This is a genomic window from Massilia aquatica, from assembly GCF_011682045.1.
Taxonomy (GTDB): domain Bacteria; phylum Pseudomonadota; class Gammaproteobacteria; order Burkholderiales; family Burkholderiaceae_D; genus Telluria_A; species Telluria_A aquatica.
Map to the genome: position 1 here is coordinate 1 of NZ_VVIW01000009.1, position 57,671 is coordinate 57,671.

The 57,671-nt window shown below is 67.6% G+C and carries 43 protein-coding genes; 16 read left to right on the forward strand and 27 right to left on the reverse strand.

The features are described 5' to 3' along the window. The 11 genes from F1609_RS16540 to F1609_RS16590 form a co-directional block, all read right to left on the reverse strand. Positions 1-597 (reverse strand): acyl-CoA synthetase family protein (locus F1609_RS16540; RefSeq protein WP_196785449.1); only part of this gene is annotated, 597 nt, incomplete at its 3' end. Continuing rightward, on the reverse strand, positions 587-1,438 hold the full coding sequence (locus tag F1609_RS16545) for a homoserine O-acetyltransferase/O-succinyltransferase family protein (RefSeq protein ID WP_167077514.1): 852 nt from the start codon (positions 1,436-1,438) through the stop codon (positions 587-589). The genes F1609_RS16540 and F1609_RS16545, both read right to left, overlap by 11 nt. Then, entirely contained in the window at positions 1,435-5,376 is a 3,942-nt protein-coding gene (locus tag F1609_RS16550) for a non-ribosomal peptide synthetase (protein ID WP_167077515.1), read from the reverse strand. Before F1609_RS16550 ends, F1609_RS16545 begins: the two co-directional genes overlap by 4 nt. A 9-nt stretch (positions 5,377-5,385) precedes the next feature. Further along, a complete protein-coding gene (glyA, locus tag F1609_RS16555) occupies positions 5,386-6,738 on the reverse strand; it encodes a serine hydroxymethyltransferase (RefSeq protein ID WP_167077516.1) in 1,353 nt (450 codons plus the stop codon). Between the two features lie 38 nt (positions 6,739-6,776). Continuing rightward, positions 6,777-10,643 (reverse strand): condensation domain-containing protein, encoded by a 3,867-nt coding sequence (locus tag F1609_RS16560; RefSeq protein WP_167077517.1) that lies wholly within the window; start codon positions 10,641-10,643, stop codon positions 6,777-6,779. A 9-nt stretch (positions 10,644-10,652) separates the two neighbouring features. Further along, positions 10,653-16,877: a non-ribosomal peptide synthetase gene (locus F1609_RS16565; protein ID WP_167077518.1), complete on the reverse strand. Its 6,225-nt coding sequence runs from the start codon at positions 16,875-16,877 to the stop codon at positions 10,653-10,655. Positions 16,878-16,894: 17 nt separating this feature from the next. Further along, a complete protein-coding gene (locus F1609_RS16570) occupies positions 16,895-17,602 on the reverse strand; it encodes a thioesterase II family protein (RefSeq protein WP_167077519.1) in 708 nt (235 codons plus the stop codon). Then, entirely contained in the window at positions 17,599-17,820 is a 222-nt protein-coding gene (locus tag F1609_RS16575) for an MbtH family protein (protein ID WP_167077520.1), read from the reverse strand. The genes F1609_RS16570 and F1609_RS16575 overlap by 4 nt, the downstream gene beginning before the upstream one ends. Then, a complete protein-coding gene (locus F1609_RS16580; protein WP_167077521.1) occupies positions 17,817-18,932 on the reverse strand; it encodes a branched-chain amino acid aminotransferase in 1,116 nt (371 codons plus the stop codon). Before F1609_RS16580 ends, F1609_RS16575 begins: the two co-directional genes overlap by 4 nt. Before the next feature lie 5 nt (positions 18,933-18,937). Continuing rightward, a complete protein-coding gene (locus F1609_RS16585) occupies positions 18,938-19,729 on the reverse strand; it encodes a 2OG-Fe(II)-dependent halogenase WelO5 family protein (RefSeq protein ID WP_167077522.1) in 792 nt (263 codons plus the stop codon). 52 nt (positions 19,730-19,781) lie between these two features. Then, the gene (locus F1609_RS16590; protein ID WP_370661636.1) at positions 19,782-20,363 is read right to left on the reverse strand and encodes a formyltransferase family protein; all 582 of its coding nucleotides are present in this window, start codon (positions 20,361-20,363) and stop codon (positions 19,782-19,784) included. A gap of 908 nt (positions 20,364-21,271) precedes the next feature. Between F1609_RS16590 and F1609_RS16595 the strand changes: the two genes are divergently transcribed. Beyond that, complete coding sequence (locus F1609_RS16595; RefSeq protein ID WP_167077689.1) at positions 21,272-22,906, forward strand: ATP-binding domain-containing protein; 1,635 nt, start codon at positions 21,272-21,274, stop codon at positions 22,904-22,906. A gap of 104 nt (positions 22,907-23,010) precedes the next feature. Here the strand turns inward: F1609_RS16595 and F1609_RS16600 are convergent, their stop codons facing one another. Both F1609_RS16600 and F1609_RS16605 read right to left on the reverse strand, forming a co-directional pair. Then, positions 23,011-23,925 (reverse strand): hypothetical protein, encoded by a 915-nt coding sequence (locus F1609_RS16600; protein WP_167077524.1) that lies wholly within the window; start codon positions 23,923-23,925, stop codon positions 23,011-23,013. After that, positions 23,922-24,542, reverse strand: a complete 621-nt coding sequence (locus tag F1609_RS16605; protein ID WP_167077525.1) for a DUF6932 family protein — start codon at positions 24,540-24,542, stop codon at positions 23,922-23,924. The genes F1609_RS16600 and F1609_RS16605 overlap by 4 nt, the downstream gene beginning before the upstream one ends. A 356-nt stretch (positions 24,543-24,898) precedes the next feature. Here F1609_RS16605 and F1609_RS16610 point away from each other — a divergent pair, with 356 nt between their 5' ends. From F1609_RS16610 to F1609_RS16645, 8 genes are read left to right on the forward strand one after another with little or no spacing between them, the layout of a single operon-like run. Further along, positions 24,899-27,499: a type VI secretion system Vgr family protein gene (locus F1609_RS16610; protein ID WP_167077526.1), complete on the forward strand. Its 2,601-nt coding sequence runs from the start codon at positions 24,899-24,901 to the stop codon at positions 27,497-27,499. Then, the gene (locus F1609_RS16615) at positions 27,496-29,343 is read left to right on the forward strand and encodes a T6SS effector phospholipase Tle3 domain-containing protein (RefSeq protein WP_167077527.1); all 1,848 of its coding nucleotides are present in this window, start codon (positions 27,496-27,498) and stop codon (positions 29,341-29,343) included. Before F1609_RS16610 ends, F1609_RS16615 begins: the two co-directional genes overlap by 4 nt. Further along, a complete protein-coding gene (locus F1609_RS16620; protein ID WP_167077528.1) occupies positions 29,340-29,510 on the forward strand; it encodes a hypothetical protein in 171 nt (56 codons plus the stop codon). Before F1609_RS16615 ends, F1609_RS16620 begins: the two co-directional genes overlap by 4 nt. Next, on the forward strand, positions 29,510-30,985 hold the full coding sequence (locus F1609_RS16625) for a type VI lipase adapter Tla3 domain-containing protein (protein WP_167077529.1): 1,476 nt from the start codon (positions 29,510-29,512) through the stop codon (positions 30,983-30,985). Before F1609_RS16620 ends, F1609_RS16625 begins: the two co-directional genes overlap by 1 nt. Beyond that, positions 30,985-31,245: a PAAR domain-containing protein gene (locus tag F1609_RS16630; RefSeq protein ID WP_167077530.1), complete on the forward strand. Its 261-nt coding sequence runs from the start codon at positions 30,985-30,987 to the stop codon at positions 31,243-31,245. The genes F1609_RS16625 and F1609_RS16630 overlap by 1 nt, the downstream gene beginning before the upstream one ends. A 27-nt stretch (positions 31,246-31,272) precedes the next feature. Next, on the forward strand, positions 31,273-31,527 hold the full coding sequence (locus F1609_RS16635; protein WP_167077531.1) for a hypothetical protein: 255 nt from the start codon (positions 31,273-31,275) through the stop codon (positions 31,525-31,527). Then, complete coding sequence (locus tag F1609_RS16640; protein WP_167077532.1) at positions 31,520-33,001, forward strand: type VI lipase adapter Tla3 domain-containing protein; 1,482 nt, start codon at positions 31,520-31,522, stop codon at positions 32,999-33,001. The genes F1609_RS16635 and F1609_RS16640 overlap by 8 nt, the downstream gene beginning before the upstream one ends. After that, on the forward strand, positions 32,998-34,464 hold the full coding sequence (locus F1609_RS16645; RefSeq protein ID WP_167077533.1) for a type VI lipase adapter Tla3 domain-containing protein: 1,467 nt from the start codon (positions 32,998-33,000) through the stop codon (positions 34,462-34,464). The genes F1609_RS16640 and F1609_RS16645 overlap by 4 nt, the downstream gene beginning before the upstream one ends. 114 nt (positions 34,465-34,578) lie before the next feature. Here F1609_RS16645 and F1609_RS16650 read toward each other — a convergent pair whose 3' ends face one another. Beyond that, positions 34,579-35,370 carry a hypothetical protein gene (locus F1609_RS16650; RefSeq protein WP_167077534.1) on the reverse strand — a complete coding sequence of 264 codons (792 nt, stop codon included), beginning with the start codon at positions 35,368-35,370 and terminating at the stop codon, positions 34,579-34,581. Between the two features lie 203 nt (positions 35,371-35,573). On the opposite strand from F1609_RS16650, the gene F1609_RS16655 reads away from it, so the two are divergent. Continuing rightward, complete coding sequence (locus F1609_RS16655) at positions 35,574-36,005, forward strand: hypothetical protein (protein ID WP_167077535.1); 432 nt, start codon at positions 35,574-35,576, stop codon at positions 36,003-36,005. 15 nt (positions 36,006-36,020) lie between these two features. Here F1609_RS16655 and F1609_RS16660 read toward each other — a convergent pair whose 3' ends face one another. Further along, positions 36,021-36,764 (reverse strand): LytR/AlgR family response regulator transcription factor, encoded by a 744-nt coding sequence (locus F1609_RS16660; RefSeq protein ID WP_167077536.1) that lies wholly within the window; start codon positions 36,762-36,764, stop codon positions 36,021-36,023. 215 nt (positions 36,765-36,979) lie between these two features. On the opposite strand from F1609_RS16660, the gene F1609_RS16665 reads away from it, so the two are divergent. The 3 genes from F1609_RS16665 (at position 36,980) to F1609_RS16675 (ending at position 40,038) form a co-directional block, all read left to right on the forward strand. Beyond that, positions 36,980-37,978: a formylglycine-generating enzyme family protein gene (locus F1609_RS16665; protein WP_167077537.1), complete on the forward strand. Its 999-nt coding sequence runs from the start codon at positions 36,980-36,982 to the stop codon at positions 37,976-37,978. 29 nt (positions 37,979-38,007) lie between these two features. Continuing rightward, on the forward strand, positions 38,008-39,141 hold the full coding sequence (locus F1609_RS16670) for a sensor histidine kinase (protein ID WP_167077538.1): 1,134 nt from the start codon (positions 38,008-38,010) through the stop codon (positions 39,139-39,141). Between the two features lie 564 nt (positions 39,142-39,705). Further along, complete coding sequence (locus tag F1609_RS16675) at positions 39,706-40,038, forward strand: hypothetical protein (protein WP_206752958.1); 333 nt, start codon at positions 39,706-39,708, stop codon at positions 40,036-40,038. 21 nt (positions 40,039-40,059) lie between these two features. Here the strand turns inward: F1609_RS16675 and F1609_RS16680 are convergent, their stop codons facing one another. Then, the gene (locus tag F1609_RS16680; protein ID WP_167077540.1) at positions 40,060-41,646 is read right to left on the reverse strand and encodes a methyl-accepting chemotaxis protein; all 1,587 of its coding nucleotides are present in this window, start codon (positions 41,644-41,646) and stop codon (positions 40,060-40,062) included. Between the two features lie 272 nt (positions 41,647-41,918). Here F1609_RS16680 and F1609_RS16685 point away from each other — a divergent pair, with 272 nt between their 5' ends. Together F1609_RS16685 and F1609_RS16690 are read left to right on the forward strand one after the other, a co-directional pair. Then, on the forward strand, positions 41,919-42,350 hold the full coding sequence (locus tag F1609_RS16685) for a cupin domain-containing protein (RefSeq protein WP_167077541.1): 432 nt from the start codon (positions 41,919-41,921) through the stop codon (positions 42,348-42,350). An 18-nt stretch (positions 42,351-42,368) separates the two neighbouring features. Then, on the forward strand, positions 42,369-43,439 hold the full coding sequence (locus F1609_RS16690) for a redoxin family protein (RefSeq protein WP_167077542.1): 1,071 nt from the start codon (positions 42,369-42,371) through the stop codon (positions 43,437-43,439). Here F1609_RS16690 and F1609_RS16695 read toward each other — a convergent pair. The 11 genes from F1609_RS16695 to F1609_RS16745 all read right to left on the reverse strand — a co-directional run bounded on the left by F1609_RS16695 (position 43,418) and on the right by F1609_RS16745 (position 57,071). Beyond that, the gene (locus F1609_RS16695) at positions 43,418-44,761 is read right to left on the reverse strand and encodes an ATP-binding protein (RefSeq protein WP_370661637.1); all 1,344 of its coding nucleotides are present in this window, start codon (positions 44,759-44,761) and stop codon (positions 43,418-43,420) included. The genes F1609_RS16690 and F1609_RS16695 overlap by 22 nt on opposite strands. Then, positions 44,758-45,498 (reverse strand): response regulator, encoded by a 741-nt coding sequence (locus F1609_RS16700; protein ID WP_167077543.1) that lies wholly within the window; start codon positions 45,496-45,498, stop codon positions 44,758-44,760. The genes F1609_RS16695 and F1609_RS16700 overlap by 4 nt, the downstream gene beginning before the upstream one ends. 85 nt (positions 45,499-45,583) lie before the next feature. After that, positions 45,584-46,540 (reverse strand): acetolactate decarboxylase, encoded by a 957-nt coding sequence (gene budA, locus F1609_RS16705; protein WP_167077544.1) that lies wholly within the window; start codon positions 46,538-46,540, stop codon positions 45,584-45,586. A 15-nt stretch (positions 46,541-46,555) separates the two neighbouring features. Beyond that, the gene (locus F1609_RS16710) at positions 46,556-48,031 is read right to left on the reverse strand and encodes a sigma 54-interacting transcriptional regulator (RefSeq protein WP_167077545.1); all 1,476 of its coding nucleotides are present in this window, start codon (positions 48,029-48,031) and stop codon (positions 46,556-46,558) included. A gap of 1 nt (position 48,032) precedes the next feature. Beyond that, entirely contained in the window at positions 48,033-48,731 is a 699-nt protein-coding gene (gene kdpE / locus F1609_RS16715; protein WP_167077546.1) for a two-component system response regulator KdpE, read from the reverse strand. Continuing rightward, positions 48,724-51,426 carry a DUF4118 domain-containing protein gene (locus F1609_RS16720; protein ID WP_167077547.1) on the reverse strand — a complete coding sequence of 901 codons (2,703 nt, stop codon included), beginning with the start codon at positions 51,424-51,426 and terminating at the stop codon, positions 48,724-48,726. The genes kdpE and F1609_RS16720 overlap by 8 nt, the downstream gene beginning before the upstream one ends. A 121-nt stretch (positions 51,427-51,547) precedes the next feature. After that, positions 51,548-52,150 carry a potassium-transporting ATPase subunit KdpC gene (gene kdpC, locus F1609_RS16725; RefSeq protein WP_167077548.1) on the reverse strand — a complete coding sequence of 201 codons (603 nt, stop codon included), beginning with the start codon at positions 52,148-52,150 and terminating at the stop codon, positions 51,548-51,550. Between the two features lie 13 nt (positions 52,151-52,163). Beyond that, on the reverse strand, positions 52,164-54,263 hold the full coding sequence (kdpB, locus tag F1609_RS16730; protein WP_167077549.1) for a potassium-transporting ATPase subunit KdpB: 2,100 nt from the start codon (positions 54,261-54,263) through the stop codon (positions 52,164-52,166). A gap of 18 nt (positions 54,264-54,281) precedes the next feature. Next, positions 54,282-56,063: a potassium-transporting ATPase subunit KdpA gene (kdpA, locus tag F1609_RS16735; RefSeq protein ID WP_167077550.1), complete on the reverse strand. Its 1,782-nt coding sequence runs from the start codon at positions 56,061-56,063 to the stop codon at positions 54,282-54,284. Next, complete coding sequence (gene kdpF, locus F1609_RS35360; protein ID WP_167077691.1) at positions 56,063-56,149, reverse strand: K(+)-transporting ATPase subunit F; 87 nt, start codon at positions 56,147-56,149, stop codon at positions 56,063-56,065. The genes kdpA and kdpF overlap by 1 nt, the downstream gene beginning before the upstream one ends. Before the next feature lie 199 nt (positions 56,150-56,348). Then, positions 56,349-57,071, reverse strand: a complete 723-nt coding sequence (locus F1609_RS16745) for a TorF family putative porin (protein WP_167077551.1) — start codon at positions 57,069-57,071, stop codon at positions 56,349-56,351. Positions 57,072-57,211: 140 nt separating this feature from the next. Here F1609_RS16745 and F1609_RS16750 point away from each other — a divergent pair, with 140 nt between their 5' ends. Then, complete coding sequence (locus F1609_RS16750; RefSeq protein WP_167077552.1) at positions 57,212-57,670, forward strand: GNAT family N-acetyltransferase; 459 nt, start codon at positions 57,212-57,214, stop codon at positions 57,668-57,670. Position 57,671: the final 1 nt, after the last annotated feature.

The following is a 57,671-nucleotide window of genomic DNA, read 5'->3' on the forward strand; positions in this document are numbered from 1 at the left end:
CCAGGCCAGCGGCGCGGCCAGCGCCATGCCGTGCGCCACGGCCACGCCGGGCGCGGCCGGCAGCAGCGCCAGGCGCTCGACGCCCGCCTCGAGCGCCTGCAACACCAGCGGCAGCCAGACGTCGGCGCGCCAGTCGGCCACGATCGCCAGCCCAGCCGCGCCGAGCACGGCGTCCGGCAGGCAGGCGCGCCCGAGGGTGTCGAGCGGATGGGCGATCGCGCCCACCAGCGGCTCGACCAGCACCAGCGCCGCCGCCAGGCAGCGCGGGGCGGCGCGGCCGCTCGCCAGCGCCGCGCCATCCAGGCGCAGCCGCAGAGGCGGCAGCTGCGCACCGAGGCAGGGCGTGGCGCCGGCCAGCCAGGCGGCCAGCACGCCTTCGACCAGCGCCGCCGGCGCGTCGGCGCCAAGGCCGACCAGCTCGTGCGGGCGCACCTCATGCCGCCGCAGTGCATCGACCAGTTGCCCGATGCGCTCGGCCATGGCCGCGCCGCCTTGGCCGGCGAGCACCTCGCGGGCGCCCGCGCCGCGCAGCGCAGCGCAGACCAGCGCGGCCAGTTGTGCGGGCTCGCGCGCCCGCTCGAAGAGCTTAGCTTGCATGCTGGTGCACTCCCTCTGCCATGCCGGCCGGGGCCGGCAGCGCGCGCTTGCGCTCCATCGCCAGGCGCAGCCACGCCGCCAGCAGGGCGCGGCTGTTGGCGCGCCAGCGGTTGAGCGGACGCTCCACGTCGTAGTTGAGCGGGAGCGGCGGATCTTCGCCGCGCTCGCGGGCATTGCGGTATTCCTGCATCAGGCGCTCGGTCGGATAGTCCTGGTGCCCTTGCAGCATCAGGAAGCGGCAGTCGTCCGACACCACCGTGGTGTAGCCGCTGGCCTCGGACCAGTCGAGCGGCAGCAGCTTGCCGGCGTCGACCGCGGCGGCGAAGCCCTCCGGCGCCATTTCCGCGTAGCGGCTCTGGGGCAGCCAGTAGCGCTCGTCCAGCCCGCTCATCAATGGGTGTTGCGGGCGCAGGTTCTGCATCTCGAACACGCCCGACAGCTTGGCCGGAAAATGTTGCTTGTCGATCCCGTAGAACACCTTGGCCAGGACCTGGGCGCCCCAGCACACCCCGGCGATCGAGCCGACCCGGGTGCTGGCGTCGCGCAGCGTCCCCACCACTTCGTCCCAGTAGGCGGCGGCGGTGAAGTCGGGATTGAGGTCCATCGCCGCGCCGGTCAGCAGCAGCGCGTCGCAGCCATCGATGTCGCCCGGGTCGTAGTAGCGGTGGGTCGCGGCCAGGATCTCCTGGTTGCTGCTGCGGTAGGCATGGTTGCGCAGCCGCACCCAGCACACCTCGGTTCCGGCAGGCAAAGCCTGGGCCATATAATCGAAATACACTTCGGCCTGCGGCATCAGGTTGATGATCGCCACGCGGGCATTGGGATTGCTTGCAGTTGTCATGCGCTCACCTCAAGATTGTTGTTTTCGGCGTTCGCCAGGGCCGCCATCAGGCGCTCGGCGACCAGGTGCGGACTATGGCGGACGAAATAATGGTCGCCCGGCAGTACCTGCAGTTCGCAGCGCTCGGCGCACAGGCGCCAGGCGCTCCATTGCCCTGCGTAGCCGCTGGTGAGCGGATCGGACTGGCCGATCAGGCAGGTCAGGGGCGTGCGCACCTTTTCCCCGGCCTGGCCCAGGCGCGCCCGGAAGTAGCGGCGCGCTTCGGCGCCGTCATGGCGCAGCAGGCGGCCGATCGCCTGCGCTTCGGCCGCGCTGAGCTCGCCGAAACCGCCCAGCCGGGCAAAGCCCATGGCCAGGTCCTGGTCGGACTGGCCGGCGAACGGGTCATGTTCGAGCTCGGCGGCCTGGCGCGGCGGATAGCTCGCGCCCACCACCAGCGCGCGCAGGTCGTGCGCCCCGCTTTCGAGGCGGCGCGCGATCTCGGTGGCCAGAGCCACCCCGCCGCAATGGCCGTACACCAGCAGCGGGCGCCCGCAAAAGCGCGCGGCCGCCTGCACCACGGCCGCCGCCACGCTCTCGATCGGCTGCAAGGGCTCGTCGCTGCCGTCGTGCTCGTGGCCGGGCAGGCGCACCGCGTGCACGCTGATGCGCCCTTCGAGCGCCTCGGCCAGGCCCTGGTACACCCCGGCATGGCCGCCGCCGTAGGGCACGCAGATCGCCACCGGGGCGGCCTCGGCGCGCGTGAGCGCCACCAGCACGCCGGCCTCGCGCTGCCCGGCGCCGAGGTGCTCGGCCAAGGCCCGCACCGAACGGTACTGGTACAGCGCGGTGACCGGAATCGGCCGGCCCGGCAGGCGGCAGGCGCGCAGCGCTTTCAGGGAATTGCCGCCCAGGTCGAAGAAGCTGGTGCCCACGTCGAGCAGTTCCGGGTCCATCCCGAGCACCCCGGCCCAGTGGCGCGCCAGGGCTTCTTCGAGCGCATTGGCCGGGGCGCTGCGGCAGGACGTGCCGGCGGCGAACTGCGCGGGCGGCAGGGCGCGCCGGTCGATCTTGCCATTCGCGCTCAGGGGCAGCTTGTCGAGCAGCACGAACGCTTCCGGCACCAGGGTTTCCGGGAGCCGCTGGCGCAGCCAGGCGCGCAGGGTCGCGCCCAGGGTGTCCGCGCCCGGCCCGGCCGCCACCACGTAGGCGGCCAGGCGCCGCTCGCCGGCCGCGTCGGCCGGGGCGCTGACCAGGCAGGCCGCCACCAGCGGGTGGCTGCGCAAGGTGGCCTCGATCTCGCCAAGCTCGATGCGGATGCCGCGGATCTTGACCTGGAAATCGATCCGCCCGATCAGTTCGATGGTACCGTCGGCCCCGAAGCGGGCCAGGTCGCCGGTACGGTACAGGCGCTCGCCCGGGACGCCCGGCCAGGGGTGCGGAATGAATTTCTCGGCGCTCAGGCCAGGACGCTCGAAATAGCCGGCGGCGATGCCGGCCCCGCCCAGCAGCAGCTCGCCCGGCACCCCGACCGGCGTGGCCTCGAGGTTCTGGTCGACGATGTAGGCGCTCTGGTTGCCCATCGGCTTGCCGTAAGGAATGCTGCGCCAGGCCGGGTCGACCGCGCCCACCGGGAAGGTGAGCGAATCGATCGACAGCTCGGTGGCGCCGCCGGCGCTGACCACCTGCGCCTGCGGGAAGGCGGCGCGCACCCGGTCCGGCATCGACAGGGGAATCCAGTCGCCGTCGAGCAGGGCCAGGCGCAGGCCGGGCGCGCCGTGGCCGTGGCCGTCCTGCGCGGCGGCATCGGCAGCCGTCTCGAGCAGGGCGTCCATCAGCGCCGGGGCCGAGTGCCACAGGGTGATGCCTTCGCGCCCGAGCAGCGCCAGCCAGTGCGCCGGGTCTTTCTCGTGTCCGGGCGAGGGGAACACCAGGGTGGCGCCGGCCTGCAGGGTCCAGAACAGGTCGCACACCGAAATGTCGAAGCTCAGCGACGAGACGCACAGGGTACGGTCTTGCGGGCCGATGTTGAACATGCGGCAGTAGTCTTCGACGTTGTTGACCCGCCCGCGGTGGTTCAGCATCACGCCCTTGGGATGGCCGGACGAGCCGGAGGTATAGATCACGTAGGCGAACGCATCCGGCGACACGTCCAGCGCCAGCGGCTCGCCCGGCAGCGCGGCGTAGCGTTCGCGGTCGGCGTCGAGCGCGATGCGCGCCAGTTCCAGCCCGGCCGTGGCGGCGCCGCCGCTGCCCCAGGTGAGCAAGACCTTCAGGCGCGCATCCCCGGCCATGTAGGCGATGCGCGCCGGCGGATAGGCCGGGTCGAGCGGCACGTAGGCCGCCCCCGCCTTCATGATCGCCAGCATGCCGATCACGGTGGCGGCCGACTTGTCGGTGCACAGGCCGACCCGGTCGCCCGGCCCGACCCCCTGTTGCTGAAGATAGCGGGCCAGCTGGTTGGCGCGGGTGTCGAGTTCGGCGTAGCTGAGCCGTTCGTCGCCGGCCACCAGCGCCAGCTGCTGCGGGCGCAGGCTGGCCTGGCGCTCGGCCAGGCCGTGCAAGGTCTGGCGCTCGGCGTACGGGAAGGCTGTCGCGTTCCACTGGCCCAGCATGCGTTCGGCATGCGCTCCGGCCACCGGCGCCACTTCCCACATGAAGCGCTGGGGCGCGCTGCCCAGGCGCTCGACCAGGCTGTGCAACTGGTCCAGCATGGCCGCGGCCACCTCGTCGTCGAGCCGGTGCTGGTAATAAGTCAGCACCAGCATGATGCGCTCGCCGGGAAAGGCGCGCACCGCGAGCGGGTAGTTGGTCGGCCCGGTCCAGCTGTAATCAGTCAGGCGGATGCCTTCCCAGCTTTGCAGGTGGCCTTCTTCGAGCGGGTAGTTCTGGAAACTGAGCAGGGTTTCGAACAGCGGGTTGCCACGCTGTAGCGGCGACAGTTCCTGGATCCGGCCCAGCCCGGTGTATTGATGTTCCTGCACTTCGAACAGGGCGCGCTGGAGCGCGAGCAGCCAGTCGCCGACGCGCGCCTGCGGATCGATGTCGACCAGCAGCGGCACGGCATTGATGAACAGGCCGACCATCTGCTCGACCCCGCTCAGTTCGGGCGGGCGGCCGGCGGTGGTGGTGCCGAACATCACCTGGCGCTCGCCGCTGTAGGCGCCCAGCAGGCGCGCCCAGGCGCCATGCACGAGCGCACTGAGCGAGACCCCCAGCCGGGCGCAGCTGGATTTGACGAGCTCGCTGGCGCGCTCGTCAAGCTGGACCGACAAGGTCACCTCGGCCTTGCCGCCGCCTTCGTGCACGCCCTGGCCGCGGTCGACCGCGAGCCGGGTCGGCGCGCTGCAGCCGGCCAGGTAGCGTTGCCAGAAGCGTTCGTCGGCCTGCTGGTCGCGCCGGCGCAGATAGTCGATGAAGTCGGCGAACGGGCGCGCCGCCGGCAGCACCGGGGGCCGTCCGCAGCGCACCAGTTCGGCGTAGCAGCCGAGCACTTCGTGCAGCACCAGGCCGAAACTCCAGCCGTCGAGCAGGATGTGGTGGTGGCTCCAGACGAACAGGTGGTGCGCGGCGTCGAGCTGGCGCGCGGTCAGGCGCATCAGCGGCGCCTTGGCCATGTCGAAACCCTGGTCGCGGTCGGCCTGCAACAGCGCCTGCCAGGCCTGCTCCGGCGCCGCCTGCGCACGCCAGTCGGCCCAGTCGAGCGCCAGGCGCACCTGGCGTCCGACCACCTGCATCGGTTCCTGCGCCTGCTTGTAGGCGAACGCGGTGCGCAGCACCGGGTGGCGCGCCAGGACCCAGTTCCAGGCCTGCTCGAACGCGGCGCGATCGAGCGTGCCGCGAATCGAACAGCAGATCTGCTCGAAGTAGGTCGGTTCGCCCGGGCGGCTGACCGTGTGGAACAGCAAGCCCTGCTGGAGCGGGGAGAGCGGATAGACCGCCTCGATATGTGTGCTCATGGGGGCTTCCTAGTGGGCTTGGTCGATGGCGCCGTCGTACGGCAGCGGGAAACGCTGGCACAGCGCGTGCACTGCGGCCGAGACCTCGGCCCGCACCGGCTCGGGCAGCAGGGCCTCGCCGCCGGCGCCGACGCCGGTGTGGCGCAGCACCTCGTCGATCAGTTCGGCCGCCAGGGCCATCTCGGGCGCCTGCATGCCGCGCAGGGCCGCCGTGTTGGTGCCCAGGCGTACGCCGCTGGCGACCTGGGCCCCGCGCAGGTCGCCCGGGATCTTGTTCTTGTTGACCAGGATCCCGCACGACTCGAGCGCCGCCTGCGCCACCAGGCCGTTGATGGACGAGCGCACCCGGAACAGCACGATGTGGTTGTCGGTGCCGCCGCCAACGACCTGGTAGTCGCGCGCGGCCATCGCCGCCGCCAGCGCGTCGGCGTTGGCGCGGATGCGCAGCGCCAGTTCGCGAAATCCCGGTTCCAGCAGGCGCCCCATGGCGCGCGCCTTGGCCGCGATGGTGTGCACTTCGGGCGAGCCCTGCATCAGCGGGAACACCGCGCTCTGGATCCGCTCGGACAGGCTGCGCTTGCCGTCGTCGCTCACGGTGGCGGCGTCGCGGCCCATCATGATCAGGGCCCCGCGCGGGCCGAACAGCTGCTTGAAGGTGCAGGTGGTGGTGAAATGGGCGGCGTCGATCGAGCTCGGATGCAGGCCGGCCGCGACCAGGCCGGCGATGTGGGTGATGTCGGCCAGCACGAAGGCGCCGACCTCGTCGGCGATGCCGCGGATGCGCTCGAAATCGATGGTGCGGGTGTACGAGGTGGTGCCGCACACGATGAGGCGCGGGCGGTGTTCGCGCGCCTGTTCGCGCAGCTGCCCGTAGTCGATCAGACCCTTGCTGTCGAGGCCATAGGTATGCGAGCGGAACAGCCGTCCGCTCAGGTTGGCCGGCGCGCCATGGGTCAAGTGCCCGCCCTGGTCGAGCGCCAGTCCGAGGATGGCCTCGCCCGGCCGCAGCACCGCCTGCATCACCGTGTGGTTGGCGAAGCTGGCGCAGTGCGGCTGCACGTTGACATAGGCGGCGCCGAACACTTTCCGGGCGCGCTCGATGGCCAGGCGCTCGGCCTGGTCGACATAGGTGCAGCCGGCATGGTAGCGGTTGCCCGGATAGCCCTCGGCGGTCACGTTGACGATGCTCGCGCCGGCCGCCGCCATCACCGACGGATCGGTGCCCCCGCACGACGCGACCAGCGACAAGGTGTTGCGCTGGCGCTCGTGTTCGCGTTCGAGGATCTCGTACAACACCGGATCGTCGCGCCGCATGGTGGTGACGCCGTGGGCCAGGTAGTGGCCGATGTTAGTCGATTGCATTTTCTTGTCTCTCTTTGGTTAAGAAAAATGGCCGGGCGCTACCAGGCCAGATCGTGCAGCAGGTGATGAATGGAGTCGTCCGGCTGGAGCAGACCGGCTTCGAGGAGCGCGCACCAGTCCTGCCAGAAACTGTCGATGGTGGCGCGCTCGAACAGCGCGCTGCGGTAAGCCAGGATGCCCTCCAGGCCGCCCTGCGCGGTTTCCCACAGCACGGCGGACAGGTCGAACCACGCCACGGTCCCTTGCGGCGGCAGCGCGCGCAGCGCGGCCTGGCCCAGGCGCAGCTGGGCGTCCGCCCCCGGCGCGTTGCCCTGCAGCGAAACGAGGGTCTGCACCAGGGGCGAGCGGGCGGCGTCGCCGCCGGCGCGGACTTGCTCGACCATCAGGTCGAACGGATGGCGCTGGTGTTCGAGGGCGGCGTTGAGCGCGCCGCGCACCCGTTCGAACAGCACCCGGAAGCTCGGCTCGCCGCTGGCGTCGATCCGGATCGGCAAGGTGTTGATGAAACAACCGGGCAGGTTTTCGGCGTCCGGATGATGGCGCCCGGCGCTCGGCACGCCGATCAGGAAATCCTCGGACTGGGTGAGGCGCGCCAGCCAGGCCGCGTAGCCGGTCAGCAGCCAGGTAAACAGGGTGCCGTGGGCGGCCCGCGCCGCCTCGCGCAGGCGCGCGGTCAGCGCGGCCGGCACGGCCAGCGGCAACCACGCCCCGGCATCGTCCTGGCGCGCCGCGGGCGGGAAGTCGGTCGGCAGCGCCAGGGTGGCCGGCGCATCGGCCAGCACGCGCTGCCAGTGCTCGCCGTCGCGCTGGCGCTGGGGCGACAGCGCCAGGCTGCGTTCCCACGCGGCCCAGTCGCCGAACTGCAGCTTGGGCGGCGCCACCGGCGAGGCTTGTCCGGCCAGCGCGGCGGCATAGTCGCACTCCAGTTCGCGCAGCAGCAGGTTGAGCGACCATTCGTCGCAGATCGCGTGGTGCAGCACCAGCTGCAGGCATCCATGGCCGCTCGCGCCCCGCTCTTGCAGCAGCAGCACGCGCCAGGCCCCCGGCGCGGCCAGGTCGAACGGGCGCGCCGCGTGGCGCAGCAGGAGCGCGGCGGCGTCCTGCGCCGGCGTGCCGGCCACCTCGAAGTCGACCGCAGCGCCGGCGTGGACCAGCATCGTCAGTTCCCCGTCGTCGAGCGCAAAGGCCGAGCGCAGGATGTCGTGGCGCGCCGCCAGGCGCTGCAGCGCCGTGCGCAGCGCGTCCGGGTCGAGCGCGCCGTCGAGCCCATACGCGGCCGAGACGTTGTAGGCGCCGGACTGCGGGTCGAGTTGCTGGAGCAGCCACATGCGCCGCTGCGAATGGCTGGCCGGGAAGCGGGTGCGCCCCGGATCGCGCTGCGGGCCCGCCTCGCGGGGCTCGCCCGCGGCCTGCGCCTGCGCCTGCGGCGCCAGGGTGCGGATGTGCGCCGCCAGCCCCGCCAGGGTCGGGTGGTCGTACAGCGCATTGAAGTCCAGGTCGACCCCGAACGCCTGCTTGACCGCGTTGGCCAGCTGGGTCTGCATCAGCGAATCGCCGCCCAGGTCGAAGAAATCGTCGCCGCTGTCGATGCTGCCGGTTTCCAGCAGGCGGCGCCAGATCGCCGCCAGCGCCTGCTCGGTGTCGGCGGGGACGGGGGCGGGGGCGGGCGCGGCCAGGGATGGCTGGTGCGGCTGGGCCAGCCCGCCAGCGTCGGATGGCTGCGGCGCGTCGGTCCAGCAGCGCAGCGCCTCGAACAGGTCGGTGGGCACGCTGGCGCGGCGGCCGTCGCCGCTGCCCAGGCGTGCCAGCGCCTGCCAGTCGAGCGTCACGCCGCAGCGGTACAGCACGGCCAGCGCCGCCAGCAGGGCGCTGCGGGTCGCGGCGCCGGCGCCGGCCAGCGCGGCGCCATGGCGCAGCGGCGCCACTTGCGTGGCGGCCGTTGCCAGTTGCCCCGGCCAGGGAGCCAGGTACACCGGCTCGCCCTGCTCCGCGATGGCCGCGAACGCTTGCGCCAGGCGCCCCGCATCGGGCGCCGCCGGGCTTGCCTGCACGGCGGCCGCCGCCGCCGCTGCGGCCAGGCTCGATTGGCCGCGCAGCACGTCCAGCAGCAGGTTGCCGCTGCCATGGCCGATCAGGTTGCGCTCCGATACGCCCAGTTCCAGCAAGGTGCGCACCAGCACCAGCTTGTGCAGCAGCGCGTCGGCGTGCGCGCGCAGCGCCGGGTCGAGCGCGTCGAGGCGCGCGCGCTCTTGCGCGCACCAGGGGCGCAGGCCGGGCGCGAGCATCAGGCAGGCGTCGGCCGTGGCGGCGTCGACCGCGCCCTCGTGCGCCAGCAGCATGACCGGGACCGCTTCCGGACAGCGCTCCAGCGCCTGCGTGCCGGCCGCGATGGCGTGCAGCGCCGCCGCCGCTTGCGCGCCATCGAGCGCGCTCAGCGTGGCACGGTAGGGGCCATGGTCGCGCCCGGCCGCCTGCACCCAGGCCAGGTCGGCCAGGGCGGCGTCGCCCTTCTCTTCCAGGTAGGCTGCCAGGCAGGCCGCGTGACGCCGCAGCGCCGCAGCGCTATGGGCGGCAAGCAGCGCCAGGACCGGCTCGCTGCGCTTGCCGGGGCGCACCGGCGCCTGCGCCTGCGGCGGCGCCTGCTCCAGCACCAGGTGCACATTGGTGCCGGTCATGCCGAAGGCGCTGACCCCGGCGCGGCGCGGCGCGGCGCTCGGCCAGTCCTGCGTCCGGTCCGACAACAGCAGCGCCGAGGTGGCGCTCTCGAGCAGCGGATTGGGCGTGCGGAAATGGGCCGAGGCATAGCGCCTGGCGTGTTTCAGCGCCAGCACCGCCTTGAGTACGCCGGCGGCGCCGGCGGCGCTATCGAGGTGGCCGATATTCGATTTCACCGAACCGAGCACGCAAAAGCCGGTACGCGCGGTGCTGCGCGCAAAGGCCGCGCTCAGGGCCTTGTACTCGATCGGGTCGCCAAGGCGGGTGCCGGTGCCATGCGCCTCGATCAGGCCGATCGAGAGCGGATTGACGCCGGCCGCGCGCCAGGCCTCGACCAGCAATTGCTCCTGCGCTTCGGCGCTGGGAGCGGCGAAGCCGTTGCTGCGGCCCCCATCCTGATTGCGCGCCCCGCCCAGGATGACGGCGTGCACCGGGTCGCCGTCGCGCTGGGCCGCAGCCAGCGGCTTGAGCAGGTACACCACGCCCCCTTCGCCCAGGGCGGTGCCGTCGGCCGCCTGGTCGAAGCTGCGGGCGCGCGCGCCGGGCGACAAAATGCCCTCGTTGCCGGCCACCAGCGCCAGCGGCGGCCGGCTCATCAGGCGCACGCCACCGGTCAACGCCATCTCGGCCTCGCCGCTGGCGAGCAGGCGCGCCGCTTCCAGGATCGCGCCGAGCGCCGAGGAGCAGGCGGTGTCGAGCGTGAACGCCGGACCGTGCAGGTCGAGCTGGTAGGCCACGCGTCCGGCCTGCGCGGCCGGCAGCAGCCCGGTCACCAGCGGCGCCTCCTCGTGCGCGAGCAGCGCCGAGTAGCTCTCGCTGGCGGCGCCGAACACCACCGCGGTACGGCTGCCGCGTACGCTGTCGAGGGCATGGCCGGCATCCCAGATGGCCTTGCAGCTAAGCTGGAGCAGCAAGCGCTGCTGCGGGTCCATCTGGCGCGCTTCGCGTAGCGACATGCCGAAAAACCCATGGTCGAACAGGTCGATCCGCTCCAGCAGCGCGCATTCCGAGAGCGCCTCGGCCGCGCCGAAGGCGCCGTCGCGGCGCCGCGACGGCGGCACCGGGGCGACCAGGTCGCGCCCCTGTTCCAGTGAGGCGGCCAGTTGCGCCAGGTCGGCGCCGGCGCCGGCACCGGGCAAGGCGGCGGCGATCCCGATGATCGCAATCGGTTGGTTGGCAAAGGTGTGCATTGCTAGCTCCTATAAGCGAAAACTGAAGTCGGCGGCGGCCGGCCGGCCCGCGCCGGCGTGTTCCAGCGCCGCGGCGATCGCCGCGACCGTGTTCAACTGGAACAGGTCGACCAGCTTGAGCGCGCCGCGATAGCGCTGGTCGATGCGGTCGAACAGGCGCGTCATGCTCAGCGACGTTCCGCCGGCGGCGAAGAAGCTGACGCTGCGTCCCACCTCGGCGCCGAGCACCTCGCGCCAGAGCGCGGCGACTTCCTGTTCCAGCGCACCGCGCGGGGGCGCGGCGGCGGCGCCGTCGGCGTGCGGCGGCGCGGCCAGCGCGGCCAGCGCTTTGCGGTCGAGCTTGCCGTTGCGGGTGAGCGGGAAGCGCTCGACGAACTGCAGCCAGGCCGGCACCATGTAGGCCGGCAGGCGCGCCGCCAGACCGGCCAGCAGCGGCTGCGGGTCGAAACGCTGCGCACCGGTGACGAAGCCGACCAGGTACTGGTCGCTGGCGCCGCGCTCGAGCAGCACGGCGGCGTCGGCGATGCGCGCATCGAGCCCGGCCAGCACGCGCTCGATCTCGCCCGGTTCGATGCGGATGCCGCGCAGCTTGACCTGCTCGTCGATCCGGCCCAGATAGTCGAGGCGGCCGTCGCCGCTCCAGCGCGCCAGGTCGCCGCTGCGGTACATGCGCGCCCCGGGCTCCTGCGAGAAGGGATCGGGCAGGAACGCTGCGGCGGTCATGCCGGGCCGGTTCAGGTAGCCACGCGCGACGCCCTGCCCGCCCAGGTACAGTTCGCCAGGCACGCCCACCGGCAAGGCGTTCAGGCCGGCGTCGAGCACATACGCGCGGGTGCCGGAGAGGGCGCGGCCGATCTCCGGGGCGCGCCCCGGGGCCGTATCGGCGCAGTCGTGCACGGTGGCGCACACGCTCGCCTCGGTCGGGCCATAGCCGTTCCACAGGCGCACGCAAGAACGCCAGCGCTGCGCCAGCTCGGCCGGCAGCGCCTCGCCGGCCAGCACCACGCAGCGCAGCGTCCCGGCCGCCGGCGCCAGCAGCGCCAGGTTGGACGGCGGCAGGGTCAGGTGGGTGATGGCGCGCTCGGCCAGGGTGGCCGCCAGCGCCGTGCCGGGCAACAGCGCGTGCGCGGCGGCCGTCAGGTGCAGGCAGGCGCCGCTCAGCAGCGCCATCGCCACATCCCACACTGAGGCGTCGAAGCTGACCGGGGCGTATTGCAGCACGTGGGCACCGGGGCCGGCGCCGAAACTGTCGCGATGCAGCGCCTGCAGCTGAGCCAGCCCGCGATGGCTCAGCATGACCCCTTTCGGCGCGCCCGTCGAACCGGAGGTGTAAATGATGTAGGCCAGGTGCTCCGCGCTCAGGCGCGCGCCCGGCAGGGCCACGCCGGGGTCGGCCTCGGGAATGGCGTCGGCCAACAGGCACGCGTGCGGCGCCAGGCCCAGCCGCGCCGCCTGCGCGCCGTCGGTGATGTGCAGGCGCACGCCGGCGTCGGCCGCGAGCGCGCGCAGGCGCTCGTCCGGCAAGAACGGATCGAGGCAAAGGAAGGCGGCGCCGGCCTTGGACACGGCCAGCAGGGCGACGATCGCCGCGCAGCTCTTGGGCAGCAGCAGCGCCACCCGGTCTTCCAGCGCCACCCCGGCGCCCACCAGGGCGCGCGCCATGCGCTCCGAGGCCAGGTCCAGTTCGCGGTAGCTGAGCACGCCGTTGTCGTCGCGCACGGCCGGCGCATCGGGCCAGGCCGCCGCCTGGGCGGCGAACAGCGCGGGCAAGGTTGCCGGCAGCGGCGCGGCGCCATGCGCCACGGGCGGCGCCGCGCCCAGCGCCAGGCGCGAGAGCGGCGTGCGGGCCTGCCCGGGCGCCTGCGCCAGCAGCGCTTCGTAGCAGTCGGCCATGGCGCCGATGGTGGCCGGCTCGAACAGGTCGCTCCGGTAATCCCAGGCCGCGTGCCAGCCATCGTCGTCGCGCCCAATCATCAGCGTGACGTCGTACTGGGTGGCCAGCGGCGGCACGTCCACGCTGGCGCAGCGCAGGCCGGTGGGCAGGCTGCGCGCGCGCACTGTATCGTTAAGCACGAACATGGTCTGGATCAGCGGCGTGTGGTTCACGCTGCGCTCGACGTCGAGCGCAGCGATGACCAGTTCGAACGGCGCGCGCTGGTGATCGAAGGCGGCCAGGCTGTCCTGGCGCGTGCGCAGCAGCAGTTGTTCGAAGCAGGGGTCGGCGGCGAAACCGGCGCGCAGCACCAGGGTGTTGAGCAGGCAGCCGACCACCTCGCCGGCGCCGGCCACGTCGCGGTTGGCGATCGGCGTGCCGACCAGCACCTCGTCCTGGCGCGACAGGCGCGCCAGCAAGGCCTGGTACACGCTGAGCAGGGCCACGAACGGGGTGGCCCCGAGCGGCCGGGCCAGCGCCAGCAGGGCCGCGAGCGCCTGCCCGTCGAGGCGGCGGCGCAGCCGCTCGCCGCGGTACGACGAGGCCTGCGCCGGCGCATGGTCCCAGGCCAGCTGCAGGCGCGGAGGCAGGCCGGCCAGGTGGCCGCGCCAGTAGTCCAGGTCGGGCGCGAGCAGCGCCGGCCGGTCCAGGTGGGTGCGCTGCCAGCGTGCGTAGTCGCGCGTCGACAGGGCCGGCGCCGGCGCCGGCGCATTGCCGGCGCGCACGGCGTTGTAAGCCTCGAACAGCTGGTCGAACAGCAGCTCGATCGACCAGGCGTCGGCCACCAGGTGGTGGATCACCAGGCCCAGCACCGCCGCCTCCGGCGCGCGCAGCAGCACCCAGCGCGCCGGCGCTTCGCAAGCCAGGTCGAACGGGCTCTCGAGCAGGCCGCGCAGGACCGGGGCGCAGGCTTGCAGGCTGTCGATGCCGGATTCCTGCAGCCAGGCCGCCTGCCCGGCCACGGCGCGTTGGCGCGGGACGCCGTCGGCGCCGCTGTCGACGCGCAGGCGCAGCGCTTCGTGGCGCTCGGTCAGCCATTGCAGGGCGCGGCGCAAGGCCTCGGTGTCGAGCGCGCCGTCGAGGCGCACGGCGGCGCCGATATTGAGCATGGAACTGTCCGGACGCATGCGCTGGAGCAGCCACATGCGCTCCTGGGCGAACGACAGCGGCGCGGCGCCCTGGTCGGCGCTGGCGACCAGTGGCGCCACGTCGGGTTCCTGCATGCGCAGCTCGTCGGCCAGCGCCGCCAGGGCGCGCACGGTGCGGTGCTTGAAGATATCGGACAGGCGCAGGCGCACCTGCAGCCGTTCGCGCACGCCCACCAGCAACTGCATCGCCAGCAGCGAATGCCCGCCGAGCGCGACGAAGTCGGCGTCGGCGCCGAGCGGGCCGACCTTGAGCACCTGCGCCATCAGCGCGGCCAGTGCGCTTTCGCTGGCGCTGGCCGCGCCGGCGCCATCCTGGCCGGGCGCGGCCGCGCCGGTTGCGGGCGCGGGCAGGAGCGCGCGCTCGATCTTGCCGTTGGCATTGAGCGGAAACTGCGCCAGCCGCACCAGGTAGTGCGGCACCATGAAGGCCGGCAGCTCGTCCGCCAGCGCGGCGCGCACGGCCTCCTCCCCGGCCGCGCCGGTCCAGTAGGCCACCAGATGCTCGGCGCCGCCCACCGTGCGCACCAGCACCAGCGCCTGCTCGACGCCGGCCACCGCGCGCGCCCGGCTTTCGATCTCCGCGGTCTCGATGCGGAAACCGCGCAGCTTGACCTGATGGTCGAAGCGCCCCAGGTAGCGCAACTGGCCCTGCTCGCTCACGCGCACCCGGTCGCCGGTGCGGTACATGCGCCCGCCCGCCAGGAAGGGATCGGGCAGGAAGCGTTCGGCGCTCAGGGCCGGCCGGCCCAGGTAGCCGAGCGCGACCCCGGCCCCGCCCAGGTACAGTTCGCCGTCGGCGCCGAGCGGCGCCGGCAGCAGCCGGCTGTCGAGCACATACGCGCTGGTGCCGTCGATCGGCGCACCGATGGCCGGCTCGTCGGTAGCGCCGCGCGCCACTTCGCACCAGGTCGAGTAGGTAGTGTCTTCGGACGGCCCGTACAGGTTGAACACGCGCACTGCGGGCGCGGCGGCGTGGATGGCCTCGACCAGGGTCCTGGCCAGCGCTTCGCCGGCCAGGTTGACCACCCGCACCTGGCCGGCCAGGGCGCCGGCGCGCAGCAGCTCCGTCATCGCCGACGGTACCGTATTGATCAGGGTCGGCACCGGCGCGGCCTGTTCAACCAGGTCGAGCACGGTATTGACCAGGCGCACGGTTCCGCCGCGCGCCAGCGGCAGGAAAATCTCGAACACCGACAGGTCGAAGCAGACCGAAGTACTGGCCAGCACCATCGACAGGTGCTGCGCGCCGAACGCGCCGGCGGCCCAGCCGAGAAAGGCGCGCAAGGCCCGGTGCGGGATCGCCACGCCCTTCGGACGCCCGGTCGAGCCGGAGGTGTAGATCAGGTAGGCCGTGCTCTCCGGCGGCGCGGCCGGCCAGGCCGGGCAGGCGCCCGGCTGCGGCGGCGCCAGCGCCGCGAGGTCGAGCAGGCTGGCCACGCCCGGCGCCAGCACGCCGCGCGTGGCCGGCTCGACCAGGATCAGCGCGCAGCGCGCATCCTCGGCGATAAACCCCAGCCGGCCGGGCGGATAGGCCGGGTCGAACGGCACGTAGGCGGCCCCGCAGGCGAGCACCGCGAACAGGCTCGCCACCAGGTCGGACTGGCGGCGCAGGCAGACCCCGACGAAGTCGCCCGGCCCGACCCCGGCCGCCTGCAGGCCGGCCCGGATCGCGGCGATGCGCCCGGCCAGTTCGGCGTAGCTGAGCGTGCGTTCGGCGTGCAGCGCCGGCGCGTCCGGCTGGGCCCGGGCCTGGGCGGCAAAGGCGGCGACCGGATCGAGCGGCGCCGGCATGCGCTGCGCCAGGCGCAGCGAGGCCAGCACGGCCTGTTCGGCCTGGGTCGCCGGAAGCAGGGCGGACCAGGCGCGCGCGGGCGCCTCGAGCAGCGCCGTCAACAGCATGTGCCAGTGCGCGAGCATGCGCCGGGCCAGCGCTTGCGGCACGGTGTCGGCGCGATATTCCAGTGCCGCATACACCCCGGCGGCGGCGCCGTCCGCGCCGGCGGCCAGCGCGGCGTCGATCTGCAGCGTGAGGTCGAACTTGGCATGGCTGTGCTCGACAAAATGCCAGGCCGCCCGCACGCCCTCGATGTGCGGCAGCGGGCACGGGCCCGGCTGGACCACGAGCATCGATTGCAGCGGGAAGCCGCCGAGGCGCTCGCCGAGCGCGTCGAGCGGCACGTCGAGCGCGCAGGCGTCGAAGGCCTGGTCGCGCACGCGCCCGACCAGCGCGCTCCAGGTGTCGGCAGGGTCGACCCGCACGCGCACCGGGACCGTATTGACGAACAGGCCATAGGTGTGCGCATCCTGTTCGTGCGCGCGCCCTGCCACCGGGACCCCGAACACGACCTCCTCCTGGCCGGTAAACCGGGCCAGCAGCACCGCGTAAGCGGTGGCGTACAGCACGAATGGCGTGGCGCCGTGATGGCGCGCCTGCTGCTCCACGCGCGCCACCAGCGCGGGTGCCAGCGGCATGCGCTCGGTTGAGGCCGGGGTTGCCTGCTCCAGGCGCACGCCGGCGAAGGGCAAGTCGAGCACGGGGGAGGCGCCGGCGAGCAGCGCCGCCGCCTGATCGAGCTCGGCGGCGAATGCGCGGCTCGCCAGGCGCGCGCTTTCGCGCGCCACCGCGTCGCGGTAGTCGCCGGGGACGCTGTCCCAGCGCGGCCGGGCGCCGCGCGCAATGGCGCCGTAGGCTTGGCCGAGTTCGGCGAACAGCAGGCCCGACGACCAGCCATCGGTAACGATATGGTGGATGCTCAGCACCAGCAGCGCCTCGCGCTCGCCGAGCATCAGCAGGCTGGCGCGGTACAGCGGGCCGCCGGCCAGGTCGAAGGGCTGCGCCAGTTCCCCGTCGAGCCAGGCGCGCACGGCGCCGCGATCGCACTGGTGCACGGCCAGGCGCACGGGATGGGCGGCCGGCGGCAGCACGCGCTGGGTCAGGCCGGCGCTGTCGAGATCGAACACCGCGCGCAACTGCGCGTGGCGCTCGACCAGCGCGGCCAGGGCTTGTTCCATCCAGGCCGCATCGATGCGGCCGGCCAGGCTGATCGCCTCGGTCACGGTGTAGGCGCGGCTGTCCGGATAGCGGTGCTGGAGCGCCCACAGCCGGCGCTGGGCCGAGGATGCGGCAAAGCTGTTGCTGTTATCACGAGGCATCGTCAGATCTTCCTCAGTCAGGTGAGCGCGGCATCGGCCAGCGCGTCGTGCGCCAGGTCGGCGCGGATACCGCGGCAGATGCTGGCGCGTTGCGAACGGATGACGAAGTGGTCGCCCGGGTAAAGCCGCACGCGCGCCCCGTTGGCGCCGAGCCGGGTCCATTCGCGCAGGTCGGCGCCGGGGACGAACGCGTCCGCTTCGGCGCCGAACACGGTGAGCGGGCAGCGCACCGTTTCTTGCGGCGACGCCTGCCAGGTTTCCACCACGCGGAAATCGGCGCGCAGGATCGGCAGGAACATCGACATCAGTTCCGCATTGGCCAGCACGTCGGGGTCGGTGCCGCTCATCGCCGCCAGCTCGGCGGCGAGCTGCGCATCGGACATCTGGTGGCGCAGCGGCGGCACGGGCGGCAGGAAGGGCGCGCGCGAGCCGCCCACGAACAGCCGCCGCAGGGTGCGCCCCTGCCCTTCCAGGTGGCACGCCAGCGCATGCGCGACGGTCGAGCCGAAGCTGTAGCCGAGCAGCGCCAGCGGACCGGGCGTGTCGCACTGCCGGGCCAGGTCGGCCACCAGTTCGGGCATACTGTGCAGCAGCGCCTCGCGATAGCGCCGCCCACGCCCCGGCAGTTCGGCGCCGACCACCTGCGCCACCGGTCCCAAGGCCTCCTGCCAGCCGCGGAACACCTCGCTGTCGCCGCCCGCATAGGGAATGCAGAACAGCATCATTGGGCGTCCGCCTGCTCGCGCAGGCTGCGCGGGCGCATGTCGGACCAGTGCGCCTCGATGTAGTCGAGGCAAGCCTGTTTCGGCGCCGGCGCCGGCCCCGTGGCGCGCCAGCCGGCGGGCAGGCCGCGGTAGGAAGGCCAGATGGAATACTGCTCCTCGTCGTTGATCACGACCTGGTACAGGGGTTCGTTCATGCTCTCGTTCAGGCTATCGTTCATGGCTGTTTCCTTGTGCCTACCGGCCATTGCCAGCCCTTGGGGGCGGGCGCCAGACCGTGATGAATTTCCAGGAGGGACTTGCGCAGCAGCGGCGCCACGCTCGGGGCCGGCAGGGGCAGGCGCAGGCCGGACTCGTCGCCGAGCGCCTCGACCGAGGCGATCACCGCGCCCGTGCCGCAGCCGAACACTTCGATGTCGGCGCCGCCGCCGATGGCCTCGACCAGGGCATCGATGGCGATCGGCCGCTCTTGCATCGCCAGGCCGAGCGGGCCGGCCAGCGCCAGCAGGCTGTCGCGCGTGATGCCGGGCAAGATGGTGTCCGACAAGGGGGGCGTCAACAGCGTCTCGCCCCAGCGCACGAAGACATTCATCGCGGTGAATTCTTCAAGGTGGGTGCGACTGTTGGCGTCGAGCCAGAGCAGTTGGTGAAAGCCTTGTTCGCGCAGGGGCGCGGCGGCCGCGAAACTGGCCGCGTAATTGCCGGCCGCCTTGACGTTGCCGGTGCCGCCGGCGCCGGCGCGGCTGTAGCGGCGCTCGATCCAGGCCTTGATCGGCGTGGTGAAAAACGCGTCCGAGGGCGTGGCCACCACCACGAAGCAGTATTCGGTCGAAGGCGTGACCGAAAGGTGGTCGGTGATGCCGAACATGGCCGGGCGCAGGTAGAGCGACTGGGCCAGGCGCTCCGGCACCAGCTTGTCGAGGTGCGCCACCAGTTGCTCGAGCGTTTCGACGAACACCTCTTCATCGATGCGCGGCATGCCCAGGCGCTGCGCCGAGCGGTTGAAGCGGCTGGCATGGTCGTAGGGCCGGAACAGCAGTGCCGGGCTCTGGAACAGCGCGCCGAGGTTGCGGTACGCCTTCATGCCTTCGAAAATGGCTTGCCCGTAGTGCAAGGCCTGGGCGTGCGGCGCCAGCTGGAGCGGCTCGAGCGCGGTCAGGCGTGGCGTTTCCCAGGCCCCGTCGCGGTAGTAGGCAAGCGCCATGATGGGCGCCATCAGCGTGCCGAAGCCGAGCGGGTCGGGCAAGCGCATCTGCTCGACGCCGGCCCTCAGTTCGCTGCTGGCAGGCGCGATCCGGCCGCACCCGGCCGGCGGTTTCATAACAGTAGACATGGTGATTAGCTCCAGCAAAGCAGTGGCTGTTCGCTACCGCGGCTTCCAACGAAACCGGACACGGTAATGCGGCGTCCGGCGGTGATTTTGCGCACGGCGTGGACATACGCCGTATTGATCATGACCAGGTCGCCGACCTGGGGGTGGATCAGCAGCGAGCGGCCCGGCAGGCGCTCGCGGTCGTAACCGTAGCTGCCCTCGTAACGCCCGCCCAGGCCGGCGTATTCTTCGTCGCTGACGACGTGGTCCCACGCTTCCAGGCCGCCGCCCTCCTCGGCCACGTCGAGATAGATGTTCACGCCGATCTGGCCGAGCAGGTCGATGCCTTTCATGTCCTCGCCCTGCTCGCGGCGCAGCACGTCCTGGTGCGGCAGCGCTTCGCTGTTGGTGCGCCACAGGCGCGTGGCGCCGAACGGCGTCTTGCGTCCGCCCATGCGCAGCAGGCCGGCGCCGCCCTGCCACGCCTCGTCGAGCGTCACGCGCAGCAGGTCGATGGGCGAGGGATGCGGCGCGCTGAAGCGCCGCAGCCGCCGCTGCAGCGGCAACGCGGCATCCAGGTAGCGGTCGCGGCGCCGATTGTCCTTGGCCACGCTCCAGTAAGAGTCGACGTTGCTTTCGTAGATGCCCGCGGCCACCGCATTGTCGATTTCCTGGTACAGCAGATCGGACAGGGTCTTGGCATACGCCGGGTTGTAGAAGTGCGGCACGCGCACCGCGATGTGTTTCATGCTAAACAGATCGGCCAGCACTTGCTCGTCCAGGACATCGACCGTGGCCAGCTTGGAATGCAGTTCCATTGAACCTCACCAATTTCGTTAGTTGTCGAAAAAATGCAGCCAGCGGCGCCGCTCAGGCGACCAGGGCCCACTTGTTGGCATCCGTGACGAAGACGCTGTCCGGTCCGGGCAGGGCCACCAGTTCGGGCTTGAACAGCAGCGGCGCGTCCATCGACGGCTCCCAGCTGGCCAGCTGCTCGTCCTGCGGCACCATGATGCGCAGGCCGCCGGCCAGGTCGTTGACCACGCGTAGCAGGAGCTGGACGCCGAGCGGCGCCAGCTGGTCGCGCCACAGGCTTTCCACGCTGGCCTCGGGCGGCACCAGGATGTGTTCCTGCGCCGCGATCGGTCCGCCATCGGTGCGTTCGGTCAAGTGATAGACCGTGCCGCCGGTGACCTTGTCGCGATCGCGGATGGTCCACTTGATCGCATCCCTGCCGCGGTGCAGCGGCAACAGGCTGGGGTGATAACCGATGGCCGCCACCGAAGCCCGCGCCCGCGTCTGGCGTCCGATGAAGGCGTGTGAATGGGCACTGACGATCACGTGCACCTTGTCGGGAATATTGTGCGCACGCAACTCGCCAGCATCGGTCCACGGCAGTTCATGCCTCAGCGCCCAAGCCCTGAGCCGGTCGATGGTCGAAATATCTTCCACCGTTTTTCCTTTGCGCAAACGCGGAGAGGCAATACCCCTGATCGAATGGCCAGCCCCATTCAAGGCTTCAGCGACTTGCACCGCAAAAACGCCGCTCCCGGAAAGAAAGATATTCACACGCCCCCCTTAGAAATAAGCAATAAGATGCCGCGGCGATCAGGATGTTTATTTCCTTATCGCAATATTAGATTAATGGGTTGTATTAAGATGGACTAAACGAAACGTAGATTATTGGCAAAATTCTTCTTTGTCAATAATTTATTAAGGTTAATTTTTTTGAAATTAAATCCCGCGGCACATAAATAAATCAAGGATATTGATCTAGAACAAACAATATGCAAAAAGACGCCGGCGCGCTGGGCTCCTCCTATGACAGCAGGCATTCGCCGCAAGGCAGCAGCCGCGCGCCACTTATCTGAAAGGCATAAGAAGGATATGCCATGCGCATAAAAGAGGGCGCACCGGCGATCAAGCGCGGAGGGGTTTATGTCATAAACCGGTGCCGCATTTAACAATGCCGGCGATTAACTTGCAGCGCGCATGATTTTTTTATCGGATAGCGCCGCATTAATCTGTCATATAAGTTTTCATTTAAATCGCATGGCGCCGGCACCTGCCATTTCCAGCGGTGCGTGAATACCGCTTATGCGCCCGGCATGCGATTTAACTTATTATCAAAACGCTTTTACATTCTTGTTTCAAGCATATGGAAAAGCGCGGCGAGAAGGCCGGGATCGTTTCAGGAACAGGATCGGGAGCGAGGAGCGCCGCACAGCGCGCCGACACGGCACGGCGCACGGCAATGGGGACGGGGCGGGGGCGCGCGTTTGCCCAGCAAGCGTGCGGTCCCGCCCCGCACGCGGATTTACAATAGCGTATTGACCACCACAACCGACCGCCCCCATTCCATGGCCCACATTCATCCTACCGGCTGGCAAGCCATGTCGGTCACCGGCACCGCCGTGCGCGAGATCGAGACGCTCACCTATCTCGAACGCACCCTGCTTGATGCCCCCTACCGCATCTACCACGGCGTGCACTGGACCAATGTCGAGAATGGTTTTTCGGCGTTCGGCGAGATCGATTTCATCGTCGTCGCGCCGAGCGGGCGCCTGCTGCTGATCGAGCAGAAATCGGGCCTGCTCAACGAAACGGCCGACGGCCTGGTCAAGCACTACGAGGGCAAGCCGCGCAAGGTCGCCAACCACCTGATGCGCTCCATCAAGGGCCTGACCGAGCGCTTCGGCGGCGAGCTGTCGATCGACTACCTGCTGTACTGCCCCGACTACCTGATGCGCAGTCCGCAGCTGGCCGGCATCGACCCGCGCCACATCATCGACGCCACCAATAAAGACCGGCTGGCGCAGGTGATCCGCGAGATCCTGCCGGTCACCGACAGCAAGCCCAGCGAGCAGTTCGAGAAAGTCACGCGCTTTCTTGGCAACATGCTCAGCCTGCGGCCCGATCCGAGCGCCATGATCGGCAATGCGGCGGCCATGGTCACGCGCCTGTCGGGCGGGCTGGCGACCTGGGCGCGCAAGCTGGAATTTACCCCGTTCCGCCTGCGCGTGTCGGGCACCGCCGGCAGCGGCAAGACCCAGCTGGCGCTGGCCGAATACGCGGGGGCCATCGAGGCTGGCCTGGCGCCCCTGTACGTGTGCTACAACCGGCCGCTGGCGGACCATATCGGGCAGCTGGTTCCGGCCGGCGGTCGGGTGGCGACCTTCCACATGCTCAGCGACGCCTTCCTGCGCGCCCAGGGCCACATTCCCGACTACGCCGCGCCCGGCGTGTGGGACCGGATCGAAGCGCGCATGGCCGGCGCCGAGCTGCCCGACAACTGGAAATACGACGTGCTGATCGTCGACGAGGGCCAGGATTTTTCGCTGGCCTGGCGCGATATCCTGCTGCGCATGCTCAAGCCCGGGGGCCGCGCCATCTGGCTGGAAGACCCCAACCAGAACCTGTACGGCCGCCCCACGGTGCCGCTGCCGGATTGGGTCACCTTGCATTCCGACACCAACTTCCGCAGCCCGCGCCAGATCATCGACATGCTGGCCTCGATCGGCGCGGTCCATCCACCGGTCGAGGCCGGCAGTCCCTTCAAGGGCGCCGACATCGAGGAGCTGATGTATCCGGAGGGCGACACCGAAGCCATGCTGGCGCAGACGCGGCGCGCGGTCACCCTGTGCCTGGGCGCCGGCTTCGCGCGCCACGATATCGCCATCGCCTCGTTCCGCGGCCGCGAAAAATCGGCCATCCTGCGCCTCGACAAGCTCAGCGAAGCGCATACCCTGCACTCCTTCACCGGCGAATACGACCTGTTCGGTACTCCGATCTACCGCGAGGGCGGCCTGCTGGCCGAGTCGGTGTACCGCTTCAAGGGCCAGTCGGCGCCGGCGGTCATCTTCACCGAGATCGATTTCGAACAGATCGACGAGCTGGTCCTGCGCAAGCTGTTCGTGGGCATGACCCGCGCCAGGCTCAAGCTGGTGCTGGTCATGAGCGAGCGGGCAGGACAGCAGTTGCTGGACCGGATGTGAAGCGACAGCGGCCTCATCATTTGATCGAAGCGCACTGCGCCGCACTACCCGGCCACGCCACCTGCAAGGACATTGCTTTCGTTCGGCCCCGGATGATGCGGCGACTAAGTCAGCTTGATAGAATCGGCAGACGTGAAACGATAGCGAGGACGGCTCTGCCCGACCTGCACCACTGCAAAAGTGACCGTGACTTCCTTTTTATAGTATCCCCTAAGCAATAGATCCGGATCGTCAACCTCGCGGGCAATTTTTCCTTTGATGACATGAGCAGACTCGGCTTGCGTAAATTCGAACGTCCGGTCGTTGGGCAAGATGCCCGTAAATGCGCCGATGACTGTCTCGCATGACTCTTTGATATTGCCTGCCAGTAGTCGCTCAGTGGACAGCCTAAGTTGGTCGATATCTTTATACCGGAAAAAGCTCCCACCAAATTCAAGGCCGCACCATGCTTGCTGCTGCGCCAGATAACTCAAGAATTCGTGAACTTTGGCCACGGCCCGCGGGTGAATTTCATCGACCAACTCGGAAATTTCATCATCGGAACCCTCTGCGGATTTTTGCATAAGCTCCTGGAGCTTCCTTAACGTCTGCTCAGCCGGGGGCTCATCCCCGAACAAGTCGTCCCTCTCGGCCGGAAGCTCAAATTCAAACCCGAAAGAGCCAATCGCCGTCCCGGTAATAAGGAGCTGATGTTTGGCGCGATCGGGAATCGGCCCCTTGTAGCGCAACCTTTCGCCCAAGCCCGCAGCAACCGCCGCAAAAGCGTCTGCAAAATTGAGCGCGGCGCGACTGCCGAATTCGGCATGAACGCCGTGCGAACCCACGACGGGCTTGCCACGAAATGTCAGCGTCGCTTTTTTAGATCTCGGCAAACGCTCGTATGCCTCCAAGGCAATTTTTGCTGAACGCAATCTACTCTCAAAAGTCATTCTTTTGATGACTTGGGCCGGAGCAATATTACGTAGAATTCCCTCTATTTCAGCTATTTCCGATTTGATGGATAAGTATTCGTAACTCACGACGCCACCCCACTTAACAGTGGTAAAAATGCATGTGCAACTACATCCTCCTGAGGATCCAGGCTAACCTGAATAAATCCTTTCCAGAGTCCATCCCTTCTGTGGGACCACATACTGTACCAATAAGCGATTTCCCTGACACTATCGGCATTCAGGAACTGTCCCAGCACGACCAAATAGTGATCGACCTGGTATGCCGCCTTCACCTCATCGTGATCAAAAATCTGCGGAGCTTTATCTACGAGACTTTGTTCACTTTCTCCCGGCGGGATGGCGAAAAAGGTAACAGCATCGATATCCTTCGGATCCCGGTCCTCAAGTACTTCAACTTGCTCCATGAAACTTCCATCCAACCACTGAAAACCGCTGGTAATGCCAATTCTGTGTAGTTCAGCTCGAAACGCTAACAAACCACGAAGAATGGCGACGCGCTGTGGAGACATGCTGAAGCGTTGGACCATCCGACAGTGCAGCGACGTAAGGAGACCGATCGACTGAATGACCAGCCTCGCCAGGACGCAGCGCTGGTAAAACTCCCGCCAAGTTCCATTCTGGCAACATTTTAATCTCCAGGGTGCATTCACTTCATTTTGCCAGAGCCTGTGGCGGCTCGCCATTTTTCACTTCAATCGTAGCGAGTGCGCAGCTAGGTTGGAGTTCCCTATAGACATCCCACAAACATCGCCCCACGCGCAATAGCTACTTGGGAAGCACCGGCAGATTGCCCCCATGCCACGCCGGACATCGCGCGCGCCCTCTTCCCCCTTTTTCCGGCACGCTTCCATACAAGCAAACTCATCTGTTGTTTTACCGCATCGCGTCAATATGCAGTGCTGGACGGCGATTGCCCCGTAGCACCTACTTGCACGTAAATACACACCAATTATTTTTAAGCAATATGACTGACAGTCAACACGTTGTTCAGATACTATGCTTTATGGTTATATAACGCCTGATTAAGGAAGCAATTCTTATGGGTAGTATTTCTGCGGTGGTCGCGGCGATGGCGCTGGGCCGGCAACACAATCGCATCATGCGCCTGGCCTTTCCGCACGCGGACGGGCCGGACGATGTGCTGCTGCCCAACCGGCTGGAGGCGCGCGAGGAACTCTCGCGCGACTTCGAGTTCAGCGTGGAAGTGCTGTCCGACAACGCCAGCCTGGCCCTCAAAGATGTGCAGGGCAAGATGGTCACCATCGAACTGGTGCGTGGCGACGGTTCCCTGCGCTACTTCAACGGCTACGTGTTCGCCTTCCAGCTCATGCGCACCGACGGCAGCGTGGCGTTCTACTCGATGCTGCTGAAACCCTGGCTGGCCTACCTCAAGCTGCGGCGCGACAACTACGTGTTCCACGACGCCACCCTGCGCGACCAGACCACCAGCATCTTCGACGATTACGGCACCCATCCCGACTGGGACTGCCGCCTGCGCGGGCCCGAGACGCGCATGACCATGGCTTGCCAGTTCGCCGAAGACGACCACAATTACCTGCACCGGCGCTGGGAAGCGGCCGGCTGGTATTACTGGTACGAACACACGGCCAGCGGCCACAAGCTGGTGCTGTCGGACGATTCGCCCCAGGCCGCGCCGGTCGACGGCAACCCGGACGTGCGTTTCCAGCGCCACGGCGGCGCGCTGGAAGAAGATGCGATCGGCGACTGGTCGCCGGTGCGCGACCTGGTCGCGGCCAGCGTGGCGCTGTCGAGCTTCGACTTCAAGCGTCCGCAGCCGGCCCATACGGACGTGCCGACCGTGAACCAGCAGGGTACGGTGCTCACGATCGAATCCTACGAGTACACCGGCGCCTACGGTTTTGCCGACAGCGCCGCCGGGCTTGACCAGGCCCGCCTGCGCATGGAAGAAATCGAAGCGAGCGGCAAGCATTTTACGGCGCGCGGGAATCACCGCTTCAGCATGCCGGGCCGCAGCTTCCGCCTGGCCGGGCATTTCCATGACGACGCCGGCGGCGCCGACCAGAATGAATTCCTGATCGTCGGCGTGCACCATTCGATCAGTAACAATTACCTCCAGCACGCCGATAGCCAGTCCGACTACAGCAACCACTTCACCTGCATCCGCAAGCGCATTCCGTGGCGTCCGGGACGTGGCTACAACAGCAGCGCCACGCGCATCCTGGCGCCGCAGACGGCCACCGTGGTCACCCCGGGCGGCGAAGATATCTTCACCGACGAATACGGCCGCGTGCGCGTGCAGTTCCACTGGGACCGGGCCGGCAGCAACGATGAACGCAGCTCGGCCTGGCTGCGGGTGTCGAGCCCCTGGGCCGGCGCCGAACTGGGCGCGCAGGCGATTCCGCGCCGTGGCCAGGAAGTGGTGGTGGTCTGGCTCGACGGCAACCCCGACCGGCCGATCATTTCGGGCGCGGTGTACAACGAAAACAATATGCCGCCCTGGAAGCTGGCCGACCAGAAAGCCCTGATGGGCATCCGCAGCCGCGAACTGACACCCGGCGGCGGCAATGCGGCGGGCGGGCGCAGCAACCACCTGGTGCTGGACGATTCGGGCGGCCAGATCCAGGCCCAGCTCAAAAGCGACCATCAGCACAGCCAGCTCTCGCTCGGCCACATCACCCGCATCGAAGACAATCTGGGGCGCAAGGACAGCCGCGGCGAAGGCTTCGCGCTGGAAACTAACGGCGCCGGCGCCGTGCGCGCCTCGCGCGGCCTGCTGCTCAGTACCGATGGGCGCACGCGCGCCGTCGGCGGCACCTTGAGCCGCGACGAACTGGTGCGCTGCCTGGAACAGGCGCTCGACCTGGCCAGAAGCCTGGGCGAGGCCGCCGAACAGCACGAAGGCGGCGCCCGCGATCCCAAGCCGCAAGAGTCGCTGACCGAAGCGGTCGGCTCACTCGGCCATGGCAGCGGCGACGAGGCCGGCGCCAAGGGCCGCATGCCGGGCGGGGTACCGGTGATTGCCATCACGGCGGCGGCCGGCATCGCCAGCGCCACCCCGATGGACCAGACCCACTTTGCCGGCAAGAACATGGACACCGTGGCGCGCCACAACCAGCAGCACTACGCCGGCAAGTCGATCCTGCAAACGGCCGGCAAGGATATCGAACAGTTCGCGCTCGACGGCGACATCCGCAGCATCGCCAACAAGGGCAAGCTGATCCAGCAGGCCCAGCACAACGCCATCGAGATCACGGCCGACAAGAGCATCACCATGCTCTCGACCAAGGACCACATCCTGATGGCGGCCGACAAGCACATCACGCTCACCAGCGGCGGGGCCTATATCAAGCTCTCGGGCGGAAATATCGAAATCGTTTGTCCGGGCAACCTGATCTTCAAGTCGGCCTCGCGCGCCTTCACCGGCCCGGGCAGCATGAAGCAGGACATGCCCACATTCGAGGTGGGCGACACCGGGCGCAAGTTCATGCTGCACCGCGATGGCGACAAGCTCGACAAACTCGACAACCACAACTATCAAATCAAGCTCGATGACGGCCAGCTTATCGAAGGCAAGACCGGCAAGGATGGCTTGACCAAACTGGCGGAGAAAGACGTGATGCGCATCGCCGACATCAAGGTCTGGAAGGACAAGGCATGAGCAAGCAGGACAACCTGGTCGTTCCCGGCAATGAAGAACAAATCCTGCTGACAAGCAAGTCGACGGCGGGCATTCCAATCAAGCGCAGCATGCCCTGCATCACCATCCTGGTGCACGGGGTCAACGATGTGGGCGAAGCCTTCGCCAAACAGGAGGCCGGCCTGTGCGCCGGCCTGAACACGCGCCTGGACCGCAAGGATATCCTGGCCGGCGAGTGGGCTTTGCCGCCCACCAAACCAACCGGCGACTACACGGTCGAGGATATCCATCCCGACCCCGACAAGGTGTACTTCCAGCGCAAGCCCGACCAGGGTACCTCGTCGGTGATCCCGTTTTACTGGGGTTTCCGCGAAGAGAGCGCGCAGGCCGACACCGAACAGCCGCACAAGGAATACCTGGACCGCTACGGCAACCGCATCGACAAGCGCTTCGGCAAGAACGGCGGGCCGTTCGCCAACGCCACCACGAATATTCCCGACATGTTCGGCGAAGGTTTCCGGCGCAACTGGGCGATCCGGCGCGCCGATCCGGACGACGGCACCCACCCGCTGCTGAGCGCGCCGCCCCGGACCTACATGGTGCTGGCGGCCCAGCGCCTGGCCGCCCTGCTGCGCATCATCCGCAAGAAGTCGCCCAACGAGCCGGTCAATATCATCGCGCACAGCCAGGGCTGTTTCGTCACCCTGCTGGCGCACGCCATGCTGGGCAAGGAAGGCGCCGGCATCAAGGCCGATACGGTGGTGCTCAACAATCCGCCCTACAGCCTCGAAGAACCCTTCATCGAAACCTTCCAGACCGGCGGCGAACAGCAGACCGCGCACGCGCGCGAAGAAACCTTGCGCAAGATCGTGGCCGATTTCATGACCACCGCGCCCGCCACCGTGCCCGCCTTCGCCAGCCTCAAGACCGAGGGCGAGGGCGTGGTCGGGCGCCTGTGGGAAGCGGCGGCAAAAATGGAGCGCGACAACCGCGGCAAGGTGTTTCTCTACTTCAGCCCGGACGACGCCACCGTCGGCCTGCCCAACATCCAGGGCATCGGCTGGTGGGGCGTGTACGAAGACATGCGCCAGAAGCTCGGCAGCCGCTTTTACCAGCGCATGTTCGTCTCGCCACTGGGCAAGAACGCCGACGCGCCGCCGGTCGGCTCCGCACCCTACCAGTACAAGATCCACTTCAAATGGAATGTCGGCCCCACCGTGGCGCGCAAGCGCTTCATCAACGCCGAGCCGCTGCATGTGCCGTTCCTGCCCGACATGGGCGCCGCCGCACTGCAAAACGGCCCGATCGACGCCTCCATCGGCGCCACCAGCCCCTACAGCAAAAAGGGCCAGGAAGGCATGCTGGCCGGCGAGACGGCGGAACAGGCTAAGGCCCGCTGGATGAACCGCGAAGGCGACAACTCCTACCATTCGAGCATTGTCAGCAACGCCATGCACAGCCAGAAGGCGGTCGCCTTCGATGTCTGCATCGGCATCAGCGAGATTCTCAAGACCAATGACGTGAAATGGATCACCTTCCTGCGCGCGGCGGCCGACTGGCGCACCAACTGGCATGGCGTGGTCAACGACAAGTCGCTCGACAGTGCCGCCTTTCCGCCACCGGCGCCGGAAATCGTCGCCATGCTCAGCGGCGAGATCGGCGCCGGCGAACGCGATGTCATCAATGGCAATTTCCATTACCATTCAGCGGACGGCTTACATCCGGGCAAGCTGCCGGCCTTTACCGACGCCTGCACCGTGGGCACCCTGGACCCGTTCGTGATTTCCGAAACAACCCGGCAGCGCTTCGAGGAAAGCCAGCGTCTCAATCATCAACATGCGTTTCCCCGTGGAGGACAACATTGAAGCTCGTTAAATATTGCACATCCCGCCTCGTGCCGGCCATCGCGCTCACCGGGGTGCTGATCTCGGCAAGCGGCTGCTTCACGGCGTTTGCGCCGAAGCGCGACTTTTGTACCGGCGACCCGAAAGATACCTCGCTGCCGCGCTGCAAGCCGCAGGCGCCCCAGTAATGTGCCTCCCGGCGCCGCGCGCCTGGGCGCTGGCGGCCCTGCTCGCCGCACCCGCCTGGGGCGCCGCGCCGAATGTCATTCACAAGATGGACTCACTTATGCCGCAGACGCAAACAGGAACCACATTTCCGCCGATCGCATCGCTCGAACTGGTCGGCGTCGGCGTTGCCGTCGAAACCTGGCGCAACCATCCCGACCATCCCAAGGCCAACCTGTGGCAGGCGCTGCAGGACAGCAAGGGCAACTACATCGTCTCGCAAGATCCCAAGCACTATCCGAAAACCTTGCCCGAATGGCAGATGATGGCGGCCAAGCGCAACCTGGACACCATCGACGCCGCGGTGCGCGAATTCATGGACCGCTATCCGCTGCCGATCTCGGTGGTGGCGCCCGCGTTCGGCGAGCCGGAAGCCGGCGAAGCACGCGAACTGAGCCGAAGATCGAACGCGGGCAGCATCGTCGTCACCACCGTCGGCGGCCCCTATACCGCGCCCGGTTCTTTCCGCGAATTGCTGACCCAGAGCGGCCAGGTGGTCAATTCCTATCTCAACGACGAGCCCGACGCGCTGTGGCAGACCCTGTTCTCCACCTTCGAGCAGAACGCCGATGTACCCGCCATCGGCGTGGCCGCCAAGGACAGCGCCATGCACCGCGCCCTGAGCTTCAAGCGCAGCGACCCGCCGCGCTACGAAAAACTGGCGGCCGAACAAGTCTACCGCCCCAAGCAGGCGCGCGTGGTCAGCGACAGCTTCGCCATGCTGGTGCTGGCGCAGCGCGCGCGCGTCGAGCGCCTGCGGCCGTTCGCCCCGTTCGTGGCCGACACCATGGTGGTCAAGAACCGCGGCGGCCGTTTTTCGCGCAACTGGTCCGAGTTTGCCGGCTGGAAGAAAAACCCGCCCGCGCCGTTCGTGCCCACGCCCTTCGTGGCCAAGCCCTGGACCGCCTTCCAGGTCGACCAGTTCGACCACCTGGAAAACCTGGGCACGGTGTACCGCCCGCAAGTGGTGTCGTATCTCGACGCCGCCGGCAAGCCGGTCAAGGCGCTTGAAAAAGTGGCGCGCATGCAAACCGCCCTGCGCGCCGCACTGGCGCCGCTGGGCGGCAAGCTGCCGGTGCGTATTTTCTACGATTACGGCAGCGTGCTGGACGACCGCAAGAGCGGCGAGCGCTTCGTGCCGCTGGTGCAAAGCGTGCATGCGGTCGACGACGAGTTCGACCTGCTCGACCCCGAGCGCGGCTTCGACCTGGCGCGCATCCTGGGCGACACGGGCGCGGCCAGCGGCTTTGTCGGCGTGGCGCTGGCCTCGATGGCCGGACGCCAGAGCGGCGGCGCCACCCTGGTCGCCAACCTGCGCCGCAACGATGGCGCCACCTTGCTGCTGGTGACGCCACCGAGCGCCGAACAGATGAAAAAAGATGCGGCCATCAAGCGCCCGTATTTCCCCTCCACCGCCGGCGTGAAGGATACCTTCTGATGGACCGTCCAATCTGTTGCGAAGGCGACATGACCACCCACGGCGGCAAGGTCATCAAGGCCAGCGGCAGCTTCACCATCGACGGGCGCCGGGTGGCCCGCGTGGGCGATCTGGTCAGCTGCCCGCTGCACGGCATCAACCCCATCATCGAGGGCGATGGCGCGACCCTGGACGAAGCGCTTCCGCTGACCTTGCACGGCCACAAGAGCGCCTGCACCAGCATGGTCATCTGCACCGCCAACGCCACGGTCGACGCCTGAAATCCCACTTACCGACGGAACTGTCCCATGTCCACCAGCAGCACTGAAGAATACCCGCAGGACGACCTGAGCGGCGTGCTGGCCACCCCGCCCGGCACCGAACACCTGGCCCCGCTGCCGCCCGAGCCAGTGCCGCTGGTGGTGCTCGCCGCCGAGGCGCCCGCAACCGGCGCCGCCACCCCGCCGGCGCAGCCCGAGCCGGCCGGACGCGTGCTGCAAGTGGTGGTCGGCGCCACCGTGGTCGGCTGCGCCGCCGCCGGCCTGTTCGCCTTTTTTGGCTGAGCGCCTGCCGCTGCGCGCGCTGGCGGCGCGGGCCTGGCCGCTGGCGGCCATCCTGTTCGCCGCCCCGGCGCTGTGCGGCCCCGCCACGCCCAATTACATGGATTCGCTGATGCCGCTTGCTGAGGGCGGCAAGCCCGCCAATCCCCCGATCGAGGCGCTCGAGCTGGTCGGCGTGGGCGTCGCCGTCGAAACCTGGCGCAACCATCCCGACTATCCCGAGGCCAACCTGTGGCGGGCGGTGCAGGCTAGCAAGGGCAACTACATCGTCTCGCAAGACCCGGCCCAGTATCCCAAGACACTGCCCGAATGGCAGCTGATGGCGGCCAAGCGCAACATGGATGCCAACGACGCCGCGCTGCGCGACTTCATGGACCGCTACCCGCTGCCGATCGCTGTCGTCGCGCCCTCCTTCGGCGAGCCGGAAAGCGGGCCGGAGCGCGAGAACAGCCGCGCCTCGAACGCAGTGAGCATCGTCGTCACCAAGGCCAGCGGCCCGTACACCGCGCAGGGTTCCTTCCGCGAACTGCTGACCCAGAGCGGCCAGGTGCTCAATTCCTACCTGCACGACGAGCCCGACACCTTGTGGCGCACCCTGTTCGCCACCATGGAACAGCACGGCGACATGCCGGCCATCGGCGTGGCCGCCAAGGATGGGGCCATGCACCGCGCCCTGAGCTTTGTCGATACCGACCCGCCGCGCTACGAAAAACTGGCGGCCGAACAAGTGTTCAAGCCCAGGCAGCCGGGCATGCTTACCGAGGGTTTCAGCATGCTGGTGCTGGCGCAGCGCGCGCGGGTCGAACGCCTGCGTCCGTTCGCGCCCTTCGTGGCCGACAACATGGTGCTCAAGAATCGTGGCGGGCGATTCTCGCGCAACGCCTCGATGTTTACCGGCTGGAAGCAAACCCCGCCCACGCCCTTCGTCCCGACCCCGTACATGGCCACGCCATGGACTCCGTTCCAGATCGACCAGTTCGACCATCTGGAGCACCTCGGCACGGTGTACCGGCCGCAGATCGTCTCCTGGCTCGACGCCGCCGGCCAGCCGCTGCCGGCGTCCGAGAAAGCGGCGCGCATGGAAAGCGCACTGCGCGACGCCCTGGCCCCGCTCGGCGGCAAGCCGCCGGCGCGCATCTTCTTTGATGACAACGCCGGCGCGGCCCGCTTCGCGCCGCTGGCGCAAGGACTGCGCGCGATCGCCCCCGGCTTCGACCTGCGCGACCCCGAACGCGGCTACGACCTGGCGCGCATCCTGGGAAACACGGGCGCGGCCAGCGCCTTCATCGGCGTGGCGCTGGCCTCGATGGCCGGACGCCAGAGCGGCGGCGCCACCCTGGTGGTGAACCTGCGCCGGATGGATGGCGCCAGCGTGCTGCTGGTGGTACCGCCCACGGCCGAACAGATCAAGCGCGACGCCGCCATCAAGCGCCCCTATTTCCCTTCCACCGCCGGCGTGAAAGACACGTTCCGATGAAGCGTTCAGGCATCATGGCGGCTTGCGCGCTGGTGGGACTGCTGCTGTCCGCGCCAGCCGCTTCCGGCGACAAGATGGACTCCCTGATGATGCAAGTGCAAGCCAATGCCACTCCTTCCGTACCCATCGACGCGCTCGACCTGATCGGCGTGGGCGTGGCCGTCGAAACCTGGCGCAACCATCCCGACCATCCCAAGGCCAACCTGTGGCAGGCGGTGCAAAGCAGCAAGGGCGGATATATCGTCTCGCAGGACCCCAAAACCTACCCCGCCAATCTGCAAGAGTGGCAAATGATGGCGGCCAAGCGCAACATGGACACGATCGACGCCGCCGTGCGCGAATTCATGGACCGCTACCCGCTGCCGATCTCGGTGGTCGCGCCCGCGTTTGGCGAGGCGCCGGACGGCGAGGCACGCGAGTTCCGGCGCAAGGTCAATGCCGGCGGCATCGTTGTGACCAAGGTCAGCGGCCACTACACCGACGAAGGATCGTTCCGCGAACTGCTGACCCAGAGCGGCCAGGTGCTCAACTCCTACCTGCACGACGAGCCCGACACGCTGTGGCACACCCTGTTCGCCACCTTCGGCCAGCATGGCGACCTTCCCGCCCTGGCCGTCGCCGCCAAAGACAGCGCCATGCACCGCGCCCTGAGCTTCATCCGCAGCGACCCGCCGCGCTACCAGACGCTGGCGGCCGAGCAAGTCTACCGGCCCAAGCAGCCGGGCGTGATCAGCGACAGCTACGCCATGCTGGTGCTGGCGCGGCGCGAGCGGGTCGAGCGTTTGCGCCCGTTCGCGCCGTTCGTGGCCGACAGCATGGTCATCAAGCGGCGTGGCGCGCAAATCTCGCGCAACTGGTCGGAGTTTGCCGGCTGGAAGAAAGCTCCGCCCACGCCGTTCGTGCCGACGCCCTACCTGGCCAAGCCGTGGACCCAGTTCCAGGTCGACCAGTTCGACCGCCTGGAACACCTGGGCACGGTCTACCGGCCGCAGGCGGTGTCCTGGCTCGACGCCGCCGGCCAGGCGCTGCCGGCCGCCGTGAAAGCGGCGCGCATGGAAGGCGCACTGCGCGCGGCACTGACCCCGCTCGGCGGCAAACTGCCGGCGCGCATCTTCTTTGATGACGCCAGCGGGCGCGACAACGGCGGCGCGGCCCGCTTCGCGCCGCTGGCGGACGCACTGCGCGCGATCGACCCCGGTTTCGACCTGCGCGACCCCGAGCGCGGCGTCGACCTGGCGCGCATCCTCGGCGACACCGGCGCGGCCAGCGCGTTTGTGGGCGTGGCGCTGGCCTCGATGGCGGGCCGCCAGAGCGGCGGTGCATCCTTGGTGGTGAACCTGCGCCGCAACGAGGGCGCCACCTTGCTGCTGGTAACGCCGCCCACGCCCGAGCAGATCAGGAATGATGCGGCAATCACACGCCCGTATTTCCCTTCCACCAAAGGCGTGAAAGATACGTTCTGACCCACCGTTCCAAGTCGAAGTCGCGTGCAATGCGAGGCTCCCACGCAAAACAGTGCGACGGCGGAAAATGCCGCACACCGGCTATGCGTAAAAGAACAGCTATATTTTTTGTGGCTACCTAGTAGCGGAAGTTGGGACGACAAAATGACTACCGTTCGATATTGAACTATCGGCACTGCGGGATTCCGACTCCGCCACGGCAAGCTCCAGCATGACAATAATACGGTCCATTTTTGCATACATTCCAAACGCCAAAAAATTAAGAAAATGAAATGTAGTAATGATAGGAACAAGCATTTGAATCCAGTGGTTCTCCGGTGATAATTTATATATTCCCGCCGCCAATAACGCAGCCGCGCCAAGCGCCGGGAACAGTCCGATTCTGTCAATTGATCCGGAAAGGAGAGAACCTCTTTTTTCCATGCCATTGCGCCCGTCCTTGTAATACGCCAAAACTTGTTTCAATATACCCGCGTCTTGAGCCGCCAGCCGTTCAATAAATGGCCTATCCGCAGTCAAAAATCGTTGAACTGAACTAAGCATAGGAGCATATGGGTTTTTAAATATTCTGAACAAACTCGGAATTCCTACAACAATGGCAATCAGCGAATATATTAAGGCAACCAGATGCGCACCAGCCGAAAAAAGCAAGGATACATTGGCTAGCACGGGAATATTAAAAAAATAGGCGAGTGCAAGTGATACTGATAACCCGACTAAAAGAAAGAACATTATTCCAAGCAAGATTTTCTGCTTGGCATCGATTTTCGCTTGAACCTTCTCGAACCAAGGCGCATCAATGTTAACTGGCGTTGAAGGTAATTTATAGGCTGTCGCCTCGGCTAGAATCGCTAGTACTGTCTCAAAGGGAGGCTTCTGCAAAACCAAATCAACATTTTTATCCATATATTGCCTTCTTGAATTCATTTATTAAAAAAACAGTATTGTATGAAATTCTTGTACACCCAACGTCGCATATGCGTTGATGAAATTAACCTCCTGCAGCTTTTATCAAGACTCCGAGCCGACCGTTGTACGTCAATATACCTCGACAACCGCTTAATTTGTAGAGCGAGAGCACCGCTACTAAGCTGCTGCCAGCAATAGGCGTGATCCATCCGAACGGGGTTGAATATGAGCATGCCCGGTTTGGAATACGCCACCATACGCCCAAGCTCGCGCGCCTATCCCTGCATCGAGCCAACGTGGCCGCCGCCTCGTCGAAAAGGGTCGCATTCTCCTGGGTTACGCCATCCATCGCCCGAATGGCGCTGCTGATCTGGCCGATGCTGTGTTCCTGCCCGCTGGTGGCCATGCTGATCGCTACTATGAGCGTCGTCACCTTCTGTACCCGCAACATGATCTCGTCCATGGTGACGCAGCTCCATGCGCCAACTCGCTGCCGTTCGGCGATCTTGGCCGACGAATTGCCCAGCAAGGTGTGGATATCGCGCGCGGCCGACGCCACATGCTACGCCAGGCTGCACACTTCCGAGACTACGCCATCAAGCGCCCGTATTTCCCGTCCACCAAAGGCGTGAAAGACAGCTTCTGAGCTACATCGCCCGGAACAGGTGCACGAAGGCGCGGCTGACCGGCAGCTCGCGCTGGCAGCCGCGCATGCGCACGAACAGGCGCCCGCCCTCGTCGCGCCGGGTGCCATCCAAAAACGCCAGGTTGATCAGGGTCGACCGGTGCACCTGCCAGAACTGCTCGGGATCGAGCTGCGCCGCCAGCTCGGTGAGCGGGGTGCGGATCAGGTGTTCGCCGGCCGCCGTGCTCACCACCGTGTATTTGTCGTCGGCGTGAAAGAACAGCACGTTCTCCACCGCGACCTGGAAGGTCAGCTCGCCTTGTCCGGCGCGGATGTAGCGCAGGCGCGGCTGCGCCGGCAGCGCCAGCAAGCGCGCCAGCGCCAGCGACAGGCGCGCATCGGCCTCTACCTGCACGCAGGTGGCCTTGATGCGCTCCAGGGTGCGCGCCAGGCGCTCGATCCTGACCGGCTTGAGCACATAATCGAGCGCCGCATGCTCGAAGGCCTCGACCGCATGGTTGTCGTAGGCGGTCACGAACACCACCCTGGTCGGCCCTTCGATGCCTTGCGCCACTTCCAGTCCGGTCAGCCCCGGCATCTGGATGTCGAGGAAGGCCAGGTCAGGCTGCAATGCGGCAATCGCGCGCGCCGCCTCGACGCCGTTCTCGGCCAGCTGCACGATCTCCAGCGCCGGCCACAAGGTAGCCAGTTGCTGTTGCAGGAAGCGCGCCAGGTGCGGCTCGTCGTCGGCGATCAGGGCGCGCATCGGGGAAGGGAAGAAAAAATCATGGCACCATTGTAGTGTGGCTTTCAGCACCGGCGCCAGCGCGCCGCGACGAATCGACGCCGGCTGCGACCGGCTGCCGTTCGTCCGCGCGCATGGCGATTCGTCGCCGCGCCTGTCGATCCGTCGCGGCGGGCATGCGCGCGAGCTCGCCCCCTGCCATCCTGCGTGCATCCCAACCCACCCGCAGGCACGCCATGTTCAACCGACCCACCCTGGCCGTTTTCCTCCTCCTTCTCGCCAACGGCGCCGTGGCGGCGCCGATCGAACCGCAAATGGTCGCGATCAAGGCCGGCGACTTTTTGATGGGCAGCGCGCGCGCCGACAATACGCAACCGGTGCACAGCGTCACGCTCAAGGCGTTCAGGATCGGAAAATATGAAGTCACCGCCGCCGAATTCCAGCGTTTCGTCGAGGCTACCAGGTACAAGGCGCCGCGCATGTGCCTGCAAATGGCGTCGAAGCGCTGGTTCACCAGCGTGCCCAACGAGTTCGTCGACGGCGCCACCCTGCAGTCGCTCAGCAAGTTCGAACCGGCCACCTGCATCGGCTGGAACGGCGCCCAGGCCTACGTCGCCTGGCTGGCCAGGGAGACCGGCAAACCCTACCGCCTGCCGAGCGAAGCGGAATGGGAATACGCCAGCCGCGCCGGCAGCGCCAAGCGCTACTTTTTCGGCAACGAGGAAACCGCCGCCTGCCGCTACGCCAACCTGGCCGACCGCTCCGCCGAAGCGGCCATCCGGCGCGACTTCGACGGCCTCGAATCGCGCGAGCACGTGGGCGTGATGCCGTGCGACGACAAGTCCGGCTACGCCAGCATCGTCGGCATGTACGAAGCGAACGCCTTCGGCCTGCATGACACGCTCGGCAATATCGCCGAATATGTCCAGGACTGCGAGCACGACACCTACGCCGGCGCATCCGCCGACGGCAGCGCCTGGGTCGATGCCGCCTGCAAGGCGCGCGTGGTGCGCGGCGGCAGCTGGCACTGGCGCGGCTATCACGCCAGCCACCGCAGCGCCATGCCGACCGACTTCATCGGTGCGCTGGAAGGCTTCCGGGTGGCGCAGGATGGCGGCGGCCCGGCGCTCGCCGACGCCGCTCCCGGCCCCTTCGACCTCGAACTGGCCGAGGCGCAGAAGATCGAGCGCGCACGCCGCGCCGCGCTGGCCGAGATCCCGCGCCCGAAAAGCTGAGCCGGCGAAGCTGCTACACTCTTTTCCCCATGGATATCCGCCCCACCCTGCAGCAGGCCCTGCGCAGTTTTCCGGTCCTGAAAAAGCACCGCGAGGAGCCCTGGTGGGCACGCCTGCTGGCCGCCATCGGGCTGGCGCTCGCGGTGACGCTGGTGCTGATGCTGGTGTCGATGTTCCTGATGGCCAAAGCCGAGCTGGCTTGGTGGATCAGCTCGCTCACCAACAACCTCCTGTTCGGCACCTGCGCCGCCGCCAACATGCTGCTGCTCATGCGCGCCTGCGGATGGCTGCTGCCGGAGGCGTGGATCGAGGCCCTGTCCGCCATGCAGGGCTGGCGCCCCGTCGCACTGATGAGCGTGATCCTGGTCGCCAGTGTCGCGCTCGGCGTGCGCGCCGGCTACGCCGTGCTGGGGCAGGTGTACGCTGTCAACGTCTGGCACAAACTGGCGGCCGCGCCCATGGTGCAGCTCAAGTTCGCCATTTTCGCGCTGCTGATCGTGGCGGCCAACTGGGTCTGGTGGCAATTTCGCGCCAAGGAAAAGGCGCTCGCGCAGCAGGCCGCCGAATCGCAGTTGCGCATGCTGCAGGCGCAGATCGAGCCGCACTTCCTGTTCAATACCCTGGCCAATGTCCAGAGCCTGATCGCCACCGATGCCGCGCGCGCGCAGCTGATGCTCGAATCGTTCACCGACTACCTGCGCGCCAGCCTCGGGCAGATGCGCGCGAGCGACAGCAGCCTTGGCGCCGAACTGGAGACGGCCCACAACTATCTGCTGCTGATGCAGATCCGGATGGGCAGCCGCCTGGCGTTTTCCATCGACGCCAGCGCGGCCGCGCGCCAGGCGCTGATGCCGCCCCTGCTGTTGCAGCCGCTGGTCGAAAACGCCGTGCAGCACGGCGTCGCCCCCAGGCTGGAAGGCGGGCACGTGCGCATCAGCGCAGTGGTGCGCCATGGCGTGCTGGAGATCGTGGTCGACGACGATGGCGTCGGCCTCGGGCACGCGCGCCGCAGCGCCGGCAATGGCGTGGCGCTGATCAATCTGCGCGCCCGCCTCGAGACCGGTTTCGGCACGCGCGCCGCACTGGTCATCGCACCGCTGGCGCAAGGAACGCGGGCGGCGATGAGCATGCCGTTCCGGGCGGCGTTCGAGCAACCCGGCTAGTGCTTCGCCGGGTGCATCACGTGGCGCGCAGCAATGCGGCGTGGCCGCGCGGTGTTGATGAATGCCCTATTGTTCGGGAAAGGGCGGGACGCGAGCGGTCAGCCAGCATCCTGGCTGTGCCAATTGGCTCTGGGAATGGCGTCATCACCGTCGCCGTTCCGTGCTGACTTTCAACTTGGCGCACGCGCTCCTGACATCCTGATATCGTTTGAATAGCGCACAGTGCAATCGAGGTTAGCACCATAGAATTTCGCATTGACCTTTCCCTGGCGGCCGCACTGGCGTCGGAGCACGCAGTTCACACGCGATGACAATTTTCGCCGTCCAGGAGCGGCGAGCCAGGATCAGCCTCGTGCCAACGACATTGCCGTCACCGGATTCCACCCACATGCACGAGCCGAGGCGAACAATGAACCATCCCGTCGAATGTCCGCTTACCTGCGGCCGCTACCACCTCAATTTGCTTACCGCGATGAAGTTGCTACTGCTTGTTGCGATGTTTGCTTAAGCGCTTCTGTCGCTCAAGGCCACACTGTTCCCGCGACACTGAACTTGACTGAAACAGTGAGCGCCAATGTCGTGCCTGGCATGCGATCCGTCGATTTAACGTTCAGCGTCGCCGACGCCGACGCCCTCGGATTCGCCCTGATCGTTCCGGTGCAGGGCGCTACCTTCACCTTGCTTGATCCGGGCGGGAACCCGGTACTCGATTCCAACGATGCTCGCCTGAGCTTCGATTCCAGTAGCGAGCGCTTCCCGCCATTACCGGGAAGTGTGTTTCAACTGAGCGCGTTAGCGGCCCCGGCAGATGGCAACTGGACCATCCGCCTCGCGTTCCCACCCGTACCGGCCAAGACGGTTGTCCTGGCGACCATTTTCACGCGCTCGCGCTATTGAAAGCACTTGCCGCAACAGTGACTACGACGCACCGATCAGCAGCGGCTGTGATTGGTCATGCTGCCTTCCGGTCTGGAAATACGCCACCATGCGTGCCAGTTCGCGCGCCTGCCCGCGCATCGCGCCCGATGCGGCTGCCGCTTCGTCCACCAGGCTGGCATTCTGCTGGGTCACGCCGTCCATCGCCCGGATCGCGCTGCTGACCTGGCCGATGCTGTGCTCCTGCCCGCTGGTGGCCATGCTGATCGCGCCCATGATCGTGGTCACCTTCTGCACCCGCAGCATGATCTCGTCCATGGTGGCGCCGGCCGCTTGCGCCAGCTCGCTGCCGTTGGCGATCTTGGCCGACGAATTGCCCAGCAAGGTATGGATATCGCGCGCCGCCGCCGCCGAGCGCTGCGCCAGGCTGCGCACTTCCGCCGCCACCACCGCAAAGCCCCGCCCCTGCTCGCCCGCGCGCGCCGCTTCCACCGCGGCGTTGAGCGCCAAAATATTGGTCTGGAACGCAATGGCGTCGATCACGCTGGTGATGTCGGCGATTTTCTTGCCGAAGTCGTTGATGTGCGTCATTGTGTGCATGACTTGCGCCACCACCCGGCTACCCTCGCGCGCCACGCTCTCGGCCGACTCCGCCAGTTCGTTGGCAAGGCGCGCGTTGGCGCTGTTCTGGCGCACGGCGTCGGTCAGGGTTTCCATCGACGAGGCCGTTTCTTCCAGCGCGGCCGCCTGCTGCTCGGTGCGCCCGGACAATTCAAAATTGCCTTCCGCAATCTCGCGCGACGCCAGGTCGATCGCCAGCGCGCCCTCATGCACCTTGCCGACCGTAGCAGCCAGGCGCGCCGACATCTCGGAGAGCGCACTGAACAGCTGGCCGATTTCATCGGCGCGCGCATGCTCGATCGACATGCGCAGGTCGCCTTGCGCCACGCGCTCGGCCAGTCCCACCGCGCGTTTCAGGGGCGTGACGATGCCGCGCGTGAGCATCCACGACAGCAGTGCCGCCACCGCCAGCGCGGCCAGCCCGAGCCCGACCAGCAGGTTGCGGCTGTGGTGGAACTGCAGCACCGACGCCGCCGCCAGCGCCTGCGACTGCGCGCTCTGGTACTGCAAGGCCGCGTCCATCGCCGCCACATAGGCGTTGAAGGTCGATTCGAGGGTGGTCTCGGCCAAGGTGGCGACATCTTGCGTGCGGCCAATTTCCTTGAGCCGGAATACCTCGCCGCGCACCGCCGCGTACGCTTGCTTGCGCTGCACCACGGTTTGCCACAGCGCGCGCTCCTCCTGCCCGGGCGCGAGCGCGGCCAGGCGCTGTTCGGTCTGGCGCAGCGCCTTCTCGCCGGCGTCGAGCTGGGCCTGGAAATAGTCGGCCACTTCCAGGCTGTCGCTGCGCGCAATGGCCGAGGTGCGCGAGCCGTTCAGGCGCGCCGTCGCCAGTTGCTCCGACAGCGCCTGCTGCCGGGCCAGGTGCACATCCACCAGGCTCGTCATTGCCTGTTCGGCCGCCTGCTGGCGCCACAGCGAGGCGCCGGTCATGCCGGCCATGATCAGCAATACCAGGGAAAACGAGCCGACCACGCGGGTGCCGGTGGAAAATTGGGGAATCTTCATGGATGTCTCACACAACTTGCGAATTTGCAGGCACATCATGCACGCGGACTATGACAGGGTAATTACCTCAAAGAAATTACAATGATCAAAAACACATTGGTCCGCCAGGGATTTGTGTCGGATTGTTTCCAGTGCCGCTGTGGACACGTTCACATCGATTTGGGGCGTATTCCCGACATCGCACGGAAACACCGAAAAGGTCTAATCGCTCCTGTCGACGCAGCAAGCCACCCTGGCCTGGTGCGCATCGGCAAACTCAAAGGAGCATCACCATGAACGCCATCCACAAGCACATCCGTCCATCGTTGGTCCGCAACGCCGCCTGCGCCATGCTCATGGCGGGTGCGGGATTGTTGTCGACGGCGGCCGGCGCGCAGCAGTTCGACGCCAAGGGCATCGCCCGCACCGAATCGGTCCGCCACGACTTCGACGGCAACCGCGAAGCGATCCAGGTGCGCGTCGATTTCGCACCGGGCGCCTCGGCCCCGAAACACTCCCACCCCGGCGTGGAAATCGCCTACGTCCTGGAAGGCACGATCGAATATGAAATGAACGGCAAGACGTACCGCCTGAAGGCCGGCGAGTCCCTCTACATTCCGGCCGGCGCCGCCCACTCGGCCAAGAATGTCTCGAACGGCGTCACGGCGGAACTGGCGACCTACCTGGTCGAAAAGAACAAGCCCGTCTTCGTTCTGGAAAAATGATTATTTAAGGGAGCCGCCATGAACCGCTATTCCATCGCCGCACTCGGATGCGTCGCCGTCCTCGGCGTGGCCGCCTTGTCGATGCCGTCCGGTAGCAGCGCCGCCAGTCCTTACCGCAGCAGCCTGCCGGTGCAGGCCAGCATGCCCGGCTTCGACGGCGCCACCACCTGGTTCAACAGCGCGCCGCTCACGCCCGCGCAATTGCGCGGCAAAGTGGTGCTGGTCGATTTCTGGACCTACTCCTGCATCAACTGCATCCGCACGGTGCCGTACGTGCGGGCCTGGGCCGACAAGTACCGGGCCCAGGGCCTGACGGTGGTCGGGGTGCATTCGCCCGAGTTCAAATTCGAAAAAGACCTGACCAACGTAAGCGCCGCCGTGAGCCGCTTCAAGATCGATTTTCCGGTGGCGGTCGACAGCGACCACCGCATCTGGCAAGCCTGGGGCAACAACGCCTGGCCCGCGTGGTATCTGGTCGACGCCAACGGCAAGATCCGTTATCGCCAGGTCGGCGAAGGCAACTACGACAAGCTGGAACGGGCGATGCAGTCGCTGCTTGCGGAAGCGCGCGGCGCGCCGGTCGATGCCACCCTGGTCGATCCGCCCGAGCCGGCTGAACACATGGCGCCCGACCTGCGCCAGCTTGATTCGGCCGAGACCTACGTCGGCTACCGCCAGGCCAGCGGTTTCAATTCGCCCGAAGGCGTGCGCAGCGACGTGGCGCACCAGTATTCGGTGGGCCAGCTTGGCCTGAACCAGTGGGGCCTGTCCGGACGCTGGACCGTGCACGCCGAAGCGGCACAGGCGGAACTGGCTGGCGCCGCCATCGCGCACAAGTTCCGCGCGCGCGACCTGCATCTGGTGATGGGACCCGGCCAGGGTTCACGCCCGGTGCGCATCAAGGTCACGGTCGATGGGCGCGCGCCGGGTGCGGACCATGGCGCCGACGTCGATGCCGACGGCAACGGCGTGGTAACAGCCACCCGCCTGTACCAGCTGGTCAGGCAGTCAGGTTCGGTCGAACAGCGGCGCGTGGAGATCCGTTTTCTCGACGCCGGCGCCGAGGTCTATGCGTTCACCTTCGGCTGAACCGCGCGCAGCACCAGCCGCGCTTCCAGCCCGCCGCCGGGCCGGTTGTGCAGGCTCAAGCCGCCGTCGAGCGTGAGCGCCAGCTGGCGCGCAATGGCTAGTCCCAGGCCGGTGCCGCCGGTGTCGCGGTTGCGCGAGCTCTCCAAGCGGTAGAACGGCTCGAAGACCTGTTCCAGCGCCGCCTCGGGAATGCCCGAGCCGCGGTCGAGCACCCGGATCGTGATGGCGTCCGGCCCTGCGCGTTCCATCACGATATGCACCTCGCCGGCGTATTTCAAGCCGTTGTCGACCAGGTTGTTGACGACGCGGCGCAAGGCGCCGGGACGCGTGCAGAACGGCGCGCTGCCCGCGCTGGCATAGGCCACGTCGGCGCCGCTGTCGCGGTAGTCGAGCGCCATGGCGTCGAGCAGGTCGTTGGGGTCGATCGCGCGCGCAGGTTCCAGCTGGCCGTGCATGGTGCGCGCGTAACCGATTCCCTGGCGCGCCAGGTCTTCGAGGTGCTGCAGATCGTCGATCAGGCGTTGCTGCTGCGGCGACTCGTCCATCAGGTCGACGCGCAGGCGCATGCGCGTGATCGGCGTTTGCAAGTCGTGCGAGATCGCCGCCAGGATGCGCAGCCGTTCGTCGACGTAGGCGGCAATGCGCTGCTGCATGGCGTTGAAGGCGCGCGCGGCCGCCACCACTTCGGACGGGCCTTGTTCGGGCATGCGCACCGGGCGCAGGTCGGGTCCGAGCGCGTCGGCCGCCTGCGCCAGGGTGCGCAAGGGACGGATGGCCAGCCGCACCGCCAGCCAGCAGGCCAGCGCCACCAGCGCCAGCTGCGCCGCCAGCATCCAGGGCAGCCGCTCCGACAGCGGCAAGCCGCGGCGCGGGCGGAAGTCGACCGTCAGCGGCTGCCCGTCAGCCAGCGGCACGTGCACCTGGAAGCGTTCGGCGTCGCCGGCGACCGCGTTGGCGGTAAACGCATGGCCGGGCGTGAGCGCGCGCCTGACCGAAGCGAGCAGGCGCAGCGAATGCGGCGCCGTCACCGGCGGGCCGGCCTGGCCGGCGTCGAGCGCGTAGCGGTAGCCGCCACGCTGGAGGCGCGGCAGCCAGGCCGCGCGCTCGTCGTGCGGCAAGCGGTCGAGCAGGGCGACAGCGGTGCGCAGGTCGACTTCGACATAATCGATCATCGCGCCCATGCTGGCGTCGTTGCGCTCGTCGATGGTCAGCATGGTGGAGAGAAACTGGGCCGCCGCCAGCCCGGCCAGCAAAATCAGGGTCAGGCGCGCGAACAGGCTGGCCGGCGCCAGCGATCGCAGGCGCGCGGCGAGGCGCTTCACGCAGCACCCGCCAGTGGCGTGACGGGGCACGACAGCACATAGCCTTCGCTGCGCAGCGTCTTGATGTAGCGCGGCTCGCGCGGGTCGTCGCGCAGGCGCTGGCGCAGGCGGCTGACCAGGATGTCGATCGAGCGGTCGAAGGCCTGCGCATCGTGGCCATGGGTCAGTTCCAGCAACTGATCGCGCGTGAGCACCCGTTGCGGATGGTCGAGGAAGACCCGCAGCAGCCGGTATTCGGCGCTGCTCAGCGCGACCGCGACATCGTCTTCGGCCAGCAGATGGCGCGCCACCAGGTCGAGGCGCCAGGCGCCGAAGCCGATCAGGGACGCCGTTTCGGTCGCCTGCATGTTGGGCGGCAGCATGCGCGTGCGGCGCAGCACGGCGCGGATGCGCGCCAGCAGCTCGCGCGCCGCGAACGGCTTGGACATATAGTCGTCGGCGCCCAGTTCCAGGCCGACCACGCGGTCGGTTTCATCGTCGCGCGCGGTGAGCATCAGGATCGGAATGGCGCGCTGCTTGCCGGAGCGGATCTCGCGGCACAGGGCCAGCCCGTCGTCGCCGGGCAGCATGATGTCGAGCACGATGACATCCGGCGTGGCCCGTTGCAGCGCCGCGCGCATGGCGCGGCCGTCTTCCACCGCGGTGCAGTGCAGGCCCTGCTTTTCAAGGTAGGCCGTGACCAGTTCACGGATGTCGCGGTCGTCGTCGACGATCAGTACATGATCGATGTCTGCCAAGGTAGGTCTCCAGTGCGCGTGTTAGCAGGCCCGTATTCTACATTGGAGACCCGGAACAATTTTTGCGCCTGGCGCGATGCCCCGTTCAGGGCTTGGGATTGCCGTCCTGGGCTTTGTCCTGGGATTTGTCCTGGGCTTTATCGTTTTTATCATGCTGCGCGCTCTCGACCTTGCGCAGTTCGGCGGCGCGGTCCTTGTCCTGGTCGGCCCTGGCAAAATCGTCGTTGAGCGGCAGCTCCACTTCCAGCCGGCGCACCTGGGCCAGCCGCAGCACGCCGCGTTCCAGCGCCGTGCCCAGCACATGTCCGCCGAAGCTGCGGTCGTCCGAGATGAAGTGCCAGTGGTAGCCCGGCACGCTGATGCCCTTACTCAGGCTCGGGCTGCGGATGCCGACCAGGGTGCCCGCCACCGCATCGCGCGCGAACACGTTCTGCGACTTAGACACCTCGGCCAGTGGCCGGTACGGCCGTACCTGGGCGGGAATGGCGCGCGTGGAGATGCCGGTAAAGCGGCCCTTGATCTCGATCGCGTAAAACATGTTCTTGTTACCGAGCTGCTGGTCGGCCAGCGCTTCGAGCGCTGGCAGGCTGGCGGCCGCGCCCAGCGCCACGCTGCGGGTCGGCGCGAACGGCAGCACGTAGGCCAGCGGCGTGCGGTCCGTCGGCGCGGCGATGCGCACCGAGCCGTCGGCGCGCACGTGATAGAACCTGCCCTCGTGGGCCACCAGTTCGCCATCGAGACCGTTGTAGGTGCCGATCCCGAAGTCGCCCCTGGCACTGAGCTGGCCGATGGTCAGTTCGCCCTCGTACACGCCGGCCAGCAGCGCGTCGATGGTCGAGTACACGTACAGGGCCGGTTCCTGCGCGGCGCCGGCCAGGCTGGCGGCGCCCAGTACCAGGCCCGCTACCCAGCGGCGGCATGACAGTGCGGAAGGTATGGCAATCTCCTTGGTCGATGAGGGCCGTGCGGCGCTCCTGCCTGTATTAGATGCCGGCCGCCCCGGGGAAGCAAGCTTCGCCACCCGCCGGCATGCCAGCCGCATGCACGCGTGCCCCTTTCACAACACTTTACCGGCGGCGCGCCCGCGCAGATAGCGCCGCAGCGCTTCGCTCGGGGTCTTGAGCGCGGCGGCGCAGCGCCCGGCGTCGCCGCCGTGGGCGGCCAGCGCCGCCTCGATTTCGGCCGGCGCAATCTGGCCGATCTGGCGGATGGCCGGATGCGCTTCCATCAGCTTGTACATCGACGGGCGCGACACGCCCAGCGCCAGCGCCGCGTTGCGGATCAGCCAACCGTTCGCTTCCAGCGCGTCGAGCACCGCCTGCGGCGACAGCTTGTTGGGCCGGGTGCGCGCCGGCCGGCCCGCCACGCCCGGCATCAGCGCGTCGACATCGAGCGGCTGGCCGGCCTGGACGGCGCTCATGGCGCGCTGCACCACGCTTCCGAGCTGGCGCACATTGCCCGGCCAGTCGTGGTTGCACAACTGGCTCATGAACGCGACCGGCAGTTCGGGCGTGCAGCCGGTGCGCGCGCTCCAGGACTGCATGAAATGCAGCGCCAGCACGCCGATATCGCAGCGCCGTTCGCGCAGCGGCGGCAGGTACACCACCAGCGCTTCCAGGCGGCGCAGCAAGGCCTGGTTGAAGCTGCCGTCATGCAGGTCATGGTCGCTGGCGCCGATCAGGCGCGCCTTCGCCGCTTCTTTCATGCGCGCGCCGGACGGACGGTACTCGCCCGTTTGCAGTACGCGCCGCAGCATCGCCTGCACCACCGGCGGCGCAAAGCCGATTTTATCGAGGAAGACGATGCCGTCACGCGCCTGCGCGAAGGCGCCGGAGCCGGCGCCGAACAGCTCGGCCTCGGCCAGCGCCGCGCCGACGGTCGCCATGTTCACCGTCACCATCGGGCTGCGGCAGCGCGCGCTGGCCTGGTGGATCGCCTGCGCCGCCAGTTCCTTGCCGCTGCCGGCTTCACCGAGCAGCAGCACCGGCAGGTCGGTCGCGGCCACCTGGCGGATCAACTCGCGCACGCGGATCGCGGCGCCGCTGACCCCGACCAGCGAGCCGATCGCGCTCGGCTGCGGCAGGCGGTCCATCCAGTGCACGCACAGCAGCACCACGCCACCGAGGCCGATCACCAGGCCGGCATCGACCTGTTCGGGCGTGCAGCGCGTCTCGGGGGCGGCCAGCATGGCGCCGTTCAGTTCCACCCGCATGCGGCTTTGCGGCAGCAGCAGGCTCACGCCATCGTCGCGATGGCGGCGCAGGCGCAGCGAATCGCGCGCGATGCGGCGGTGATCGAGCGGCGCGCAGTCGCCCGCCACAGCGGCGAACAGCGGCGCGAAGCGGTTCACCGCAATGTCGGCCGCGCGCGTGGGGGCGATGAACTGCTCGCCGATGCGCGCAGGCTCGGGATGCCACAGGATGGTCAGCGCCAGCATCTGGGCGGCGCGTCCGGACGGCACCGGTACCGGCGAGGCCAGGGTGTTTTCGGCGTCGAGCAGGGACAAAGGTGCGTGCTTCAAGGGCGCCTGCATGTCAGTCCTGCGCCAGCAGGCGGTAGCCGACGCCGGTTTCGGTGAGCAGGTAGCGCGGCTGCGCCGGGTCGTCTTCGAGCTTGTGGCGCAGGTGGCCCATGTAGATGCGCAGGTAGTGGCCATCTTCGGCGTGCGACGGCCCCCACACCTCGCGCAGCAATTGCGGATTGGTGACCACGCGCCCGGCATTGGCAACGATCACCGACAGCAGGCGAAACTCGGTCGGGGTCAGGTGCACGTGGCAGCCGGCGCGGGTGATGCGGCGCGCCTGCAAGTCCACGCACACGTCGCCGAAGCGCACCAGCGCGGCGGGACTGGCGCCCGGCTGGCGCTGGCGGCGCAAGGTGGCGCGCACCCTTGCCTGCAATTCGCCCACACCGAACGGCTTGGTCAGGTAGTCGTCGGCGCCGGCGTCGAGCGCGCGGATCTTGTCGGCCTCGCCCACCCGCGCCGACAGCACAATCACCGGCACCGACGACCAGCGGCGCAGGTCGGCGATGAAGGCGATGCCGTCGCCGTCGGGCAGGCCCAGGTCGAGCACCACCAGGTCGGGCGTGCGGGTGCCGGCGTCGATCAGGCCGCGCTGCATGGTGGCCGCCTCGAACACCACCCAGCCCTCATCTTCGAGCGCGGCGCGCACAAAGCGGCGGATCTGCGGCTCGTCTTCGACCAGCAGGGCGGTGGGGGCGGGATCAGTCATCGGGCAAGTCGGGGCTTTCTGGTTCTGGGCCGGGCGGTGGGGTTCCGAGCGGCAGTGTCATTACAAGGGCCGCGCCGCCGGTGGGCGACGCGCCAGCCTCGATTTTACCGCCATGTGCCTCAATGATCGCGCGACAGATCGCCAGCCCCAGTCCCACGCCCGGTTTGGCCGACTCGCGCTCGCCGCGCGCGAACTTCTCGAACAGCGTTTCGGCGCGCCCGGGCGGGAAGCCCGGGCCGTCGTCGCAGACGCTCATTTGCAGCCAGGCGCCATGGCGCGCGCCGCCGATCACGATGGTCGAACCGGGCGGCGTGTACTTGGCCGCGTTCTCCAGCAGGTTGTACAGGACCCGTTCAATCAGCACCGCGTCGAAGCGCACCAGCGGCAGGCCGGGCGCCAGTTCGGTGCGCACCACATGTGCGCGTAGCGGCGCGGCGCAGGCGCGCGAGGCGCTGCCGACCACTTCTTCGAGCGGCTGCCACTGCATGTTGAAGGTGATCTGGCCGCTCTGGATGCGCGCCATCTCCAGCAGGTTGGCCACCAGGGCGCTCATGCGCAGCGCTTCCTCGTGCAGGATGGCGGCCATCTCGCGCTGCGGCGCGGCCAGCGCGGGGGTGGAGGTGGCCAGCGATTCCGACAGGCCGACCAGTAGCGTCAATGGCGTGCGCAGGTCGTGCGAGAGCGCCGCCAGCAGGGAATTGCGCAGGCGTTCGGACTCCATGTCGACCAGCGCGTCCTGCGCCACCTCGATGTAGTGCACCCGCTCGAGCGCAATGGCGGCCAGCGCGGCGAAGGTGTCGAGCTGCTGGCGCTGCTCGGGTATGAGTATCGAGCGCTGCTGCTCGGGGGCGATCGCCAGCACTCCGCGCGTGCGCATGGGGGCCACCAGCGGCAGGTAGAACAGCGGGCTGGCCGGCAAAGTGCCGGTGCCCAGGCCCGCGCCCTGCGCATGGTCGAAGGCCCACTGGGCCACGCCCAGGTCGGCCGTGGTGCCTGGTGGCGCTTGCAGGCGGCCGTCGGCGTCGGGCACCAGCAGGGTGGCGGTCGCGCGGAAAGTGCGGGCGATGGCGTCCTTGGTGGTGTCGACGATCTGTTCGGTCTGGAGCGCGCCGGAGAGCTCGCGCGCGAATTCGTACAGGGCGCGCGAACGGCGCTCGCGGTGCGCCGCCACGCGCGCCTGGAAGCGCAGGCCGGCGGTCAGGTGGCCGGTGATCAGGCCCACCGCCAGCATCACGCCGAAGGTGATCAGGTATTCCAGGTCCGAGACGTTGAAGGTGAAGCGCGGCGTGACGAAGAAAAAGTCGAAGAAGGCCACGCACAGGCAGGTGCACAGCACCGACGGCCCGCGCCCGAAGCGCACCGCCACCAGCAGCACCACCAGCAGGAACAGCATGGCGATGTTGGCCAGGTCGACGTAGCCGACCAGGGGCGCGAGCAGCAGCGCGGCGGCCAAGCTGGCCGCGCCCGACCAGGCGTAGGATGCGGCGCGCCGCTTGCCGCTGTCGATGGCGAGGGTGACGGTGTTGGTTTCCGGCGCCGTCTCGGCCGCGCGCGGCTTGCCGGTGCCGACTTCGATCAGGTCGATGTCCGGCGCGGCGGCGGCGATGCGGGAGCGCTGCGAACGGCGCCACGGCCAGGACGACTGCGCGCGCGCCAGCACCAGCTTCGACATATTGTGGCCGCGCGCATAGTCGACCAGGGTGGCGCCGATGTCGCGCCCCGCCAGCACCGCCGTGGTGGCGCCCAATTCCTGCGCCAGGCGCAGCGTTTTCAGGGTCAGTTCGCGCCGCGCCGGCACGTTGCGCTGCAGGGCCGGCGTTTCAACGTACACGGCGTGCCAGTCGGCGCCCAGCTGGCCGGCCAGGCGCGCGGTGCTGCGCACCACATGCTCGGCGTCCGCGCGCGGCCCCACGCAGGCCAGCAGCGCGCCGCCGGTCTTCCAGACCGTGTCGATGGATTTTTCGATGCGGTAGGCGCGCACATCGTCCTCGACGCGGTCGGCGGTGCGGCGCAGGGCCAGCTCGCGCAGGGCGATCAGGTTCCCTTTGCGGAAGAAGTTTTTCGAGGCGCGTTCGGCCTGTTCCGGCTGATACACCTTGCCGCTGCGCAGGCGCGCCAGCAGTTCGTCGGCCGGCAGGTCCACCAGCACCACTTCATCGGCGTTGTCGAACACCGTGTCTGGCACGGTTTCGGCCACGCGCACGCCGGTGATGCCGCCGACCACGTCGTTCAGGCTGTCCAGGTGCTGCACATTGACCGTGGTGAAGACATCGATGCCGGCCGCCAGCAGTTCCTCCACATCCTGCCAGCGCTTGGGGTGGCGCGAGCCGGGGGCGTTCGAGTGGGCCAGTTCGTCGACCAGGATCAGGGCCGGGGTGGCGGCCAGGGCGCCATCGAGGTCGAACTCCTGCAGCGTTTTGCCGCGATGCGACAAGGTGTTCTGCGCGAGGCGCTCCAGGCCATCGAGCAGGGCGGCGGTGTCGATGCGGCCGTGGGTTTCGAGCACGCCGACCAGCACCTTGACGCCGTCGGCGTGCAGCTTGCGCGCCGCCGCCAGCATGGCATAGGTCTTGCCGACGCCGGCCGAGGCGCCGAAGTAGATGCGCAGCTTGCCGCGCGCCGCCTTGCGTTCCTCGGTCTGGACCTGGGCCAGCAGGGCATCGGGATCGGGGCGTTGGATTTCAGTTGGGGACATGGCCGCCTTGGTTACGAACTTTACTGAGTATGACCAGCTTCGGCGTTTGGCGCCACACCGCAATCTTTTGCGCCGTCTCCCCCGCGCAGGCGGGGGCCCATAGCACCGCTGCTCTTGGGTGCTATAGCCCCCCGCCTGCGCGGGGGAGACGGGACGACTCGGCGTCGAGCGCCAGGTTCAGCGCCAGCACATTCACGCGCGCCTCGCCGAACACGCCCAGCATCGGCACGATCGCGTGTTCCTTGATGATCGCCTCGACCCGCTCGCGCGGGATCTTGCGCGCGCTCGCCACCCGGCCCGTCTGGTACTGCGCCGCCGCCAGGCTGATCTCGGGATCGAGCCCGCTGGCCGATGCCGTCACCAGGTCCACCGGCACCAGCGCTGTATTGCCCGGGTCAAGCGCCCGCAGCGCGGCCAACCTGCCCTTGACCGCCTCCACCAGCGCCGGATTGAGCGGCCCCTGGTTCGAGCCCGAACTGCCAGCCGCATTGTTGGCCATCGGCCCGGTCGCCGACGGCCGGCCCCAGAAATATCCCGGCGACGAAAATGACTGCCCGATCAGGCGCGAGCCGACCGTCTTGCCGTCCTGCGTCACCAGGCTGCCGCGCACCTGCTCCGGAAAAGCGACATAGCCGATCCCGGTCACCGCCAGCGGATAGAGTACGCCAACGGCCAGGGTCAGGGCGCCAAACAGCATGAGGGCGGGGCGAAAAGTGGTTTTCATGAGAATGTCCTTTCTAGACCAGGTGAAGCGCCGACAGCAGCATGTCGATCAGCTTGATGCCGATGAACGGCAGCACAATGCCGCCCACACCGTAAATAAGGATGTTCCGGCGCAGCAGGGCCGCCGCGCCAATGGCCCGGTACTTCACGCCCTTGAGCGCCAGCGGAATGAGCACCACGATAATCAGGGCATTGAAAATCACCGCCGACATGATGGCCGAATCGGGGCTGGTCAATCGCATCACGTCCAGGCTTTTGAGCTGCGGGTAAGTGCCCACAAACGCCGCCGGAATGATCGCGAAATACTTGGCGATGTCGTTCGCGATCGAGAACGTGGTGAGCGAGCCGCGCGTCATCAGCATCTGCTTGCCGATTTCGACGATCTCCAGCAGCTTGGTCGGATTCGAGTCCAGGTCGACCATGTTGCCCGCTTCCTTGGCGGCCTGCGTGCCCGAGTTCATGGCCACCGCCACGTCGGCCTGGGCCAGCGCCGGCGCGTCGTTGGTGCCGTCGCCGGTCATCGCCACCAGGCGGCCCTCGGCCTGGTAGCTGCGAATCAGTTTGAGCTTGTCTTCCGGCGTGGCCTCGGCCAGGAAATCGTCCACGCCCGCTTCGGCGGCAATCGCGGCGGCGGTCAGCTTGTTGTCGCCGGTGATCATGACGGTCTTGATGCCCATGCGGCGCAGTTCGGCGAAGCGCTCGCGGATGCCGCCCTTGACGATATCCTTCAACTCCACCACGCCCATCACGCGGCCATCGTCAACCACCACCAGCGGCGTGCTGCCGCGGCGCGACACATCGTCGACCGTGCGCGCCATCTCGGGCGGATACAGCAGGCCGAGCGCCTCCACATGCTTTTTCACCGAATCGGCCGCGCCCTTGCGCACCTGGCGCGCGCCGATATCGACCCCGCTCATGCGCGTATTGGCGCTGAAGGGGATGAAGCTGGCCTGCAAACTGGCCATGTCGCGCTCACGGATATTGAAGCGCTGCTTGGCCAGCACCACGATCGAGCGCCCTTCCGGGGTTTCGTCGGCGAGCGAAGCGAGTTGCGCCACGTCGGCCAGTTCCTGCTCGGTGACGCCAGGGGCCGGGAAGAAGCCGGCGGCCTGGCGGTTGCCGAGCGTGATGGTGCCGGTTTTGTCTAACAGCAGTACGTCGACGTCGCCCGCCGCTTCCACCGCGCGGCCCGAGGTGGCGATGACATTCGCGCCCATCATGCGGCTCATGCCGGCCACGCCGATGGAGGAGAGCAGCGCGCCGATGGTGGTCGGGATCAGGCACACCAGCAGCGCGATCAACACCGTGACGCTGACCGGTTTGCCCGCACCGGCCGCCGCCACGCCGAACAGCGAAAACGGCAGCAGGGTCACGGTGACCACCAAAAACACGATGGTCAGCGCCACCAGCAGGATGGTGAGCGCGATTTCATTGGGCGTTTTCTGGCGCTTGGCGCCTTCGACCATCGAGATCATGCGGTCCAGGAAGGTCTCGCCGGGATTGACAGACACCCGCACCACCAGCCAGTCCGACAGCACGCGGGTGCCGCCGGTGACGGCCGAAAAATCGCCGCCCGACTCGCGGATCACCGGCGCCGATTCGCCGGTGATGGCGCTTTCGTCGACCGAGGCCACGCCCTCGATCACTTCGCCGTCGATGGGAATGACATCACCCGCTTCGACCAGGATGGTATTGCCCTTGCGCAGATCGGCGCCGGGAACCGGCAGCCAGGTGGTGCCGTATTTGGGCGTGGCCAGCTGCTTGGCGCTGACGGTTTGCTTGAGGCCGCGCAGGGACGCGGCCTGCGCCTTGCTGCGCCCTTCGGCCAGCGCTTCGGCGAAGTTCGCGAACAGCACCGTGAACCACAGCCAGACGGCAATCGCCAGGATAAAGCCGCTGTTGGCGTCACCCTTGCCGGCGACGGACTGAAAATACATCAAGGTGGTGAGGATGCTGCCGACGTAGACGACGAACATGACGGGACTGCGCAGTTGCGTGCGCGGCCCCAGCTTCATGACGGCGTCGAGGATGGCCGGGCCAATCAGCGCCGAATCGAACAGGGTAAGCGTCTTGCGGGTGGTCGCTGCCGGTGGCAGCGGAAGTGCTTGCGACATCATATGCTCCGCATGAAATTAGTGTGAATACAACTGCAAATGCTCGACAACGGGACCGAGCGCCAGCGCCGGGACGTAATTGAGCACGCCGACCAGCATCACCACGCCAACGAGCAGGCCGATGAAGATCGGGCCGTGCGTGGGCATGGTGCCGGCGTTCTCTTTCAGGCGCGGCTTGGCGGCCAGCGCGCCGGCAATCGCCAGCACCGGCACGATCACGCCAAAGCGCCCGAACCACATGGCAATGGCCAGCATGGTGTTGTAGAACGGCGTATTGGCCGACAAGCCGGCAAAGGCGCTGCCGTTGTTATTGGCGGCCGAACTGAAGGCGTACAGGATCTCCGAGAAGCCATGTGCGCCGGGGTTGGCGATGCCGGCGCGGCCTGCGTCGAGCATCACCGCCAGGGCGGTGCCGCTCAGGACCAGCAGCGGCGTGACCAGGATGGCGATCGAGGTCATTTTCATCTCGTAGGCCTGGATTTTCTTGCCCAGGTATTCCGGCGTGCGGCCGATCATCAGGCCGGCGATGAAGACCGCCATGATGGCAAACACCAGCATCCCGTACAAGCCCGAACCGACCCCGCCGAACACTACTTCGCCCAGCTGCATGAGCAGCATCGGCACCATGCCGCCGATGGGCGTAAACGAGTCGTGCATGGCGTTGACCGCGCCGCACGAGGCGGCCGTGGTCACGGCGGCGAACAGGGACGAGGCGGCGATGCCGAAGCGCGCTTCCTTGCCTTCCATATTGCCGCCGGCTTGCAGGATGCTCGCGCCCTGGTCCACGCCCAGCGCCGCCAGTTGCGGATGCACGGCCTGTTCGGCGTTCATTACCACGCTGGTGGCAACCACGAAGATCAGGCTCATGGCCGCCAGCACCGCCCAGCCCTGGCGCGCATCGCCCACCATGCGTCCGAACGCGAAGCACAGCGCGGCGGGAATCAGGAAGATCGCCAGCATCTGCGCAAAGTTCGACAGCGCGCTCGGGTTTTCGTACGGGTGGGACGAATTGGCGTTGAAGAAGCCGCCGCCGTTGGTGCCAATCAGCTTGATCGCTTCCTGCGAGGCGACCGGGCCCATGGCGATGGTCTGGGTGGTGGCGACCTTCGCTTGCGTCACAGCCTGGCCGTCAGGGCCCGGCGTGGCGACCGAGTACGCGACCGGATCGATCAGCTGCACTTCCTGGTAGCTGTTGAAGTTCTGGACCACGCCCTGCCCCATCAGGAACACCGCGCACACCAGCGACAGCGGCAACAGCACGTACAGGGTCGAGCGGCTGATGTCGGCCCAGAAGTTACCGATCGACGCGGCCGAACGCGAACTGAAACCGCGGATCAGCGCAAAGGCGACAGCGATGCCGGTGGCGGCCGAAAAGAAGTTCTGGCCGGTCAGCGCAACCATCTGCGTCAGGTAGCTCATGGTCTGCTCGCCGCCGTAGCCTTGCCAGTTGGTGTTGGCCACGAAGCTGACAGCGGTGTTGAACGAGGAATCGGGGCTGACATTGGCCAGCGCCTGCGGATTGAGCGGCAAGAATGCTTGCAGGCGCTGCACGCCGTACACGAACAGCGCCCCAAGGCCGTTAAACACCAGCAGTGCGATGGCATACGATTTCCAGCCCATTCCGGTTTCCGGGAGCACGCCGCCCAGGCGGTACAGCAGCCGCTCCACGGGCGCCAGCCAGCCCAGGCCGGGCACGGCGCCGCCCTCGCCGACCTTTGCCAGCAGACGCCCAAGCGGCCAGGCCAGCGCCAGCAGCACGGCCAGGAAAGCGCCCAGCAGCGCCATCGATTGCATGGTCATCACAGGTCCTCCGCGTTGAGCAGCGCATGGACCAGGTAGGCCAGCAGGGCGGCGGCCACCAGGCCGGCGATATATACGGGTTCCATTATTTCTTGTCCCCCAGGGTGGCGCAGCCGGCTGCGAAAGCGCAGGCCAGGCCGAAAAAGAGCAGCAGCGCTGCGATGAAAATCAAGTCCATATCACCCTCGAACGAGTTGGTTTTGTTATTGATGAGCGTATCGGCAAGCGTCTAAAAACGGTGTAAAGAGTTGCCGCGCGGGTGTAAACAAAGCGTAAACGCCGGCCTTAAAAAGTCTTGCTGACGGTCAGTTGCAAGGCAGTCTTGCCGAGGAACTTGCCGTTGGCGGGCGAGGCGTAGGCGGCCTTGCCGGCATTGGTGCCGATCGCGGCCAGGGCCACACTCGCCACGCCGAAGTCGCGCGTCACGCCGATTTTGTAGTCGGTGTAGCTGGCGGCGCCGTTGTTGGCCACGCGCTGGCGCCCGGCGTGCAGGTTGAGCACAAAGCCGTTGCCCAGCTCGGGATTGGCGGCCAGGTCGAGATAGCCGCTGTGTTTGCTGTCGACGTAGCCGAACAGGTTGGTCAGCGCGTGCGAATACTTGATCAGGGCCACGCCGTACGACAACTGGCCATAGACCTCGGTGGTGTTGGCGTTGGCAAAGCCGGCCACGTGGCCGAGCCGGTTGGACGGGTAGGCGTAGGTCAGCACGCCGGCGTCGTAGCCGATGCCGCGCGCCAGCTCGCCGCGCTTGCCGCCGTAGATGTCGATTTCGACCTTGCCGTCGCCGCCGGCGTCATTGGTCCACTTGATGGTCGAGGCCCACGCGCCGGCGTACCAGCCCGATGGCTTGTGCACCAGGTCGGCCCCGCCCTGCAAGGCCGGCTGGAGGCGGGTTTGCGAGATGCCGCGATAGCGGTAGTCGCTGGTGGCGGCGGCGTTGAAACTGACTTCGGTCGCGGCATGGGCGGACAAGGACAACAGGGCTGCTGCGACAATGGCGATCTTCATGGTGCTTCTTTCTTGGCTGTGGTGGAAAACGGAGACACGCCAAATCGTATCGGCGCAGCCGTAAAAAATTTCTAAAGAGTGGGGGTGCTGGCGTAAAGGAAATGTAAAAATGCAGGCTTTGAGCAAGCCGGGGAGCGACGATGGACATGCAGGGAAGGGCGATAATTCGCAACGCGTCGATGGACGATGTGGAGACGCTGGCAGCGCTCGAAGAGGCCAGCTTCAGCGGCGACCGGGTGAGCCGGCGCAGTTTTCGCTATCTTCTGTCGAGGGGGAAATCAGTGACGCTGATCGATGCGCTGGCGGGAGAAACGCGCGGCTATCTGACCTTGCTGTTTCGCGCGAACAGGGCGCGGGTGTACACCATTGCCACGGCGGCGGCCTGGCGCGGCCATGGGGTGGCGGCGCAACTGGTGCGCGCGGCGGAACAGGCGGCGCTGGCGCGCGGGTGCACGGCGTTGTATCTGGAGGTGCGCAAGGATAACGTGGCCTCGATCGCCCTGTTCGCCGGAAACGGCTATCGGGTATTCGGCGAATATGAGGCGTATTACGACGATGGGATGGACGCCTGGCGCATGGAGAAGACATTGCCTGAATAAA

What these genes read in the sequence shown, in the direction of transcription:
- kdpF (WP_167077691.1), bottom strand. Translation starts at nt 56,149, where the DNA reads ATGGAACCCGTATATATCGCCGGCCTGGTGGCCGCCGCCCTGCTGGCC.
- F1609_RS16750 (WP_167077552.1), top strand. Translation starts at nt 57,212, where the DNA reads ATGGACATGCAGGGAAGGGCGATAATTCGCAACGCGTCGATGGACGAT.
- F1609_RS16670 (WP_167077538.1), top strand. Translation starts at nt 38,008, where the DNA reads ATGGATATCCGCCCCACCCTGCAGCAGGCCCTGCGCAGTTTTCCGGTC.
- F1609_RS16550 (WP_167077515.1), bottom strand. Translation starts at nt 5,376, where the DNA reads ATGAGCACACATATCGAGGCGGTCTATCCGCTCTCCCCGCTCCAGCAG.
- kdpA (WP_167077550.1), bottom strand. Translation starts at nt 56,063, where the DNA reads ATGACCATGCAATCGATGGCGCTGCTGGGCGCTTTCCTGGCCGTGCTG.
- F1609_RS16665 (WP_167077537.1), top strand. Translation starts at nt 36,980, where the DNA reads ATGTTCAACCGACCCACCCTGGCCGTTTTCCTCCTCCTTCTCGCCAAC.
- F1609_RS16685 (WP_167077541.1), top strand. Translation starts at nt 41,919, where the DNA reads ATGAACGCCATCCACAAGCACATCCGTCCATCGTTGGTCCGCAACGCC.
- F1609_RS16650 (WP_167077534.1), bottom strand. Translation starts at nt 35,370, where the DNA reads ATGGATAAAAATGTTGATTTGGTTTTGCAGAAGCCTCCCTTTGAGACA.
- kdpB (WP_167077549.1), bottom strand. Translation starts at nt 54,263, where the DNA reads ATGTCGCAAGCACTTCCGCTGCCACCGGCAGCGACCACCCGCAAGACG.
- F1609_RS16720 (WP_167077547.1), bottom strand. Translation starts at nt 51,426, where the DNA reads ATGTCCCCAACTGAAATCCAACGCCCCGATCCCGATGCCCTGCTGGCC.
- F1609_RS16585 (WP_167077522.1), bottom strand. Translation starts at nt 19,729, where the DNA reads ATGGAACTGCATTCCAAGCTGGCCACGGTCGATGTCCTGGACGAGCAA.
- F1609_RS16605 (WP_167077525.1), bottom strand. Translation starts at nt 24,542, where the DNA reads ATGGCGAGCCGCCACAGGCTCTGGCAAAATGAAGTGAATGCACCCTGG.
- kdpE (WP_167077546.1), bottom strand. Translation starts at nt 48,731, where the DNA reads ATGACTGATCCCGCCCCCACCGCCCTGCTGGTCGAAGACGAGCCGCAG.
- F1609_RS16610 (WP_167077526.1), top strand. Translation starts at nt 24,899, where the DNA reads ATGGGTAGTATTTCTGCGGTGGTCGCGGCGATGGCGCTGGGCCGGCAA.
- F1609_RS16645 (WP_167077533.1), top strand. Translation starts at nt 32,998, where the DNA reads ATGAAGCGTTCAGGCATCATGGCGGCTTGCGCGCTGGTGGGACTGCTG.
- F1609_RS16690 (WP_167077542.1), top strand. Translation starts at nt 42,369, where the DNA reads ATGAACCGCTATTCCATCGCCGCACTCGGATGCGTCGCCGTCCTCGGC.
- glyA (WP_167077516.1), bottom strand. Translation starts at nt 6,738, where the DNA reads ATGCAATCGACTAACATCGGCCACTACCTGGCCCACGGCGTCACCACC.
- F1609_RS16745 (WP_167077551.1), bottom strand. Translation starts at nt 57,071, where the DNA reads ATGAAGATCGCCATTGTCGCAGCAGCCCTGTTGTCCTTGTCCGCCCAT.
- F1609_RS16635 (WP_167077531.1), top strand. Translation starts at nt 31,273, where the DNA reads ATGTCCACCAGCAGCACTGAAGAATACCCGCAGGACGACCTGAGCGGC.
- F1609_RS16630 (WP_167077530.1), top strand. Translation starts at nt 30,985, where the DNA reads ATGGACCGTCCAATCTGTTGCGAAGGCGACATGACCACCCACGGCGGC.
- F1609_RS16710 (WP_167077545.1), bottom strand. Translation starts at nt 48,031, where the DNA reads ATGCAGGCGCCCTTGAAGCACGCACCTTTGTCCCTGCTCGACGCCGAA.
- F1609_RS16575 (WP_167077520.1), bottom strand. Translation starts at nt 17,820, where the DNA reads ATGAACGATAGCCTGAACGAGAGCATGAACGAACCCCTGTACCAGGTC.
- F1609_RS16595 (WP_167077689.1), top strand. Translation starts at nt 21,272, where the DNA reads ATGGCCCACATTCATCCTACCGGCTGGCAAGCCATGTCGGTCACCGGC.
- F1609_RS16660 (WP_167077536.1), bottom strand. Translation starts at nt 36,764, where the DNA reads ATGCGCGCCCTGATCGCCGACGACGAGCCGCACCTGGCGCGCTTCCTG.
- F1609_RS16625 (WP_167077529.1), top strand. Translation starts at nt 29,510, where the DNA reads ATGTGCCTCCCGGCGCCGCGCGCCTGGGCGCTGGCGGCCCTGCTCGCC.
- F1609_RS16615 (WP_167077527.1), top strand. Translation starts at nt 27,496, where the DNA reads ATGAGCAAGCAGGACAACCTGGTCGTTCCCGGCAATGAAGAACAAATC.
- budA (WP_167077544.1), bottom strand. Translation starts at nt 46,540, where the DNA reads ATGCGGCTGGCATGCCGGCGGGTGGCGAAGCTTGCTTCCCCGGGGCGG.
- F1609_RS16545 (WP_167077514.1), bottom strand. Translation starts at nt 1,438, where the DNA reads ATGACAACTGCAAGCAATCCCAATGCCCGCGTGGCGATCATCAACCTG.
- kdpC (WP_167077548.1), bottom strand. Translation starts at nt 52,150, where the DNA reads ATGAAAACCACTTTTCGCCCCGCCCTCATGCTGTTTGGCGCCCTGACC.
- F1609_RS16580 (WP_167077521.1), bottom strand. Translation starts at nt 18,932, where the DNA reads ATGTCTACTGTTATGAAACCGCCGGCCGGGTGCGGCCGGATCGCGCCT.
- F1609_RS16680 (WP_167077540.1), bottom strand. Translation starts at nt 41,646, where the DNA reads ATGAAGATTCCCCAATTTTCCACCGGCACCCGCGTGGTCGGCTCGTTT.
- F1609_RS16570 (WP_167077519.1), bottom strand. Translation starts at nt 17,602, where the DNA reads ATGATGCTGTTCTGCATTCCCTATGCGGGCGGCGACAGCGAGGTGTTC.
- F1609_RS16565 (WP_167077518.1), bottom strand. Translation starts at nt 16,877, where the DNA reads ATGCCTCGTGATAACAGCAACAGCTTTGCCGCATCCTCGGCCCAGCGC.
- F1609_RS16560 (WP_167077517.1), bottom strand. Translation starts at nt 10,643, where the DNA reads ATGCACACCTTTGCCAACCAACCGATTGCGATCATCGGGATCGCCGCC.